Below are 55380 nucleotides of genomic sequence, written 5' to 3'. Positions count from 1 at the left end.
GGCGGCGGCCTACTACCCTGAAGTGAACCCACTGGTGCCCTTGGAAAGTATCGGCGATGGCAGCCACACACCAACTTCCAAGTTCATTGCCATCAAGCTGGAGGCCGCACGCGAAACGGCACGGATCCTCTGAGACGAGCGCTGCGAAACAATGAAAAAGCCCCGGCCTGAATGACCGGGGCTTTTTCTTCCAAGTAGCTTGAGACCGCAGGAAAAGTTTAAAGTTTCAGAGGCAAAACAATAAGTTAGTAAAATGTGAAGCACCCGTGTCAATCGTCGGATTTCTATTGCAATAACAGTTTTGCAACTTCACATTCGCCTCGTCATTATTCTGAGGCTCTCTCGATGAAGAAGTACTCCTCGATCGTCCTGTTGTCCTTCAGCCTGCTCAGCGGCGTCGCCATGGCCGGTGGCACCACCGAGGCCGGTATTGGTGGCGCACTGGGTGGAGTGCTGGGCTCGGTCGTCGGCCAGTCCATCGGTGGCAGCACGGGTTCGGCGATTGGCGCCGGCCTTGGCGGTGCCGCTGGCAGTGCCGTAGGTGCCGACAAGCGCCAGCGTGGCGAAGCGGCCATTGGTGGCGCGCTGGGCGCCGCTGGCGGCAACGTGGTCGGCCGTAGCCTGGGTGGCAGCACGGGCAGCCTGATCGGCGCGGCAGCCGGCGGTGGCGCCGGTGGCGCACTGGGCAACTACATGGGCAACAAGGCCGACCAGGATGATCGTCGTGATCGTCGTGGCTACGACAACCGCCGCCATGATCGTGGCCATCACTACGGGCATCGCAAGCACAAGCGGCATTGGAAGCATCGCTGAAGCCGCTGAGCCAACGCCCATGGTGCAGCGCCCATCGAGGCACGCCCGCGCCTGGCCAGCGTCACGCCGAGCCGAGGCCAGCCGGTTCGGTCAGCGTTCAGCCAGCCGGCGGTTGCCCAGGGTCAGCGCACCCAAGGCCGCTTCCAGCTGAGGAGGAAGCGGCATCGGCGCGCCGCCGTGGCGCTCCACGAAGACCTGTACCACCCTGCCGGCCGCGCAGGGCTGCTGTTCGCCCAGCCGGAACAGCATCAGTTGATATTCCACCGTGCTGCCGGCGGCGCGCATGACCCCCAACCCGACTTCCAGCTGGTCGGGAAAGCTCGGCAGCGCCAGGAAGTCTGCCGCCGAGCTGATCACATAGGCCGCCAGCTCCCCCTCGCGCAAGTCCAGGCCAACCTGCTGGAGCAGGAATGCCTGGATCGCCGTTTCGAAATACCCATGGATCGTGGCGCCAGTGATGAGACCATTGACGTCATTGTCCTGGTAGCGACTGAAGACGGGGTGGAAATGCCGGAAGTCCGAGCGCTTGGGAGATTCGATCATGGGCACCTGCTGGCGTGGCGACGTGAACGCCAACCTTAGCAGGCCATGGCTTGCGACACACCCCGCTTGTCCCTGGCGGCCACCGTGGCGGTGGCCAGGCGCCCGAAAGAAAAAGCCGCCCCGGGGGGCGGCTCTTCGATGCAGGGCAGGCAGCTTACAGCTGTGGGCCTGCGGCCTTGATGGCCTCGGAGACGTCGAACTTCTTGAAGTTCTCGATGAACAGCTTGGCCAGGCCCTTGGCGGCCTCGTCGTAGGCAGCCGAGTCAGCCCAGGTGTTGCGCGGGTTGAGCAGCACGGTCTCGACGCCCGGCACGGCCTTGGGCACGTCCAGGTTGATGATGTCCAGGTGCTCGGTCTCGGCACCGACCAGGGCACCGCTCTGGATGGCAGCGATCACCGCTCGGGTGGTCGGGATGTTGAAGCGCTTGCCGACGCCATAGCCGCCGCCGGTCCAGCCGGTGTTGACCAGATAGACCTTGGAGCCGAAGGCATTGATGCGCTTGATCAGCAGCTCGGCGTACTCGCCGGCCGGACGCGGGAAGAACGGTGCGCCGAAGCAGGTGGAGAAGGTCGACTTGATGCCGCCGCCCGAACCCATTTCGGTGGAACCGACCAGCGCGGTGTAACCCGACAGGAAGTGATAGGCCGCCTGCTCGTTGTTCAGGATCGACACCGGTGGCAGTACGCCAGTCAGGTCGCAGGTCAGGAAGATGACCGCGTTCGGCTCGCCGCCCAGGTTGGCCTCGGAGCGCTTGGCAACGTGCTCCAGCGGATAGGCGGCGCGGCTGTTCTGGGTCAGGCTGACGTCGGCGTAGTCGGCCTTCTTGGCCTCGTCGATGATGACGTTTTCCAGCACCGCGCCGTGCTTGATGGCTTTCCAGATGACCGGCTCGTTCTTTTCCGACAGGTCGATGCACTTGGCGTAGCAGCCGCCTTCCATATTGAACACCACACCCTCGCCCCAGCCGTGCTCGTCGTCGCCGATCAGGTAGCGGCTTTCGTCAGCGGAGAGGGTGGTCTTGCCGGTGCCGGACAGGCCGAAGAACAGGGTCACGTCGCCGTCTTCACCGATGTTGGCGGCGCAGTGCATCGGCAGCACGTCGGCGGCCGGCAGCAGGAAGTTCTGCACCGAGAACATGGCCTTCTTCATTTCGCCGGCGTAGCGCATGCCGGCGATGAGGACCTTCTTCTGGGCGAAGTTGATGATGACGCAGCCGTCGGAGTTGGTGCCGTCACGCTCGGGCACGCATTCGAAGTTGGCGACGTTGAGGATCTGCCACTCGTCGCGGCCGGCCGGGTTGTACTGCGCCGGATTGATGAACAGGCAACGGCCGAACAGGTTCTGCCAGGCGGTCTGGGTGGTCATCTTGACCGGCAGGTAGTGCGCCTCGGCCGCCCCTACGTGAACGTAGGACACGAAGTGATCCTGGGCGTTGTTGAACGCCTCGACGCGGTCCCACAGGGCATCGAACTTGTCGGCCGGGAACTTGCGGTTGATCGGACCCCAGGCGATCGCCTCGGTGGTGCTGGGTTCGTCGACGATGAACCGGTCGGCTGGCGAACGACCGGTGCGGTGACCGGTTTTCACGACCAGCGCACCCGTATCGGCCAACTCCCCTTCACCGCGGGACAGCGCTTCTTGTACCAGCTCATCGACAGGCAGGTCGGTATACACGGTGTTGTTGGCTTGCGTCATGAGATAACCCCATCTGGCCTGCGGCCGAGTGCTCCAAACGTTTTGTAGTTGTCTTTTCCAAACTACTACAGCGAAAAAAGTGCCCGGATTATGCCAGAAACGCCCAAAAAAAGTAGGCCCCTCCTGTCAGAACAGCGGGTTAGCGCGGTTCTGCAGGAAAAATCCCTTTAATGAAACGATTCAGTGACGGGTTTCTGACGGAGCGTCGGTCCCGCCGCCGGCGAACAGCTGGGCAATATCGTTCGCATCGAACAGGTAGCGCTCGTTGCAGAACTGGCAATCGACTTCGATCTGCCCACCCATTTCCTCGACCAGGGCAAGCGCGTCCGCCTCGCCCAGGCTCACCAGCGCATTGCCGGAACGCTCACGCGAGCAGCTGCAGCGAAAGCGCAGGGGATGGTTGTCGAACAGACGCACCGCTTCGTCATGGTACAGGCGATGCAGCAGCGTTTGGTTGTCGAGCGTGAGCATTTCCTGGCTGGACAGCGTGCCGGCCAAGGTAGTGACGTGCTGCCAGCTGCCGGCGCGCTCTTCCTCGTCGCGCTCGCGATCGGCCGGCAACTGCTGCAGCAGCAAGCCACGCGCCTGTTGCCCATCGGCCTCCAGCCAGAAGCGTGTATTGACCTGCTGCGACTGAACGAAATAATTGGTGAAGCACTCCGACAGATCGGCGCCATGCAGGTCGACGATGCCCTGGTAGCGCTGTCCCTTGACCGGGTCGATGGTCAGCGCCAGGGCGCCGTCGGGCATCATCTGCTCCAGGGTCGCGTCATCCTCGATCGCCTCGGCCTGGTAACGGGCCATGCCGCGGATATCACGACCGCTCGAGCATTCGACCATCAGCAGCGGGACCGGACCATCGGAACGCGCCTGCAGGACCATCAGCCCGTCGAACTTGAGCGCACCGACCAGCAGCGAAGCGGCTGCCATCAGTTCGCCGAGCAGCAGGGCCACCGGCCGCGGATACGGATGGCGAGCCAGCACTTCGGCATAGCTGTGATCGAGTTGCACCCACTCGCCGCGAATGTCGCGGTCGTCGAAGATGAAACGTTGGGTGAAATCGGTTTCAGGCGAATCGTGCATGAGTTCCAGCTATCTTGGATGATGACAAAATGATTACAGCTCGATGGAAGAGCCCGTTACGGCATCCATGAAGCTTTTATTCCTACTCGTTTACAGAGGTATCTTATGAACAATCGGCCGCTGTTCCAAGCCAGGTGGGCTTGGGGGCCTCTGGCAGCCTGTACGTTGCTGCCCATCGCACTACTGTGTTTCTGGTTATGGCCGCTTGGCCAGGCTTTATGCATGGCATTCGACGAATGGTTGTTCCATGCCCTCAATGCGCCCCTGGCGGACAACACGGCCTGGCGCTACATCTGGACCGTCGGCAGCCTGCGCCCCTTCGACATCGTGGTCGGCCTGATCCTGCTGACCTTGCTGATCCGCGGCGACTGGGTGTTCAAGGCCTGCCAGGTCCGCGAGGCGTTCTTCGGATTTCTCGTCACGCTGATCCTGCTGGTGGTGATTCGCGCGCTGTTCTCGAAATGGACCGATGCCATGGGCTGGCAGCACGATAGCCCGTCGATGTACTTTTCCGATGCCATCCACCTGAGCGACTTCTATCCAAACCTCGAGGCGCGCTGGGAGCTCAAGGACCGCTCCAGCCAGAGCTTCCCGGGCGACCATGCCTCGGTGCTGCTGATCTGGGCGCTGTTCATGAGCCTGTTCAGCCGGCGCCTGGTCCAGTACCTGGTGGTCTGGGCCCTGGCGCTGCTGTTCATGCTGCCACGCCTGGTCGCCGGCGCGCACTGGGGTCAGGATGACTATATTGGCGGCCTGCTGATGGCAATCCTGGCGTTGGGCTGGAGTTGCCATACGCCGCTGGCCGCCAAATCCAGCGCGGCGCTGCTGCGCTGGACCTCGCCACTGTTCGCGCTGCTCGCGCGCCTGCCGGTGGTGGGCCGCCTGGCCCTGGTGCGGGCGGCCGGCTAGCGGCGCCACCTACTCGGACAGCGGGCAGCTTCACTCATGACTGCCCTGCAGCTGATGGATCTGCCGGCGCTGCTTCTTGGTCGGTCGGCCTTCGGTGGTGACACCCAGGGCACCGGCCTTGCGCAGTTCGGCAGCCTTCTGCCGACGCAGGATGCTGTCTGCGGTCTCTTCGTACAGCGTCTGGGCTTCGGGCGCGCCACGACGCACCACCGACAATGCCTTGACCACCACCGTGCGCTCGTCGAAGCCGGTACGCAGGACGAACTCGTCGCCGACTCTCGGTTCCTTGCCTGGCTTGCAACGCTCGCCTCGGCAGTGGACCTTGCCGCTTTCGATGGCCGCCTTGGCCAGGGCCCGCGTCTTGTAGAAACGCGCCGCCCACAGCCATTTGTCCAGGCGCACCTTGTCGTCATCTTCCGACTTTTGTGCCATCTCTTTTCCTCGAAATATTGTCTTTCATGGAACTGTACTACCGTAACTGGCGGATGCAAAAAATCCTCGGCCTGCTTACAGTTCACCTCTTGTCCCGCAGGGTATGCATCGTGAAGAAATTTGACCATTTGAGCGTGATCGGCTTGCGCGAGTGGGTCGCCCTGCCCGAACTCGGTCTGGCCGGCCTGCGCGCCAAGATCGACACCGGTGCCAGCACCTCCAGCCTGCATGCGACCGAAGTCGAGCCGTTCGAGCGAGACGGCCAGCCCTGGGTTCGCTTCACCGCGCATCTGGGCCCGGTCGTGCAATTGCGTCATCGACGCTGCGAAGCGCCCCTGGTGACCATGAAGACCATCAAGAGCTCCAACGGCCACGCCCAGACCCGCTACGTGATCCGCACGCCCCTGTCGCTCGGCGACCGGATCTGGGAAGTCGAATTCACCCTGGCCTGCCGCAAGGCCATGCGCTATCGCCTGCTGCTGGGTTCCAAGGCACTGGTGCATGGACAATTGGTCGTGAACCCAGGTCTGAAGTATGTCCAGGACAAACCGGCCTTCCCGGTTCCCATTTCCTCCGTAACAGGTGCCGCATGAAGATCGCCGTGCTGTCGCGCAACCCGCGTCTGTATTCCACCCGCCGCCTGGTCGAGGCAGGCACCCAGCGTGGCCATGAAATGGTGGTGATCGACACCCTGCGTGCCTACATGAACATCGCCAGCCACAAGCCGCAGATCCACTATCGAGGCAAGCCGCTGGAAGGCTTCGATGCAGTCATCCCGAGGATCGGTGCCTCGGTGACCTTCTATGGCTGCGCGGTGCTGCGCCAGTTCGAGATGATGGGCGTGTTCCCGCTCAACGAATCGGTAGCCATCGCCCGCTCGCGGGACAAGCTGCGCTCGTTGCAGCTGTTGTCGCGTCGCGGCATCGGCCTGCCGGTCACCGGCTTCGCCCACTCGCCCGACGACATTCCCGATCTGATCCAGATGGTCAATGGCGCGCCGCTGGTGATCAAGGTGCTCGAAGGCACCCAGGGCATCGGCGTGGTGCTGTGCGAAACCACCAAGGCCGCCGAGTCGGTGATCGAGGCCTTCATGGGGCTGAAGCAGAACATCATGGTGCAGGAGTACATCAAGGAAGCGGGTGGCGCCGACATCCGCTGCTTCGTGGTCGGCGACAAGGTCATCGCCTCCATGAAGCGCCAGGCCAAGCCCGGCGAGTTTCGCTCCAACCTGCATCGCGGTGGCGTGGCCAGCTTGATCAAGATCACGCCGGAAGAACGCATGACCGCCATCCGCGCGGCCAAGGTCATGGGCCTGAGCGTCGCCGGCGTGGACATCCTGCGCTCGAACCACGGGCCGTTGGTGATGGAGGTCAATTCTTCCCCGGGTCTGGAAGGCATCGAAGTGACCACCGGCAAGGATGTGGCTGGCATGATCATCGAGCACCTGGAGAAGAATGGCGCGCCGAACCAGACACGCACCAAGGGCAAGGGCTGAGCGGCCGGCGGCTCCAGAAGGGCGCCCTGTCGACGGGCGCCCGAGGTTCACACCGCGTCGCGTGGGAGCATCAAGCCGAGCGGCAGGCGTACGCGAGCCTCGATCCCCCCGCCCGAACGGTTGCGCAGCTCCACGTTGCCGCCGTGCTGGGCGGCGATGCGCTTGACGATCGCCAAGCCTAGCCCGGTGCCCTTGCCGCTGCGGGCCCGGTCGCCGCGAATGAACGGGTTGAAGATGGTTTCCAGCTCCGAAGGGTCGATCCCCGCGCCTCGATCGAGCACGCTCAGCACGACGTAGGGTGCGCTATGGTCGCCCGATACATAGGCAGCGACTTCCACGCCCTGCCCGGCATGATGCAGGGCGTTGCCGATCAGGTTGGTCAGCATCCGCTTGAGCGAGACCCTGCGCAGCGGGAACGGCGGAATAGGCTCCAGGCACAGGCGCACTCGCTCCTGCGCCTGGTTGTAGGGCGCCACCACCTCGCGGATCAGGCTGCCCAGGTCGACTTCCTCCACCGGCTCGTCGCGGCCATCGCGAATGAACGCCAGGAACTGGTCGAGAATCGCGTCCATGTCCTCGATGTCGCGCACCATGTCGTCGGTCAGCTCGCTGTCGTTGGCCAGCAAGGACAGGGACAGGCGCAGGCGGGTCAGGGGCGTCCTCAGATCATGCGAGACGCCAGCCAGCATGAGTTCCCGCTCGCGCCCGGCCTGCTCGACATCCTCGGCCATCTGATTGAAGGAGCGATAGACCTCGGTCATCTCGCTTGGCGTGTCGCTGATCGGCAGCCGCACGCTGCGCCCCTGGCCAAGCTGCCGGGCGGCGAACACCAGACGCTTGAGCGGCTGGTTGAGCTGGCGGACGAAGATCCATGCCGATGCGGTGGACAACAGGCCGATCGCCAGGAACCAGCCCAGCACGTTCCAGATCTTCTGCCCGCGCAACGGATGCGGATACAGAGGCACCTTGAGCCAGCCAGGCCCCAGGCTCGGTGCATTGACCCAGAGCGCCGGCGGCGCATGCACGCGCAGGCGTACCTCGGTGTCCTCGCCCAGCTCGGCCTGCATCTGGCGCTGGTAGATCTCGCTGTAGGGCCAGTGCTGCTCGCCCTGCGGCACCCCCGCCCCGGTGACCCGGATCAGCCCGGCGGCCTCGGCGATGCGCTCGCGGTTCTCCTCGTCGGCCGCCCAGTAGGCGCGCAGGGTCAGGGCCACGCCATGGCTGTACTGCCGGTCGACCAGCACGTCCTCGTTCATCAGCAGGTAGACCAGGGTCAGCGCCTTGGAAAACAGGACGACGATGAGCACCAGCCACAGCGTGCGGGCGAAGAAACTTTGTGGGAACCAAAGCGGGGTTTTCATCAGGCACCAATCAACAGGAACGCACGCAAGCGCACATGCTCGCGATGCCATCCGCCACAGACGAAAACAGGGCGACCCGTTCGGGTCGCCCTGTCGCGACATGCTCAGCCCATCGGCCGAGCATCATCTGCCGGCGCTTCCATCCGGCACGAATACATAACCGACGCCCCAGACCGTCTGGATGTAGCGTGGCTTGGAAGGGTCCGGCTCGATCATCCGGCGCAGGCGGGAAATCTGCACGTCGATGGAGCGCTCCAGCGCATCCCATTCACGCCCGCGGGCAAGGTTCATCAGCTTGTCGCGAGTCAGCGGCTCGCGCGCATGCATGACCAGCGCCTTGAGTACCGCGAACTCGCCGGTGGTGAGCATGTGCACCTCGTCGCCGCGCTTGAGTTCGCGCGTGGCCAGCGACAGCTCGTAGTCGCCGAAGGTCACCGTCTCGTCCTCGCTGCCTGGCGCGCCAGGCACGCTTGGAGCCTGCCGGCGCAGCACCGCCTTGACGCGCGCCACCAGCTCGTCCGGGTTGAACGGCTTGGCCAGGTAGTCGTCGGCCCCCAGCTCGAGGCCCTTGATCCGGCTGAGTTCGTCGCCCTTGGCGGTGAGCATGATGATCGGGATCTGGTTGTTCGCGGCACGCAGGCGTCGGCAGGCGGACAGCCCATCCTCGCCGGGGAGCATGAGGTCGAGCACCACCAGGTTGAAGACTTCACGGGCCAGCAGGCGATCCATCTGCTCGACGTTCGGCACCGTGCGGGTACGGAACCCCTTGCTGGTGAAGAACCGGTCCAGCAGGCTGCTCAGCCCCGGATCATCATCGACGATGAGAATCTTTTCGCCTTCAGCGACGTTTGCAGTGCTGCTCATGACTAACTCCTCTGATCTCGGCGCGCATTATGGCGTAGCCATTCGCGGCCGTGCCGTATGCATTGTTAGCAGATTTTTCCCCGCCTGGCACTGCCAGCGCGCCACGCGACGGGGCCTCGGCCTGCCTGGCCTGAGGCAGGCCGGCGGGCCTGATGGAGGCTGACGCGGACGTGCCGCCACGAGGCAGCTGGCCATCACCGCAACCCTGGCGCGATGCGTATAATGCGCGACTTTCAGCCAGCGCCGCCGGCCCGCGGCCTTTTGCATCGACACAATTGATCAGGTGGTTTCCATGCACAGCATCAACAGCCGTATCGCCGAGGAACTGGGCGTACGCCCGCAGCAGGTCGAGGCGGCCGTCACCTTGTTGGACGAAGGCTCGACGGTGCCCTTCATCGCGCGCTACCGCAAGGAAGTGACCGGCAGCCTGGACGATACCCAGTTGCGTCACCTGGAAGAGCGCCTGCGCTACCTGCGCGAACTCGACGAGCGCCGCGCCAGCATCCTTGCCAGCATCGAGGAGCAAGGCAAGCTGACCCCAGAGCTTGCCCGCGACATCCAGCTGGCCGATACCAAGACCCGCCTGGAAGACCTCTACCTGCCCTACAAGCAGAAGCGCCGCACCAAGGGCCAGATCGCCCTGGAGGCTGGCCTTGGCGAACTGGCCGACAGCCTGCTCGGCGACCCGCAGCTGGCGCCCGAGACCGAGGCGGCCCGCTTCGTCGATGCCGACAAGGGCATCGCCGACGTCAAGGCGGCGCTCGAGGGCGCCAAGTACATTCTCATGGAGCGTTTCGCCGAGGATGCCGGCCTGCTCGAGAAGCTGCGTGGCTTCCTCAAGCAGGAGGCCGTGCTCAGCGCCAGGGTGGTGGCCGGCAAGGAAGAGGAAGGCGCCAAGTTCCGTGACTACTTCGCCCACGACGAGCCACTGCGCGGCGTACCGTCCCATCGAGCCCTGGCGATCTTCCGCGGGCGCAACGAAGGGGTGCTTGGCGCTTCGCTGAAGGTCGGCGAGGAACTGCCGGGCACCTTGCATCCTTGCGAGCTGATGATCGGCGAGCATTTCGGCCTGGCCAACCAGGGCCGCGCGGCCGACAAATGGCTGGCCGAAGTGGTGCGCTGGACCTGGAAGGTCAAGCTCTACACTCATCTGGAAACCGACCTGTTCGGCGAGCTGCGCGACGCGGCCGAGGGCGAGGCGATCAACGTCTTCGCCCACAACCTGCATGACCTGCTGCTGGCCGCTCCGGCCGGGCCACGGACGACTCTGGGCCTGGACCCTGGGCTGCGGACCGGCTGCAAGGTCGCGGTGGTCGACCGCACCGGCAAGCTGCTCGATACCGCGACCGTGTATCCACACGTGCCGAAGAACGAATGGGACCGCACCATCGCCGTGCTGGCCGCGCTGTGCGCCAAGCATTCGGTCGAGCTGATCGCCATCGGCAACGGCACCGCCAGCCGGGAAACCGACAAGCTGGCCGCCGAACTGATCAGGAAGTATCCCGCGCTGAAGATGACCAAGGTCATGGTTTCCGAAGCCGGGGCCTCGGTGTATTCGGCCTCGGAGCTGGCGGCCCGCGAGTTCCCCGAGCTCGACGTGTCGCTGCGTGGCGCGGTGTCCATCGCGCGACGCCTGCAGGACCCGTTGGCCGAGCTGGTGAAGATCGATCCCAAGTCGATCGGCGTCGGCCAGTACCAGCACGATGTCTCGCAGGTCAAGCTCGCGCGCAGCCTCGATGCGGTGGTCGAAGACTGCGTCAACGCCGTCGGCGTGGACGTCAATACCGCCTCGGCGGCGTTGCTGGCGCGGATTTCCGGGCTCAACGCGACCCTGGCCCAGAACATCGTCGCGCACCGTGACGCCAATGGCCCGTTCGCCACCCGCGCGGCCCTGAAGAAGGTCAGCCGCCTGGGCGAGAAGACCTTCGAGCAGGCCGCCGGCTTCCTGCGCGTGATGAACGGCGACAACCCGCTGGATGCCTCGGCCGTTCACCCTGAAGCCTACCCGCTGGTGCAACGCATCGCTGTCGGAACCGACCGCGACATCCGCTCGCTGATCGGCGACAGCAGCTTCCTCAAGCGCCTGGACCCGAAGAAGTTCACCGACGAGACCTTCGGCCTCCCCACCGTCACCGACATCCTCCAGGAACTCGACAAGCCGGGCCGCGACCCACGTCCCGAGTTCAAGACCGCCGCCTTCCAGGATGGCGTCGAGGACCTCAAGGACCTGCAGCCGGGCATGATCCTCGAGGGCGTAGTGACCAACGTCACCAACTTCGGTGCCTTCGTCGACATCGGCGTGCACCAGGACGGCCTGGTGCATATCTCCGCCCTGTCGGAAAAATTCGTCAAGGACCCGCGCGAGGCGGTCAAGGCCGGGGACGTGGTCAAAGTCAAGGTCATGGAGGTGGATATCCCGCGCAAGCGTGTCGGTCTGTCGATGCGCATGAGCGATACCCCGGGCGAAAAGGTCGAAGGCAACCGTGGCGCGCGCCGCGACAGCGCCGCCGGCGCCCGCCAGCAGCAGCCGCGCCAGCGTGAAGCCGCGGCACCGGTCAACAGCGCCATGGCCTCGCTGTTCGCCAATGCCAAGCAGTTGAAGAAGAAATGATGGACGTCCCGGCCGAATTGGTTGAAAGCGCCTTCAGTCGCCTGCTGGGCTGCCGCCTGCAAAAGCTCGACAGCGGCTTGGCCGAGGTCGCCCTGGCGTTGGCCCCGCAGTTGCGCAATCGTGGCGGCAACCTGCATGGCGGCGTGCTGTTCAGCCTGGTGGACATCACCATGGGCCTGGCCTGCTCGGCCAGCCACGGCTTCGACCAGCGCAGCGCCACGCTCGAATGCAAGATCAATTACCTGCGCGCCGTCAGCGACGGCGAGGTCTGCTGCGTCGCCCGCGTGCTGCATGCCGGCAGGCGCACGCTGGTGGTCGAAGCCGACGTGTGCCAGGGCGACAAGCTGGTCGCCAAGGCGCAAGGAACGTTTGCCGTCCTCTAGCTGCCAAATCCTCGTTGCGGTACTTTCGGCAGTGCGCAGCACTGCCGAAGTTCGCATAGACCAGGCGACAACGCCAGTTCCTCGTTCCCTACCCTTGTAGACCGTCGACGCTACCCCCATATTGGGCCGACTGACGTGTGAAGGAATACATCTTGAGCGACCTCCTCAATCGCCGCCTGAGCCTGCTCGGCGCCAATCTTCCCCTGCTCAAGCAGTGCCTGCACGGCATCGAGCGTGAAGGCCTGCGCGTGACCGCCGAAGGTCGCCTGGCACAGACACCCCATCCAGAAACCCTTGGTTCGGCGCTGACCAACGAGCGGATCACCACCGACTATTCCGAATCGCTGCTGGAGTTCATCACGCCGGCGCTGACCGACCCGGCGCAGGTGCTCGACAACCTCGAGCAGATCCACCGCTTCGTCCTCGGCAAGCTCGGCAGCGAATACCTGTGGAGCCCGTCGATGCCCTGCACGCTGCCAGCGGAAGAGGACATCCCGATCGCCGAATACGGCACCTCCAACATCGGCAGGCTCAAGCACGTGTATCGCAAGGGCCTGGCCCTGCGCTACGGCCGGACCATGCAGTGCATCGCCGGGATCCACTACAACTTCTCGCTGCCCGAGGCGCTCTGGCCACTGTTGCGCCAGGCCGAAGCGAGCAGCCTGGACGATCGCGACTTCCAGTCGGCTGCTTATATCGCCCTCATCCGCAACTTCCGCCGCTACAGCTGGCTGCTGATGTACCTGTTCGGCGCGTCGCCGGCGCTCGATGCCGGATTCCTCAGGGGCCGTCCCCACCAGCTCGAGACGTTCGACGCCGAGACCTTGTACCTGCCCTTCGCCACCAGCCTGCGCATGAGCGACCTGGGCTACCAGAGCAACGCCCAGGCAGGCCTGACGCCCTGCTACAACGATCTGACCAGCTATACCGACAGCCTGCGCCGGGCCGTGGCCACGCCCTACCAGCCCTACGTCGAGGTCGGCACGCACAAGGACGGCGACTGGATACAGCTCAATACCAACATCCTGCAGATCGAAAACGAGTACTACTCCAACATTCGCCCCAAGCGCGTCACCTATACCGGCGAGCGTCCGGTCCAGGCGCTCATGGCCCGTGGGGTGCAGTACGTCGAAGTACGTTGCCTGGACATCAATCCGTTCCTGCCAGTCGGCATCGACCTGGCCGAAGCGCGCTTTCTCGATGCGTTCCTGCTGTATTGCGCGCTCGAACAGAGCCCGCAGCTCAGTGGTGACGAGTGCGCGCAGTGCACCAGCAACTTCCTGTCAGTGGTCAAGCAAGGTCGCCGCCCTGGCCTGGAACTGCAACGAAACGGCCAGCCGGTGACGCTCAAGGCGTGGGCCACCGAACTCATCGAGCGCATCGCGCCACTGGCTGCGCTGCTCGACCAGGCGCAAGGCGGCGATGAGCACCACAAGGCGCTCGCCCTGCAGCAAGCCAAGATCGATGACGCCGCGCTGACTCCCTCGGCCCAGGTCCTGGCCAGCATGCGCGAGCACAAGGAGAGCTTCGTGCGCTTCGCGCTGCGCCAGAGCCAGGCCCATGCCGATACCTTCCGCAACGCGCCGCTCGACCCGGCCCGGCAGCAGGAGTTCGAAACGCTGGTCCGCCAGTCGCTGGAAGAGCAGGCTCGCCTGGAACAACAGGAAGTCGGCGACTTCGACCTGTTCGTCGGCGCTTATCAGGCAAGCATCCTGGCCGTCGGTACCTGATGAGTCGGTCGCTCGGCCAGCGCCGGCCACGCGCCAGCAGCCAGGCGCGGATCGAAAGCATCCTCGCGGCCGCTCGCGTGCGGCTGGCCGAAGCAGGCCTGTCGGGGTTGTCGATGTACGATGTGGCCCGGCTGGCGGAGATCCCGCCCTCGTCGGTCTACCATTTCTTCGCCAGCGTCCCGGCGCTGCTCGAAGCCCTCACCGCCGACGTGCACAAGGCCTTTCGCCAGGCCTTGCAGGCACCGATCGACGGCACCACGCTGAACACCTGGCATGACCTGTCACGGCTGCTCGAGCAACGCATGCTCGACCTCTATGGCGAGGATGCCGCCGCCCGCCAGCTGATCCTTGCCCAGCACGGTCTCGCCGAGGTCAACCAGGCCGATCGCCAGCATGACCTCGAGTTGAGCAGCTTGATGCACGGGCTTTTCGACCAGCATTTCCAGCTTCCGCCGCTGCCGCCCGAAGTGGACGTCTTTGCCTTGGCCATGGAGCTGAGCGACCGGGTCTATGCCCGGTCGATCCAGTTGCATGGCGAAATCACGGCGCGCATGGCCGAGGAAGGAAAACGGGTGTTCGAGGCTTACCTGGGCTTGTACCTGCCGCCCTACCTGGCCAGGAGATAGCCACCCCCACGGTGCGCCGCAACTGATAGCGGCAGGACGGTGCCATGTCCGGAACCCCTTCATGGGTTCGCTTTTACTTGCAAGACGTTTGCGGGTTACGTAGGCCCCTTCCCTATTGCTTTGCGGCCGCTCCAGGACCGCGCGACACCGTATCGTCTGCACAAGGCCGCCTGACAACCACGCCTGCCGCAGACGATACCGATTCCGGGCCTCGCGCCGGACTTCACAGCTTGGCGATCGACACCTCGGTGGACTTGACGAAGGCGATCACCTCGCTACCGACGGTCAGTTCCAGCTCGCGAACCGAGCGGGTGGTGATCACCGAGGTGACGATGCCAGAGGCGGTCTGCACGTCGATTTCCGAAAGTACCGGGCCTTCGAGGATTTCCTTCACGGTACCTTTGAACTGGTTGCGGACATTGATGGCTTTGATGGTCATGGCTTGATTCCTTCTTCGTGGCTTGGGGTTCAGTGCGCCCAGTGCAGTTGCGTGGGCAGGTGAGCTACAGGTTCGGGTTCGGGCGAGATGCCGGGCAGCGTCAGCACGCGCTCGAGCACCTGCCTTTCCAGCGCCGCCAGGCGATGCGAGCCACGGGCGCGAGGGCGTGGCAGGTCCACGCTCAGGTCCAGACCGATCTCACCCTCCTCGATGAGGATGACGCGGTCGGCCACGGCCACGGCTTCGTTGACGTCGTGGGTGACCAGCAGGACGGTGAAGCCATGCTCGCGCCACAGCTGTTCGATCAACTGCTGCATCTCGATGCGTGTCAGCGCATCGAGTGCGCCAAGCGGTTCGTCGAGCAGCAGCAGGCGCGGCCGGTGGATCAGCGCACGGGCCAGCGCCACGCGCTGTTTCTGCCCGCCTGACAGGGCTGCCGGCCATTCGTTGGCGCGCTCGGCCAGGCCGACTGCCTCGAGCGCCTTCAACGCCCGCGCTCGCCAGTCGCCCGTCAAGCCCAGGCCAACGTTGTCGATGACTGTCTTCCAGGGCAGCAGACGCGCCTCCTGGAACATCAGCCGGGTTTCTTCGCGAGCCTCCGGCCATGGCGCGGCGCCGGCCAGCAGACGTCCGGCGCTGGGCTGGTCGAGCCCGGCCAGCAGCCGTAGCAAGGTACTCTTGCCGCAGCCGCTGCGTCCGACGATGGCCACGAACTGCCCAGCCGGGACATGCAAGTCGATACCACGTAGCACTTCCCGCTGGCCGAATGCCTTGCGCAGACCATCGGCGGCCAACGGAATGCCACGCAGCAGGCGTGGCGGCTGTCGTTCGAGCGAGGTCATGGGCCTTCCCTCTTCACGGGTCGATAGGCAGGGTGCCAGCGCAGCCAGACGCGCTCCAGGCCACGGGCGGCCAGGTCGGCCAGCTTGCCGAGCACCGCGTACAGGACGATCGCCAGGACCACCACATCGGTCTGCAGGAATTCCCTGGCATTCATCGCCAGGTAACCGATGCCGGCATTGGCGGAAATGGTCTCGGCGACGATCAGCGTGAGCCACATGAAACCCAGGGCGAAGCGCACGCCGACCAGGATCGACGGCAACGCGCCGGGCAGGATCACCTGGCGGAACAGGCCGAAGCCGGACAGTCCGTAGCTGCGCGCCATCTCCACCAGGGCCGGGTCGACGTTGCGAATGCCGTGGTAGGTGTTGAGGTAGATCGGGAACAAGGTCCCCAGCGCCACCAGGAAGATCTTCGCCGACTCGTCGATACCGAACCAGAGGATCACCAGGGGAATCAGGGCCAGATGCGGGACGTTGCGGATCATCTGCACGGAGCTGTCGAGCAGGCGTTCGCCCCAGTTGGACAGCCCGGTGATGAAACCTAGCAACAGGCCGATGCTGCCACCGATCACGAAGCCCAGTGCCGCGCGCCAGCCACTGATGGCCAGGTGCGTCCAGATCTCGCCGCTGCGTACCAGCTCGACGCCAGCGCCGAGCACCGCGCTGGGCGCCGGCAGGATGCGGGTCGACAGCCAGCCGGCACTCACCGCCAGTTGCCAGGCGGCCAGCAGCAGCACCGGCAGCGCCCAGGGGGCCAGACGCCCGGCCCAGCCGTGGTTGGTTGGACGACTCATGGCCAGGCCCTCAACGCTGTGCGACCGACTTGGGCAGGATGTCGTTGGCGACCATCTCGCCGAACGGGCTCACGTAGCCGCCGCTAGCCGGTTGCGCCGGACGTTGCAGGTCCAGGTGCGGGAACAGCAGCTCGGCCACCCGGTACGACTCCTCCAGGTGCGGATAGCCGGAGAAGATGAAGGTGTCGATACCCAGTTCGGCATATTCCCTGACCCGTGCGGCGACAGTCGGCCCATCGCCGACCAATGCGGTCCCGGCGCCCCCGCGTACCAGGCCGACGCCGGCCCACAGGTTGGGGCTGACCTCCAGCTGATCGCGATTGCCGCCATGCAGTGCCGCCATGCGCTGCTGGCCGACCGAGTCGAAGCGGGCCAGCGAAGCCTGGGCGCGGGCGATGGTCTCATCGTCCAGGTGCGAGATCAGCCGCTCGGCAGCGCTCCACGCCTGTTCGTTGGTTTCCCGCACGATCACGTGCAAACGGATGCCGAAGCGTACGCTGCGGCCTTGGGCTGCGGCCTTGGCACGAACCTGGGCGATCTTCTCGGCCACCGCCGCCGGTGGCTCGCCCCAGGTCAGGTACAGCTCGACCTGCTCGGCGGCCAGGTCCTGGGCCGCCTCGGACGAGCCGCCGAAGTACAGTGGCGGGCGTGGACGCTGGATCGGCGGATACAGCAGCTTGGCACCTTTGACCTGCAGATGCTTGCCGTCATAGTCCACCACTTCGCCCTCGAGCACCCGGCGCCAGATGCGGGTGAATTCCACCGAGGCTTGGTAGCGTTCCTCATGGCTGAGGAACAGGCCGTCGCCGGCCAGCTCGTCTGGATCGCCACCGGTCACCAGGTTGAACAGCGCACGACCGCCGGACAGCCGGTCCAGGGTCGCGGCCTGGCGCGCGGCCACGGTCGGTGAAACGATGCCTGGGCGCAAGGCGACCAGGAACTTCAGTCGCTGGGTCACTGGGATCAGTGACGCTGCCACCAGCCAGGAATCCTCGCAGGAGCGGCCAGTGGGAATCAGCACGCCGCCGAAGCCGAGCCGATCGGCCGCCTGGGCGATCTGCTGGAGGTAACCATGATCGACCGCGCGAGCACCGTCGCAGGTGCCAAGGTACTTGCCGTCGCCGTGGGTTGGAAGGAACCAGAATACTTCAAGGCTCATTGGAGTTGTCTCCTCAAGGGTGGCTCATGCCGGAGCGCAGCCCCGGCCGATGCAAGATGGTCAAGGCGCGCTGGCGACCTTGGCAGGGGGTGTCCAGATCACGTCCTCGATGCTCAAGGGCCTAGGGATCAGCTTCAGGGCCTGGAAGGTGTCGGCGATCTTCTGCTGCGCGGCCACCACTTCCGGCGTGAGGGGCGCGGCCCCATAGCCTTGGCGCCTGACCGAGGCCAGGGTGATATCGGCCGGCAGGCCCAGCAGCGGCGCGACCTGCTCGGTGACCTGGCGAGGGTTGGCCTGGGACCACTCGCCTATCGCGCGGACCTCGTCGATCAGGATGCTGAGGACCGCTGGGTGTCGGGTCGCATAGTCGCGAGTCGCCAGGTAGAACTGGTGGTTGTCGACCAGGCCTTTGCCATCGCGCAAGGTACGCGCCTGCAATTGCTGCTCGGCGGCGGCCTGGTACGGGTCCCAGATGACCCAGGCGTCGACGCTGCCACGCTCGAAGGCGGCGCGGGCATCGGCGGGCGGCAGGTACACCGGCTGGATATCGCTGTACTTCAAGCCGGCATCCTCCAGCGCGCGCACCAGCAGGTAATGCACGTTCGAGCCCTTGTTCAGGGCGACCTTCTTGCCCTTGAGTGCCTTGACCGACTGGATCGGCGAGTCCTTGGGTACCAGGATCGCCTCGCTATGCGGGGCAGGCGGCTCGTAGGCCACGTACAGCAGGTCGGCGCCGGCGGCCTGGGCGAACACCGGGGGTGTCTCGCCAGTCACGCCAAAGTCGATGGAGCCGACGTTCAGCCCTTCGAGCAGCTGCGGGCCGCCGGGGAATTCTGTCCACTGCACCTGGATGCCCTGTTCGGCCAGGCGCTTCTCGAGCGAGCCTCTGGCCTTGAGCAGCACCAGGGTGCCGTATTTCTGGTAGCCGATACGCAGGCTTTCAGCCTGGGCCTGGGTGATGGCGCCGAGGGATACAGCCGCCGCAAACAGGGCGACCAGACCGCGACGCCAGAAGATCGTGCGCATGGCGCTCTCCTGTACGAATGAGGTTCGGGTTGCACCTGCTTGACCGTTGGCGGGCAAGTAAGGTGGGGCACAGCAGTGATGAAGATATCGCTCAGATGCTCCAGCGCGCGCTGAGCAACCGCTCGTTCAACAGCCCAGGGGCAAGCGGTCTGGGTCGACGTGCCAGGGCGCCGTGGAACTGGCTCAGGGCGTCCTGCAGCCGTTGCTCCAGGGCCGGTGCCAGGCAGACTGGGCTGGTTCCTTGCGCATAGGTGATCTGGCTGTCGTCAGCAAAGATCCCCTGCAATGTTTCCTGGGCCTTCAACGCCGAAAGCACTGGCTTGAGCGCATAGTCCACCGCCAGCAGGTGAGCGATGCTGCCACCGGTAGCGATCGGCAGCACGACCTTGTATTCCAGGGCGCGCTCCGGTAGCAGATCGAGCAGGGTCTTGAGGGCACCGGCGAACGAGGCCTTGTACACCGGCGTCGCCACGACCAGGCCGTCCGCCTGGGCTACCAGCTGCTGGAAATGTTCTACCCGGGGGCTGTCGAAGCGTGCGTGCAGCAGGTCTTCGGCGGGAAAGTCCCGCACCTGGAAAGTGGCCACCTCGATGCCTTGGGCTTGCAACCATTGCCGTGAGCGCTCGAGCAACAGGCCGGAGCGAGAACGGGCACTGGGACTACCACCGATGGAAACAACCAGCATCGAAGCGCTTCCTCAAATTCAGGTCTGGTGCGCGAGGTTGTCAGGCCCCGCTGGATGAAGAAACACTAACAGGTTCTCCCATATATCTATAAATCATATTTTTTTATTTGTTTATACTATTAATGAATATATCCTGACTCCTACGCTTTCGTGTGCGATCAGTTGCGAGCGCGGCTTCCCACCCCGGTCGACAGGCATGAAAAAGGGCCGTCGAAACGGCCCGAATAGCCCTGCGATGGCTAAGAGCGATACAACGAGGATGCTCAACGATCGGGTTGTGGCGTCAGGCGCAGGTATGGCTTGACGGCCTTGTAACCCTTGGGAAACCGTTGCCTGATCTCGTCCTCGTCCTTGAGCGACGACACGATGACCACATCGTCGCCTTCCTGCCAGTTGGCCGGCGTGGCGACCTTGTGACTGTCGGTCAGCTGCAACGAATCGATGACCCGCAGGATTTCGTTGAAGTTGCGCCCGGTGCTGGCCGGATAGGTGATGATCAGCCTGACCTTCTTGTGCGGATCGATCACGAACAGGGAGCGGACGGTCAGTGTGTCATTGGCATTGGGGTGAATGAGGTCGTAGAGGTCGGAGACCTTGCGATCGGCGTCGGCAATGATCGGGAAGTTGACGACCGTGGCCTGCGTCTCGTTGATGTCTTCGATCCAGCGATGGTGCGAATCGACCGGGTCGACGGACAGCGCAATGGCTTTCACGCCGCGCTTGGCGAACTCGTCCTTGAGCTTGGCCGTCAGGCCCAGCTCGGTGGTGCAGACCGGAGTGAAATCGGCCGGATGGGAGAAGAGCACGCCCCAACTATCGCCGAGCCACTCATGGAAACGAATCTTTCCAGCACTGGAATCCTGCTCGAAATCAGGGGCGATGTCGCCAAGTTTGAGACTCATGGTGCAGCTCCTCTGCCTTAGACGTTCATGGGTTCAATGTGCCTGCTTCATGGAAAGAATAAAAAGAATGGATATTGATTTATTTATTCGATTTAAGAATATCTAGCTTCGCCTGAAAAAAAGCCTCGCAAAAGCGAGGCTCTTTCCATCACTACGTCTTACAGGAAGTTGTAAGTGTAGTTGAAGATCAGACGAGTCTGGTCCTGGTCAGCCAGCGAGCTGCCGCCGCTGCCGCGATAGACACCGTGACGCAGGCTGGTGCCCAGGCCCTTGAGCGGACCTTCCTGGATCACGTAATCGATACGCGCGTCGCGTTCCCATTCCTTGAAGGTGCCATCACCGCTGGCATTGCGCACGTCTTCGGCGTGCAGGTAGGCAACCGAAGCCTTCAGGCCCGGCACGCCGACTCGGGCGAAGTCATAGGTGTACTGGCCGAAGGTGGTGTTGGAACCGGCCTTGGCGAACTGGTTGATCATGCTGTCGGTGAACAGGTAGAAACTGGAACCGCCAGCGCCTTCGGCGCGGCCGTTGCCGTCGACCACGCTGCCCTGGTTCAGCCAGACGAAGCCGCCGTCATCGCTGACCTGCTGATGCCCGAGCATCAAGGCGTGGCTGCCGATGGAGTAGGTGAACATGGCCGACCAGGTCCTGTTGTCCACCTCGCCCAGGTTCTTGCCATAGCCACCGTTCTGGTTGAAGCGGTAACCGGCATCGCCGTTACGTCCGTCGCTGCTGCTGTCGAAGTAGCGCAGGTCGGTCTTGAACGACTGGTTGTCGGAGATCGGCAGGACGTGTACCAGACCCAGGAAGTGCTGCTTGTAGAAGTCTTCCAGGTTCGAGTAGTAGTACTGCAGGGTCAGGTCCTTGGTGGCCTTCCAGTCGACACCGCCATAGCGGAACTTGTTGCTGTCCTGGGTGGCGCCTGCGATCGACAGCCCGGTACGGTTGCTCGAGGCACGGCCCATGGCATGGGTCAGCTGACCGGCGTTGATGGTCAGGTTGTCGATTTCCTTGGACTGGATGGTTGCGCCTTCGAACGTCTGCGGCAGCAGGCGACCGTCGTTGCTGACCAGGATTGGCAGGGCCGGGGCCAGCGCGCTACCGAAGTGCGCCTCGGTCTTGGAGAAGCGGGCCTTGAGGTTGCCGCCGATGCGCGACCAGTCGTGCACGGCCGAGCCGTCGCTGTCGCTGGGGAAGAACGTGCTGTTGTCCGGGTGATGGCCCCGGCCGCCATCGAGGTGGATACCCCACAGGGCCTGGACATCGACACCGAAGCCGACGGTGCCCTGGGTGAAGCCGGAAAGGTAGTCGAGCTTGAAGCCCTGGCCCGACTCACGGTTGTCGCTGCCACCTTCACGGTTGTCGTTGTCGAAATACATGGTACGCGAGCTGAGGGACAGCTTGCTGTCCTCGATGAAACCGGCAGCGGCTGCCTGTTGGGCGAAGACCCCCAGGGCCACGGCCAAGGCCAGGCTGGACTTGTTCATGTGTTGCTCCTTTACGTTCTAATTCTTGTCGGTCGTCAGCGCAGGATCTTCTGTCCTGCTCACTGCTCGATTGGCGATTTAGCACCAATGAGGGACATTCAAGTCAATCGTTACTAGTCGTTTCAAGACTTTGGTCTAAGGACCAGCGGCTACAGCATAATGACAATCTTATAAATCCAAAATGACCGTTCTATGAATTTCTAAGATTTTTACGGCATAAGAAAAGACGCTGGTCGCGAAAACCCTGACCGTGCGGTAACAGGTTGCAGCGTGTGCAGGAGCGGCCGTCATGCCGCGACAGGGCACGCAGCGGCCTCAGGATCTGGAAGGCTTGGTGAGACAATGGCGCATGCGCAGGTCGCGCCAACAGGTACGGCGGTGATGGTTTGGCGGACTCAGGGCCGCTGTGCGGCCCATCGCCGCCGGGGCGCCGGACCGGCCGCGACAGGCGCGCAGCGGCTTCAGGATCTGGCGGCACGCGGCCGCCTCCATGCGCCCTTATCTCACCAGGTGCAGGAACTGCATGTGACGTTCGTACTGGTCGAGGATGTCGTTGATGATCTGCTCCTTGCTGTAGCCCACCAGGTCGTAATCCTGGCTGCCTTCGCTCAGGTGCACCTCGGCCCGGTAGTAGCGCCGGTTCTTCAGTTCCTGGGTACCCAATCCGCCCAAGGCGAAGGATGGGGTGAAGTAGCCACGCATCTGTACCTGGTAGATGAACGGCTGCTCTTCGCCGTGGCCGATCTTCAGGCTGACATTGTCATGACTTGGATCCTCCTGGGTGATCAGCTTCAGGCCCTTCTGCTCGAACACCTCGGTGACTTCGCCGATCGCCGGACGCACCACGTCGTCCATGAAACGATATACCTCGTCTCGCGACGGGAAATGCACCGCCTGGCTCAGGCGCTGACGCCAGCCGCCCCGACCTCGCCGGGTCACGGCGAACGGTGCCAGCGAATACATCTGCGCGATGCGCCGCTGGGACTCGAGGTAGAAGGCCTTGTGCAACCCCCACATCATGCACAGCAGGATCAGCGAGAATGGCAACGAGGTCAGCACCACCGCCGACTTGAGCGAGTCGATGCTGCCGGCGAACAGCAGGCTGCTGGTGACCAGCGCGGTCATCGCGCCCCAGAAGATCCGTAGCCAGTTGGGTCCATCCTCGTCGGCACTGCCGCCCTTGGCCGAGAGCGTCGAGAGCACCACCGTGCCAGAATCAGCCGAAGTGACGAAGAACACGAAGCTGATGAACACCGTGACAGCGATGACCACCTTGCTCCAGGGATAGGTTTCCAGCAGCAGGTAGAGGCTCATCGAAGGGTCCTGCAAGGCCGACTGACCGAGCGCGGTCATGCCGTGCTCCAGGACCTGGTACATGGCGCTGTTGCCGAAGATCGACATCCACGCCAGGGTGAAGCCCAACGGAATCAGCAATACCCCGAAGACGAACTCGCGGATGGTCCGGCCGCGGGAAATGCGCGCGATGAACAACCCGACGAAAGGCGACCAGGCGATCCACCAGGCCCAGTAGAACACTGTCCAGCCGCCCAGCCAGTCGCGGTTCTCGCCATAGGCGTAGACATCGAAGCTCTTGCGCGGCAGGGCGCCAAGATAGTCGCCCAGGTTCTGGATCAAGGTATTGAAAAGATGCTGGGTCGGCCCGGCGAACAGCACGAACAGCAGCAGCGCACAGGCCAGGAACAGGTTGAGGTCGGACATCACCCGTACTCCCTTCTCGACCCCGGCCACTGCCACGGCGACGGCCGCGCCCATCATCAGCACGATCAGCACCACCTGGACCCACTGGCTATGGTCGATGCCGAACAGATAGTCCAGCCCGGCATTGAGGTGCAGCACGCCGAAGCCCATGTCCGCGCCCAGGCCGAACACCGTGGCGATGATGCCAAAGCCGTCCACCGCATAGCCGATCGGTCCGTTGATGCGTTTGCCGATCAGCGGATACAGCGCCGAGCGCAGGGCCAGGGGCAAGTTGTGACGATAGGCGAAGTAAGCCAGGGCCATGCCGACGAAGGCGAACACCCCCCAACCATGCAGGCCCCAGTGCAGGAACAGCAGCTGCATGGCCTGGCGTCCGGCCTCGACCGTGCCAGCCTCGCCCTGGGGCGGTTGCAGCATGTGGGTCAAGGGTTCCGAGACGCAGAAGAAGAACAAGGTGATACTGATACCGGCGGCGAACAGCATGCCGGCCCAGGACAGGTAGCTGAACTCGGGCTCGTCGTGGTCGGCACCGAGCTTGATCTTGCCGTAGCCGGACAAGGCGGTGACCACCACGAAGACCAGGTACAGCGTCATCGCCAGCATGTAGTACCAACCGACCGTATTGGCCGCCCAGTTCTGCGCGGCGAGCAACCACTCACCCGCCGCATGGGGGTTGAGGATGACGATCAGGCCGAAGAGCAGGATGAATGTCGCCGCGAACCAGAACACCGGGGGGTTCATGCGGATCTTGTCGTTGGCAAGGCTCGTGGGTGCATTCATGGACGATGCACCTCGTTGTAGTACGGTGGAGTCGGATTGAACGGGTTCAGCAAAGGGTAACCTCCGAGTGAACACCGGCAGCGGACCAGCGTTTATGTTGAACAAGCGTTCAAGTTAAACATGGATCCTGCTTCAAAGCGAACCGCCATGACAGGCGGGACCTGCCGTGACAAGTGTGCGACCCGGTGCACCTGCCCCTGCGCGAAGCCGCCGAACGCGCGATTTCCCAGAGGTACTGCCACGATTCAACCCCGGCAATCGAGCTGCAGGTTCGCCTGGGTGATGTTGCTTTGCGGCGGTACGCTACGGGTCAGCCAGACATTCCCGCCAATGGTCGATCCCTTGCCGATGGTGATCCGTCCGAGGATGGTCGCGCCGGCATAGATCACCACATCGTCCTCGACGATCGGGTGACGCGGATGGCCCTTCTGCAACTGGCCGGACTCATCCGCCGGGAAGCGCTTGGCGCCGAGGGTCACCGCCTGGTAGATCCGTACATGCTTGCCGATGATCGCCGTCTCGCCAATGACCACCCCGGTGCCATGGTCGATGAAGAAGCTGGGGCCGATCTGCGCACCGGGGTGGATGTCGATGCCCGTCGCCGAGTGCGCCAGCTCCGAGCTGATCCTGGCCAGCAAAGGCAAGCCGGCCCGGTAGAGATGGTGAGCCAGGCGGTGATGGATGATGGCCAGGACCCCGGGATAGCACAGCAACACTTCATCGACGCTGCGCGCGGCCGGGTCACCGTGGTACGCGGCCAGGACATCGGTATCGAGCAGCACGCGCAGTTGCGGCAGCGCGGCGGCGAAATCCTGGACAAGACGCAAGGCGCGGGCATCCGCCTCGGCCTGCGCGGACTTGTCCTGGCGTGCCACATAGCGCAGCTCCAGGCGTGCCTGTGCCAATAGTGCGGTCAGTGCCGCGTCCAGGGTATGGCCCACGTAGTAGTCCTCGCTTTCCTCGCGCAGATCCGCCGGGCCCAGGCGCATTGGAAACAGCGCACCGCACAGTTGCTCGAGGATTCTGCGCATGGCTTCGCGCGACGGCAGTTCGCGCCCGCCACGTTCGCCACTGCTGCGGCCATTGCTGGCACGCCATTGCGCGCGCGCGCCACGCAGGCCGCCAACGATGGTCTGCAGTTGCCAAAGCTCGGTTGCTGGGTTGTCGCTCACGGTGATCTCCTCATCCGGCAATCATGTTCAGGAAGGCGCAGCCAGTTTCGCCCACTCTAAGACAATTCCCACAGCTTGAAGAGTCGGTCGCCTACGTGAATGGCAATCTTCGCCTACCCTCATAGGCATCCTCCTTCATGACAAGCGCGGAGCCGTACCATGATGCGATTTGCCAGACCGCTTCTTCATGCCAGCCTGGCCTTGCTGCTGGGCACCGGCTTGGTCAGCCAGGCCCAGGCCGGCGACCTGCTCAGGACCATCCAGGAAAAAGGCCAGATCAACGTCGGGCTGGAGGGCACCTATCCGCCGTTCAGTTTCATGGATGAAGACGGCAAGCTGGCCGGCTTCGAAGTGGAACTGGCAGGATTGATCGCCCAGAAGCTCGGCGTGCAGGCGAAGATCCAGCCTACCAAGTGGGATGGCATCCTGGCCGCCCTGGAATCCAGGCGCCTGGACATCGTGGTCAATCAGGTGACCATCTCCGAGGAGCGCCAGAAGAAGTACGACTTCTCCAAGCCCTATACGGTGTCCGGCATCCAGGCCCTGGTGCTCAAGAGCAAGGCCGACGCGCTGAACATCAGGTCGGCCACCGACCTGGCCGGCAAGAAGGTTGGCGTGGGCCTGGGCACCAACTATGAGCAATGGGTCAGACAACAGGTGCCCAACGCCGACATTCGCACCTACGAGGACGACCCGAGCAAGTTCGCCGACCTGCGCAACGGCCGCATCGACGCAATCCTCATCGATCGCCTGGCAGCACTGGAGTATGCCCAGAAGGCCAAGGACACGACCCTCGCTGGGGAAGCGTTCTCACGCCTGGAATCGGGCGTGGCGCTGCGCAAGGGCGAGCCGGAACTGCTCGCGGCGATCGACCAGGCGATCGACACGCTCAAGGCTGACGGCATCCTGACCAGGCTGTCCGAGAAATACTTCGGAGCCGACGTGACCAAATGATCGAGCAAAGCCTGCAGCTGGCAATCCAGTCGGCGCCCTTCCTGCTCAAGGGCGCCGGTTATACGGTGGTCCTCAGTGTCGGCGGCATGTTCTTCGGCTTGCTGCTGGGCTTCGTCCTGGCGCTGATGCGCCTGTCGCGGTTGTGGCCGATCAACTGGCTGGCGCGTGTCTACGTGTCGTTCTTTCGCGGCACGCCACTGCTGGTGCAGCTGTTCGTGATCTACTACGGCCTGCCGCAGGTGGGCCTGGAGCTCGACCCGCTGCCCGCTGCCCTGATCGGCTTTTCGCTGAACATGGCGGCCTATGCCTGCGAGATTCTGCGAGCGGCCATCGGCTCGATCGACCGAGGCCAGTGGGAGGCAGCGGCCAGCATCGGCATGACCCGGGCCCAGGCGTTACGCCGGGCTATCCTGCCCCAGGCTGCCCGCACCGCCTTGCCACCGCTGGGCAACAGCTTCATTTCGCTGGTCAAGGACACCGCCCTGGCCGCCACCATCCAGGTACCGGAGCTGTTCCGCCAGGCGCAGCTGATCACCGCCCGAACCTTCGAGGTCTTTACCTTGTACCTGGCGGCAGCACTGATCTACTGGGTGCTGGCCAGTATCCTCGCGCATTTCCAGCACCGCCTGGAGAGACGTGTCAACCGCCATGACCTGGAGCACTGACCGATGATCGAGGTAGAGCGCCTGACCAAACGATTCAATGGCCAGACCGTCCTCGATGGCATCGACCTGACGGTCGAGACCGGCGAGGTGATCGCCATCATCGGGCCCAGCGGTTCCGGCAAGACCACCTTCCTGCGCTGCCTCAACTTCCTGGAAACGCCCGATGCCGGACGCATACGCCTTGCAGACATCCGCATCGACGCCGAGCGGCCGCTCAAGGCCCAGCAAGGAGCGATCCGACGCCTGCGCCAACAGGCCGGTTTCGTGTTCCAGAACTTCAATCTGTTCCCCCATCGCACCGCCCTGGAAAATGTCATCGAGGGACCGCTGGTCGTGCGCAAGATCGCCCGTGACCAGGCCGAGGCGCTGGGCCGGCGCCTGTTGGTCAAGGTCGGCCTGGCCGGCAAGGAAGACGCTTACCCGCGGCGCCTGTCCGGCGGCCAGCAACAGCGGGTAGCCATCGCCCGCGCGCTGGCCATGGAACCGCAGGTGATGCTGTTCGACGAGCCGACTTCGGCGCTCGATCCGGAGCTGGTGGGCGAGGTGCTGGCGACCATCCGTGGCCTGGCCCAGGAACGCAGGACGTTGATCATCGTCACCCATGAGATGAGTTTCGCCCGCGATGTGGCCAACCGGGTCATCTTCTTCGATCAGGGAGCCATCGTCGAGCAGGGCGAGGCCAAGGCGCTGTTCGCCAATCCCCGCGAGGAGCGTACCCGGCAGTTCCTGCGCAAGTTCCGTGGCACAGGCGCCAGCCAGGATCCGGGCGCATGAGCCGGGCTGTCTGGCCGGCGCTCAGGCCCAGACCAGCTCTCTGGCCGGCACCGGCCGGCCGAACCAGTAGCCCTGTCCCAGCTGGCACTGCTGCTCGAGCAGCAGGCGCGCCTGCTCGGCCTGCTCGATGCCTTCGGCCTGCACTTGCATGTTCATGCTGCGCGCCAGCGCGATGATGACCTGGACGATGGCGATGTCATCTTCGTCGCTCGGCAGCCCGGCGACGAAGCCCTGGTCGATCTTGAGCTTCTGCACCGGGAGCCGCTTGAGCCGCAGCAACGAGGAATAGCCAGTACCGAAATCGTCGATCGCCAGGCCCAGACCCAGCTCACGCAGGCGATGCAGTTGCTCGAGCGCGACCTCGGGATCTTCCATCACCGCGCTTTCCGTCACCTCCAGCTCCAGCAGCGCCGGGTCCAGGCCGGTCTCGTCCAGTACCTGCGCAACCTGGCGGTAGAGCCCGCACTGGCCGAACAGCCGGCTGGAAAGGTTGACCGCGACGAATGCCAGGCCGCGGCCCTCGGCCTGCCAGCGAACCATCTGCTGGCACGCCTGGCGCAGCACCCAGGTGTCGATCTCGGCGATCAGCCCGGTCCGTTCGGCGATCGGGATGAATTCGGCAGGCGAGACCATGCCCCGTTGCGGATGCTGCCAGCGCACCAGGGCTTCGACACCGATCATGCGCGAGCTGGCCAGGTCATGCACCGGTTGGTAGAACACTCGCAGTTCCTGGTTCTCCAGGGCGCGCCGCAGCTCCCCCGCGGTTTCCACCCGATGCTGGGCGTGCGCGGTCAACTCCTCGGTGTACAACGCATAGTCGGCGCGGCCACTGCTCTTGGCCTTGAACAGCGCGGCATCGGCGTTGCGCAGCAGCTGTTCGGCGCTCAGTGCATCGCTGGGAAACAGGCTGATACCTACGCTCACGCTGATGAACAGGCGATGGTCGTCGAAGGCGAACGGCTCATTCATGCGCTCGATGAGGGCCTGCGCCAGGGCAGCGGCCTGACCGAGCTGCTCGCAGTCCTCCAGCAGCACGCCGAACTCGTCGCCACCCAGGCGTGCCAAAGTTGTTCCGTTGCCCAGGGTCTCGTCCAGGCGTTCGCCGACCAGCTTGAGCAGCACGTCACCGACCGTATGGCCCAGGCCGTCGTTGATGCTCTGGAAATGATCGAGGTCGAGCAACAGCAGTGCGCAACCGCGCTTGTTGTGCTGGGCGGCGCCCAGGGCATGCTCGGCGCGGTCGGTGAACAGCAGGCGATTGGCCAGGCCGGTCAGGGGATCGTGATGCGCCAGGAAGGCCAGTTCGCGCTCGGAATGCTTGATCGCGCTGATGTCACTGAAGACCGCGACGTAATGGCTCAACTCGCCTTGGTCATCGCGAATGGCCCTGATGGTTTGCCATTGTGGATAGATTTCCCCGCTCTTGCGACGATTCCAGATCTCCCCGCTCCACTCGCCGGTTTCGGCAAGCGTGGCGTAGATCGCCTGGTAGAACGGTATGCCGTGGCGGCCGGACTTGAACTTGCTGGGCCGCTGGCCAAGCACCTCGCACTGCTGGTAGCCGGTGATGCGCATGAACGCGCGATTGACATGCACGATCAGCCCGCGGCGATCGGTGACCAGCACGCCTTCAAGGGTACTGTCGAAGACGGCGGCGGCCATGCGCAGGCGCTCGCGATCCTCGCTGCGAAGCCGGGCGCCGAGGCCGATGAAACTGAGCAGCCTGGCGCGTGACACGAAGATCAGCGCCGCGCTGACCACTGCCCAGCCAAGCGCGCTGACCTGGCGTCCGAGGTTCAAGGTCGTCGGGTCGTCGAAAAGCGTGCGCAACACCTGATCGGAAACTACCAGCCAGAAGACCGACAGCACCAGATACAGCGCTGCCATGCGCAAGGCGTCACGAACTGGAACAGACATAACGGGTGGGAAAGCCCTTGGTAAAGATGAGGCATTATAGAGATTCGAGCCTGGCCTGACTCCCCGCCGAGGATGAATTCTCCCAAGGCGTGATGCCGTTCATGCAAACAGCGGCTCCATGCGCCGGCGGCTGCCCCAGGCAGTGGAAAACCAGGCCGAGGCGCCTCGCCGCAGCCTTCCTGCCGAGGTGGAAGAAAGGCTCTATCCTGCGGTTTGGCTTCGGGTCGACAACCGATGACGCAGTCGTCCCGCCGGGGAGTGGCAGTTCCGGAACTTCGTCGACATGGCTCACTCAAAGCCCGTATTGCCCGCGTGGCGGGTCGGGTTCTGGCCGCACGCACCCTCGCCGAGAGCCGTTCCGTGCACATGGTCAACGAAATCCCCTCCTGCGCAAGCCCACAATCGGAAGCTGCCCGTACCCTGCTTGCCCTGCTCCATGCACAGGGCGAAGTCGCCCGTCTCAGCGAGCGCGAACAGCTGTTCAGTTCGCTGCTCGAGAGCGTCAATGCAGTGCTGTGGGCTTTCGACTGGGAAACGCGTCAGGTGCTGTATGTCAGCCCGGCCTACGAGCGGATCTTCGGCCGTCCGGTCAGCCTGGTGCTGGCCGACTTCAACGAATGGCGCGACAGTATCTACCCCGACGACCAGGAACATGCCGAGCGCAGCCTGGCCCAGGTGCTGGTGACAGGCGCCGTGGAAGATCGCGAGTACCGCATCATCAATGGTGCCGGCCAGGTCCGCTGGCTCAGCGACAAGTGCTTCATCCGGCAGCCTGGCAGTGATCAGGAACAGCGGGTGATCATCGTCGGCATCGCCGAGGACATCACCGAGAAGAAGCGGCTCGAAGGCGAGCTGCAACGCCTGGCCACCACCGACGTGCTGACCCAGAGCAGCAACCGCCGGCACTTTTTCGAATGCGCGCGCAAAGCCTTCGAGACGGCCCGCCAGGACGGCTCGCCGCTGGCTTTCCTGCTGCTGGATATCGATGACTTCAAGCAGATCAATGACACCTACGGCCACCAGCAGGGCGACCACGTCCTGCAGCGCGTCGCCGACAGCGGCAAGGCGGTCCTGCGTCGCGGCGATCTGTTCGGTCGGATCGGCGGCGAGGAGTTCGCCGCGGTGTTTCCCGGCTGTACCGCCGAGGTCGCCGAACAGATCGCCGAACGCCTGCAACGAGAGATCCAGCGCATGAGTTTCAGCCATGGCCAGGCGGCGTACAGCGTCACCATCAGCCAAGGCGTGACCGGCCTGGGCCAGACGGACGAGGCGCTCGACAACCTCTTCTGCCGTGCCGATGCGGCGATGTACCAGGCCAAGCGCCAGGGCAAGAATCAGATCGTCAGAGGCTGAAGCCACTGACGCAACCGCCGCCGGAGCGCCGGCCGGGCCCGTGCTTGACCCCAACTTCGGCACACCACATAAAAAGAAACCCGCCGAAGCGGGTTTCTTCATGCGCAGCTCAGATTCAAGCCAGCTCAGCGAAGCACTCTTCGATGATTGCCAGGCCCTTGTCCAGCAGTTCGTCTTCAGCGGTCAACGGGACCAGGATACGCAGGACGTTGCCGTAGGTGCCGCATGACAGCAGGATCAGGCCCTTGTCGCGCGCCTTGGCCACGACTTGGGAGACGGCAGCGGCGTTCGGGGTGTGGGTGCCTTTTTCGAAGACTTCCACGGCGATCATCGAGCCCAGACCACGGACGTCGCCGATGATCGGGTGCTTCTCCTGGATCTTGCGCAGGCCAGTGGTCAGACGCTCGCCGACAGCCTTGCTGCGGTCCAGCAGTTTCTCTTCTTCGAATACCTGGATCACGGCCAGGGCCGCGGCACAGGCGATCGGCGAACCGGCATAGGTACCGCCCAGGCCGCCTGGTGCGATGGCGTCCATGTATTCGGCCTTGCCGCAGACACCGGCCAGCGGGAAGCCGCCAGCGATGGACTTGGCGAAGGTGGTCAGGTCAGGCGTGACGCCCATCTGCTCCATGGCGAAGAAGGTGCCGGTGCGGCCAGCGCCAGTCTGCACTTCGTCGGCGATCAGCAGGATGCCGTGCTGGTCGCACAGGTCGCGCAGACGCTTCATCAGCTCCTTCGGCGCAGGCAGGAAGCCGCCTTCGCCTTGTACGGGCTCGAGGATGATCGCAGCGATGTCGCGCGGCTCGGCGTCGTTCTTGAAGATGCGCTCGACCGAGGCGATCGCGTCGTCGACGCTGATACCGTGCAGTTCGTTCGGGAACAGGGCACGGAAGATGCCACCTGGCATCAGGCCCATGCCAGCGGAGTACGGCACGACCTTGCCGGTCAGGCCCAGGGTCATCATGGTCCGACCATGGTAGCCGCCGGTGAAGGCGATCACACCGGCGCGGCCAGTGGCGGCACGAGCGATCTTGATGGCGTTCTCGACGGCTTCGGAGCCGGTGGAGACCAGCAGGGTCTTCTTGTCGAAGTCACCTGGTACCAGTTGGTTGATCTTCTCGCACAGCTCTACATAGGGTTCGTAGGCCAGCACCTGGAAGCAGGTGTGGCTGACCTTGGTCAGCTGCTCCTGGACAGCGGCAACCACCTTCGGGTGCAGGTGGCCGGTGTTGAGTACGGCGATGCCGCCGGCGAAGTCGATCAGTTCGCGGCCTTCAACGTCGATCACCGTCGAGTTCTTCGCGGTTTCGACGAAGATCGGATGGATCTGGCCAACGCCACGTGGGACGGCGGCGACACGACGCTGCATCAAGGATTCGTTGGTCTTGCTCATGGTGCCCTCATTCGCGCCAATGAACGGCGCTTTTATTCGGGGGCGGCTGGCTTTGCCTACGGACAGTATTCGTTGATCGACTGCCGCAGGCACCCTGGCCACCAGGTACTGCAGGTGTGAAAAAGACCAGCGAGACGTCGCTCTCGCGCCCCGCTGGCGAGGTAAAACCTAGACGGTCAGATGCTCAGGCACAGGTACTTGATCTCGAGGTAGTCCTCGATGCCGTACTTGGAGCCTTCGCGGCCAAGGCCCGAGGCCTTGATGCCGCCGAATGGCGCGACTTCGTTGGAAATCAGGCCGGTGTTGATACCCACCATGCCGTATTCCAGCGCCTCGGCGACACGGAACACACGGCTCATGTCACGGGCATAGAAGTACGAGGCCAGGCCGAACTCGGTGTCGTTGGACATGGCGATGACTTCGGCCTCGTCCTTGAAGCGGAACAGCGGTGCCAGCGGGCCGAAGGTCTCTTCCTTGGCCACGGCAGCGGTCTTCGGCACGTCGACCAGGATGGTCGGCTCGAAGAAGTTGCCTTCGATCTGCTTGCCGCCGGACAACACCTTGGCGCCCTTGGACACGGCGTCCTCGATGTGCTCCTGGACCTTGGCGACGGCCTTGCCGTCGATCAGGGGACCTGTGGTGGTGCCGTCTTCCAGGCCGTTGCCGATCTTGAGCTTGGCAACCGCGGCGGCCAGCTTCTCGGCGAACGCGTCGTAGACGCCGTCCTGCACATAGATGCGGTTGGCGCAGACGCAGGTCTGGCCGTTGTTGCGGTACTTGGAGATGATCGCGCCCTCGACCGCCTTGTCCAGGTCGGCGTCGTCGAACACGATGAACGGGGCGTTGCCGCCGAGCTCCAGGGACACCTTCTTGATGTCCTTGGCGCACTCTTCCATCAGTTGACGACCGATCTCGGTGGAGCCGGTGAAGGACAGCTTGCGTACCAGGGAGTTGGAAGTCAGTTCGCCGCCAACCTCGCCGGCGCTGCCGGTGACCACGCTCAGCACACCGGCCGGGATGCCGGCACGGGTGGCCAGCTCGACCAGGGCCAGGGCGGAGTACGGGGTCTGCGAGGCAGGCTTGAGCACCATGGTGCAACCGGCGGCCAGGGCTGGACCTGCCTTGCGAGTGATCATCGCGGCCGGGAAGTTCCACGGGGTGATGGCCGCGGTAACGCCGATCGGCTGCTTGATGACGATCAGGCGCTTGTCGGGCTGGTGGCCAGGGATGGTATCACCGTAGACGCGCTTGGCCTCCTCGGCGAACCACTCGATGAACGAAGCGGCATAGCCGATTTCGCCCTTGGCCTCGGCCAGCGGCTTGCCCTGCTCGGTGGTCATCAGGCGCGCCAGGTCGTCCTGGTGCTCGATCATCAGCTCGAACCAGCGACGCAGCTTGGCCGAGCGCTCCTTGGCGGTCAGCGCGCGCCAGGCTGGCAGCGCCTTGTCGGCGGCCTCGATGGCCCGGCGGGTTTCCGCGCTACCCATCTTCGGCACGGTGCCGATGACTTCGCCGGTGGCCGGGTTGGTCACCTTGATGGTCTGGCCGCTGTCCGCGTCCAGCCATTCACCATCGATGAAGGCTTGCTGGCGGAACAACTGAGCGTCTTTGAGCTGCATGTCGGCTTCCTTAACAGCACCGTGCGGGCACGGAGCGAATTGTCGATTGTTGAAAGGCGCCCCCCACAGGGGGGGCTGCCGTCAGGAATTCACACTGGGCGGGACAACGGCCAGCGCCAGGCATAGAGCGTTTGAAATCTCAAACGAATCGTAAGGGTCTGCTGGGTGGAGAACAATAGGCTGTTCGAAAAAAAGAACGAACGGTTGCACAGGTCCCCGGTCACAAAGTCTTTTCGAAGATCTTGGAATTGCGCTGGTAGTTGTACAGCGATGCCCGCGCCGCCGGCAGCCGCTCTACGCCGCTCGGCGCGAAGCCACGTTCACGGAACCAGTGCGCGGTACGCGTGGTGAGCACGAACAGGGTCTTGAGACCCAACTGCCGGGCCCGGCTCTCGATGCGCTCGAGCAGGTCATCGCCGCGCCCACCGTGACGGTATTCGGGATTCACTGCAAGGCACGCCAGCTCCCCTGCATCGGAGTCGACGATCGGGTACAGGGCCGCGCAGGCGATGATCATGCCATCACGCTCGACCACGCTGAACTGTTCGATCTCGCGCTCGAGCACCTCGCGGGAGCGGCGCACCAGGATGCCCTGCTCCTCGAGCGGGCTGATCAGCTCCAGCAAGCCGCCGACATCCTCGATAGAGGCCTCGCGGACAATCTCGAACTGCTCCTGGGCGACCAGAGTGCCGCCACCGTCACGGGTGAACAGTTCGGTCAGCAATGCGCCATCCTCGGCATAGCTGACGATATGGCTGCGCGCCACCCCGCCCTTGCAGGCCTCGGCCGCCGCATCCAGCAACTCGCCCTGGTAATCGCTACCCAGCCGCTGCAGGTGCGCTGCCACCTGTTGCGGGCGCAGCTCGCGCACCAGTCGACCCTGCTCGTCGAGCAGCCCCGATTCGGCGCCGAACAGCAGCAGTTTATCGGCGCCCAGTTCGATCGCCGCGCGCGTGGCCACGTCTTCGCAGGCTAGGTTGAAGATTTCCCCGGTCGGCGAATAGCCCAGGGGCGAAAGCAGGACGATCGAGCGCTCGTCGAGCAGGCGATTGATGCCCTTGCGGTCGATGCGCCGAACTTCGCCGGTATGGTGGTAGTCGACACCTTCCAGCACGCCGATCGGCCGCGCCGTGACCAGGTTCCCCGAAGCCACGCGCAACCGCGAGCCCTGCATCGGCGAAGCGGCCATGTCCATGGACAGGCGGGCTTCGATGGCGATGCGCAGGTGGCCGACCGCGTCGATCACGCAGTCGAGGGTGGACGAATCGGTGATACGCATCCCGCGATGATAGTGCGCGTTCAGGCCGCGCGCGGCCAGACGACTCTCGATCTGCGGACGCGAGCCATGCACCAGCACCAGGCGCACGCCAAGGCTGTGCAGCAGGACCAGGTCGTGGACGATGTTGCCGAAGTTGGGATGTTCGACGCCGTCGCCGGGCAGCATGACGACGAAGGTGCAATCGCGATGGGCATTGATGTAGGGCGAGGCATGACGCAACCAGTTGACGTATTCAGGCATGAGCGGGGCCTTGTGGGCAGGATGAATGGAAAAGGCACGGCACTTGGCGTACGAAAAGGCTCATCGTCGGAACAGGTTCGGCGTCACGCGCGGGCTCCTCATGTCGGTTCAGGTCGCTTGGATGGACGTTCATTCCAGGCAATAGTGCCGGATCATCTGACGCAATAGACGCACGGTAGGCTCGATGCGTGACATTTCCAGGTATTCGCCGGGCTGGTGGGCACAGGCGATGTCGCCAGGTCCGAGCACCAAAGTCTCGCAGCCCAGCGCCTGCAGGTAAGGCGCTTCGGTGCCAAAGGCCACGGCCTGCGCCCGATGCCCGGTCAGCCGCTCGGCCAGCTGCACCAGCTCGCTGTCGGCCGCCTGTTCGAAAGGCGCCACTTCGGGAAACAGCGGCGCGTAATCGATGCTGACCTCATGCTGTTCGGCCAGCGGTGCCAGCCTGGCGCGGATGGTACCGCGCAGCTGTTCGGGGTCCATGCCGGGCAGCGGTCGCAGGTCGAATTCGAGCGCGCACTGGCCGCAGATGCGGTTGGGATTGTCGCCGCCATGGATGCAGCCGAAGTTGAGGGTCGGACCAGGCACGCTGAACTGTGGATTGTCGTACCGCTTCTGCCACTCCCGACGCAGCCCCATCAGTTCGCCCATCACCGCATGCATGGCTTCCATGGCGCTGCGCCCCAGGGTGGGGTCGGACGAATGCCCGCTGCGGCCCATGATGTCGATGCGCTCCATCATGATGCCCTTGTGCATGCGGATCGGACGCAGCCCGGTCGGCTCGCCGATCACCGCGGCACGCCCCAGCGGCCGTCCGGCCTCGGCCAGGGCACGAGCGCCGGACATCGAGCTTTCCTCGTCGCAGGTGGCGAGGATCAGTAGCGGGCGCTTGAAATCATGCTCCAGCAATGGCTGCACGGCTTCGATGATCAGCGCGAAGAAGCCCTTCATGTCGCAGCTGCCCAGGCCGACCCAGCGGCCATCGATCTCGGTCAGCTTCAGCGGGTCGCTGCGCCACAGCTGCGCATCGTAGGGCACGGTATCGCTGTGCCCAGCCAGCACCAGGCCACCCGGCCCGGAACCACGAGTGGCCAACAGGTTGAACTTGCCGGGGCTGACGGTCTGGATCTCGCACTGGAAGCCCAGGTCGGCGAGCCAGCCGGCCAGCAGCTCGATGACCTCGGCGTTGGACTGATCCAGGGCAGGCTGGGTGCAACTGACCGAGGACGTGGCGATCAGGGCGGCGAACTGGTCTTTGAGCGGCGGCAAAGGCATGCGCATTCTCCTCTCGAGCGGCCCCCATCATAGGTCCATCCGGCGCCGCGAATAAACCGTGCAAGCCTGTCTGCTGTACACTCGTCGAGTCTGACGAAGCTCGTTTGCCGATGCGAACCTTCGGTAGATGCCGTAGGCACCCACCCCTGAGCCTGGATCACCCCGCGATGCACAAAGAAACCGAACTCAAACTGCGCGCCAGCCGCGAGACCCTCGACGCCCTGCGTGAGCACCCCCTGCTGAAGAAGCGCAACAAGTCCGGCTGGCAGACGCGCCAACTGCTCAACCAGTACTTCGACACGCCCGAGCGCGACCTCGCCGCCGCCAAGGTCGCCCTGCGCCTGCGCCGCGATGGCGACGTCATCATCCAGACCCTCAAGTGTCGCGGCCAGAGCGTGGCGGGCCTGTCCGAGCGCAACGAGTACGAATGGCAACTGGACAAGGTCAAGCTGGATTTCAAGAAGCTCGACGGCAGCTGCTGGCCACAACAGCTCGAGCAGCTCGACAAGAAGACCATCAAGCCGCTGTTCACCACCGACTTCACCCGCGAATTCGCCGAGATCGCCTGGGGTCGTGGCAAGCACAAGGTAGTGATCGAGGCCGCGCTGGACCAAGGCTCGGTGAGCGCGGGCAAGTGCAAGGAAGCCATCAGTGAACTGGAACTGGAGCTGCGCGAAGGTCCAGCCGAGGCGCTGCTCGAACTGGCCGCCGAACTGGCCGCCAGCCTGCCACTGATGCCCTGCGACATCAGCAAGGCCGAGCGTGGCTATCGCCTGCTCGATCCGGACAGCTACTCGCTGGAGCTGCCCGCCGCCGCCTTCGATGCCCAGACCCCCCTCGACGATGCCTTCGCCGCTCTGGCCTGGCAGCTGCTGGGCAGCAGCCAGCGCCTGGCCGAACAGTACCGGCATAACGGCCACTGGCGCCTGCTGCAGGACTGGGTCCAGTGCCTGGGTGAGCTGCGGGCCTTGGCCAGCACCCTGGGCCAGGCCGCGCCACGCGCCACGACCCGTGCGCTGCGCGGCAGCCTGGATGCCTTGCTCGAGGACTGGCGTCCGTTGGTGCTGGCTGGCAACGAAGACGAAGACGTACGCCGCGTCGCACCCGAACAGTTCGCCGAAGAACTGCTCGACACGCGCTGGGGACAGTTCTCCCTGGAAACCTCCCGCTGGCTGCTGGCTCGCGCCTGGACCGTCGACAGAAGTGGTCGTGGCGACCGCCAGGGCAAGGCGCAACTGGGCAACTGGCTGGCACACCTGCTGGCCGAGGAAGCCCGCCAGCTGCAACTGCCCTTGTATCAGCGTCAGCCCGAGGACCTGGCCGAACAGTTGCCGCGGATCGAGCGCTTGCTGGCCTGGCTGCACCACGCTCGCCAGGTGCTCGAGATCCCGCAGCTCGACCGCCTCTACGGCGAGCTGAACAAGCTGTACCAGCTGGCCAATCAACCGCTGGACGAAAACGTCCTGGCCGCGCGGGTCGAGCAGACGCTGGCGGTGAACCAGAGCCGTGCCTGGAAACACCTGCTCAAGCCGGCTTCAGCGAACTAAGGGCAGGCTGGTGGTGGCCTTGATCTCCGACAGGGCCACGATCGAGTTGACCTCCTGGATACCAGGGACATTCGACAGTTTCTCGAAGAAGAAGCGCTCGTAGGCTTCGATGTCCTGGGTCACGATTCGCAGCATGAAGTCGACCGCGCCCATCAGCACATGACATTCCAGCACTTCCGGAAACCCTCGGATCGCCTCGGTGAATTCGGCGAAGTTGGAACGACCATGGGCGTTGAGCTTGACCTGCGCGAAGATCTGCGTATTGAGTCCGACCTTCTTGCGGTCGAGCAGGGTCACCTGGGCGCGGATCACCCCCTCTTCCTTCAGGCGCTGGATCCGGCGCCAGCATGGCGACTGGGAAAGGCCGACACGCTCGGCTATCTGCGCGCTGGACAGCGAAGCGTCCTCTTGTAGCAAGGCAAGGATACGACGATCGTAGGCATCCAGCTCTCCATGCATTTTCTTTTCTCCAGATCTGGATTGCACAAATTGTTCAAGTCGCCATGCCGGCATTCACGCTAGATAGTAGCGAAACAATACCTGGATTGGCGTGCCAGAATGCTGCATCACCTGCGGAGAGCACCATGTCCAATCTCGAATGGCCACAAACCCCTCCACGTCCGGACCCCGGGTCGACCGGCGCCCCGCACCAGAACGTGCGCTATCGGCTTCAGGTCGAGGCCGAACCGGACAGCCTGTGCCGCATACTCAACCTGTTCGCCCTGCAATCGCTCACACCCCATCATGTGCAGGCGTGCCAGCAGGACGACCTGCTCGAGGTGAGCATCGGCGTGAGCGGCCTGAGCTGGCACCGGGCCGAACTCATTGCACACAAGATGCGCAACCTGATCTGTGTCGGCGAAGTCAGCCTGCAGCCAGGCACTGACCTGATCAGCGCCTGCGCCTGAATCGCAAGATCCGGTAACCGTTGCCGACGGCACTTTCATCTCGCAGGGGCTAGGCTTGCCGTCGAATTGGTACCGACGAGGCAAGGATGCCCATGTATGCTCGCGACGACGGCTTTCTCGACATGAACCTGCTGCTCGATGGCCTGGCCGCGACCGGTCGCCTGGATGCAGACCAGGTTCGCCTGGCACGCAGCGACCGGCCAGAGGGCCTCCACCCGCTAGAACAGATTGCCGAGCTTACCCTGGAGGACCGCCAGCGGCCCGGTCGACGCCTGGACCTGGACACCCTCTGCCAATGGCTGGCCGAGCGGATCGGCGTGCCTTATCTGCGCCTGGACCCCATGCAGGTCGACCTGGCCCAGGTGGCCGGACTGATATCGGCCGGCTTCGCCCAGCGCCATGACATCCTCGCCGTGGCGGCCGACCCCTCGGCGATCACCATCGCCAGCGCGCAGCCCTACCGGCGCGCCTGGGAAGCGGACCTGGCCAACGGCCTGGGGCGGCCGATCAGACGGGTCCTGGGCTGTCCGCGACAGATCCGCCAGCTGCGCCAGACCCTGTTCAGCCTGGCAAGCTCGGTCCAGGGCGCCAGCCAGCAACAACTCACCGGCCTGAACGAGCTGGAACAACTGCTCCAGCTGGGCAACCGCCAGCTCGACGCCAGCGCAGACGACGCCCACATCGTGCACATCGTCGACTGGATCCTGCAGTACGCCATCGAGCAACGTGCCAGCGACATACACCTGGAGCCTCGCTTCGACCAGGCCCGGCTGCGCTATCGCATCGACGGCCTGCTTCATCAGGTCTATGCCTTCGCGACTGGCGTCGCCCTGGCATTGGTCAGCCGGCTCAAGCACCTGGCCCGCATGGATGTCGCGCAGAAGCGTCGCCCTCAGGACGGCCGTTTGAAGACACGACTGCCTGGCGGCGAGGAGGTGGAACTGCGCCTGTCGACCTTGCCCACGCCTTTCGGTGAAAAGCTGGTCCTGCGCCTGTTCGATCCGTTGCAACTGGAACAAGGGCTGGCCGGGCTTGGCCTGGACAGCCCCCTGCTGGAGCGCTGGCAGCAGCAGCTGCGACAGCCCCATGGCCTGGTCCTGCTCACCGGTCCGACCGGCTCCGGCAAGACCAGCACCTTGTATGCCAGCCTGAGATGGCTGGCGTCGCCGACGCTGAACCTGTGCACCATCGAAGACCCCATCGAGCGGCTGGAGCCGGCCTTCAACCAGCTGCAAGTCCAGCCAGGCATCGGCCTGGACTTCGCCAACGGTGTGCGCGCCCTGCTGCGCCAGGATCCCGACGTGATCATGATCGGCGAAATCCGCGACGCGAGCACTGCCCAGGTGGCGGTCCAGGCGGCGCTGACCGGCCACCTGGTGCTGTCCACCCTGCACACCAACGACGCCTGCAGCGCGATCACCCGTTTGCTGGAGCTGGGTGTCGCCGAATATCTGCTCAAGGCCACGCTGCTCGCGGTGATGGCACAGCGCCTGGTACGCATGCGCTGTGCGTCCTGCCAAGGCGCTGCGAGCCGCCTCTCGCAGGCCTGCGTGGTGTGTCGCGGCACGGGCTACCACGGGCGTACCGGGTTGTTCGAGCTGCTGGTACTGAGCGACAGCCTGCGCGCCAGGATCGGTCCCGGCATCGACCTGCCCGCGTTTCGCCGGCAGGCCAGGGCCGAAGGCATGCAGGACTTGCGTCGCTGTGGCGCGGACAAGGTCGCGCGTGGCATGACCTGCGACCAGGAAGTACTGCGAGCCTGCTGCCAGGGCTGATCGCGCTTCCAGACAGGCGCATCCGGGAACCTGATCGGCCATCCAGGATCAAACCGCTCGCCCCCAACCCCCTATCCTTCGAGGTGATCACCATGCGTTTGAAAATCGCCATCGCCGCAGCGGCCCTGTGCACGCTTCCGCTCGGCTCCGCCATGGCAGACGGCTTCTGGCGCGATGTCATATCTTCTGGCGCTACCACGGCTTCTACCTACCTGACCTTCAAGGACCACAAGCTGATCGTCGCCGCCCAGGATGATGCCGGCAGCTACGTGGCGAGCCAGGGGGCGATTCGCGGCCCCTACCTTGAAGCGGCGATGCAGAAAGTCCGTGCCGACAACCCAGGCCTCGAGGCCAGCGACATGCAGCTGGCCAACGCCATCCTGGCGCACAGCGCAGTCGCCGAGTGAACCTGCCACGGCCAGGCGAGCAACCTGGCCACGTCCTGAATCGGCCTGATGACGTTTTCTATCGGGTCGATGCCGCTTTATGCATTGCCTGGATGCGACGCCTGCGGGATGCTCTGGTCGAACGTCAGCCCTCAACACTGCTGCAGAGATCGTCATGAAGAACGTCGAAGAAATACTCAAGGCCAAGGCAGAGCACCACAGCGTATATACCATCGGCCCGGACGACTCGGTACTCGATGCCCTGAAGATGCTTGCCGAAAGAAACGTGGGTGCCCTGCCCGTGGTCCAGAACGGGCAAGTGGTCGGGATCGTCAGCGAGCGCGACTATGCTCGCAAGCTGGTGCTCAAGGGCCGTTCTTCCGCAGCCACGCCGGTACGCGACATCATGAGCGCCCCGGTGGTCACGGTCGAACCCAAGCACAACCTCGAATACTGCATGAACCTGGTGACCAATCGCCACTTGCGTCACCTTCCGGTGGTGGCCAATGGCGAGCTGATCGGTCTGCTATCGATCGGCGACCTGGTCAAGGAAACCATTGCCGAGCAAGCTGGCCTGATCCTCCAGCTCGAACAGTACATTCGCGGCGAATGATCAGTGGTAGGCGCGCTCCAGCTCGTCGAGCTGGTGCTCGAAGCTGCGCAGGCGCGCCGACCATGTATAGACCAGCACCTCGATATCGCGATTGAGCACGGTAGTGCTTGCGAACCGCTCCGCTGGCGGCTCGCCCAGGTCGAGCTGGTAACGTTCCCTGGCCATCGCGCTCGCCACGCTGGACAGGTCACGGGCATTGGCCTGCCAGTGGTGACGGCTGTCATGGACTTCGCGATCCAGCTCGCGGCATTGGCGCTTGAGCTCGTCCAGGCTCTGCTCCACTGGCGTGCCACGCAACTCGCCCATGACCTCTTCGAAGGTCCGGCTGGAATGCCAGTAGCTTCCCCAGAAATAGCGATCGAACACGGTTTCGACCCGGCGCAGGGCCACCTTGGTGTTCCAGATGGTCACCAGGGTATGCCCCTGGCGCAGTTCGCGCCTGTCGAGCTTGAGGTGCTGCCAGGCGATCCAGGCCAGGGTAGCCAGTGCCGCTGCCACCGTCACGGCGGCGGCAGCATAAAGGAACTGCATGGCATGCTGCAGTTGATAGGCGTGCCGGATACCGAAGAAGTAGCCAGCGGTCAGGGTGCCCAGGATCACCACGGCGCACCAGAAAGCCGGTGCATAGGGATCTTTCATGACCTCATCCCCCGCGTCGTTTTCCTGAGCATAGCAACGCCGAATCAGCCCATCAGGTGCCGCTCGGCGCTTATTTCTTGCGTGGGTGGAGTGCCTCGTTCAACTGGTCGATCATGACGATCCAATCCGAATCGGCAATGTAGTTTTCCTTGAGAAATGCGCGCTGCGAGTCACTCCAGAAAGGCGCGTCCACCAATTTCACATCGTCGTCCAGGGGCGAATGCGTGGTGATGAACCGTTCGATCTCGACCGGATCGTCGGGCAGGCCCAGTTGCTTGAAGATCTCGGAAAACGGATGGATCGGTGCGTCCATGGTGCCTCCTTGAGCCGGTACGCCTGCATGAGGACTGCCCGGCGATGGGTTGGATGAGCCTCCCTGGGCGAATCGAGGACACTCAGGAAGAATCCGGGCCAGGAACGACCTGCCCTTGGAGAGGTAGACAACGGAGCGGCGCCTTGAGCTCGATCGGGATGGCGACAGCCATCCAAGGGTTGCCTGTTCTGCACGCTATGGCCCAGGGTGGCGGCACGGCCTCGGGCGAGGCCGGAGATCTTCAGAGCGGTGTGCGGCGAATCGTCGCCAGCAAGGTCGCCGCGCCGATGAACAAGCCGGCGAAGGTCCGGTTCATGCGCCGCTGCTGGCGAGGCGTGCGCAGCAGACGCAACACGCGCGCGGCGAGCCCGGTGTAGCCAGCCATCACCAGCAGGTCGACGGCGACCATGGTGACGGCGATCGTCACGTACTGGGGCAGCAGTGCCTGGCGCGGATCGATGAACTGCGGCAGCACCGCCAGCATGAAGACCAGCGCCTTGGGATTGCTGACGTTGACCAGGAAACCCCGCAGCACCAGGTTCATCGGCCTGCTCACCGGCGCCGCCGCCGCGCTTTCGCCCAGGTCGGCGGGCAAGGCTCGCCATTGCTTGATCGCCAGCCACAGCAGGTAGCCGACACCGAACCACTTGATGATCTGGAACGCGGTAGCCGAGGTGGCCAGGATCGCCCCGACGCCCGCGGCGATGATCGCGATCTGCAGCACCAGGCCCAGCTGCAAGCCCAGGGCGTTCCAGTAGCCGCGCCAGAAACCATGCTGCAAGCCGCTGGACATCGAAGCGATCGCGCCAGCGCCGGGTGACAGGCTGATCACCCAGCACGCGGCAAGGAATGCCAACCAGGTTTCCATGGACATCGCTCACCTCCCTCGATAGTAGACACATCATACGGCCAGCGGCATCGGCGCTCGCCAGCGATCGATCAATCCCCAGGAACCGCGGCGTCCCTGGTCAGGGCATGGGTTTCGGCGCCACGCCAACGACGAACGGACTTCTGGAAGAACTGGCTATTGGGTATCTGCACCAGCGCGCCACCCGCCTCGGGCGTTTCGATCAAGGTGGTGAACAGCAGGTTGATCGCGATCACCCGCCCTTTCACGCCCGGCTTGTCGAGGGTTTCCACCAGTTCGACCACATCGCCGATACGGAAGGGCCCCACGGTGAAGATCAGTACCGCGCAGAGCAGGTTGGACAATACGCTCCACATCGCGAAGAAAGCCACGGCGGCGACCGCGACGAACCCGGAAAGCGCGGTCCAGAGCACGGTGGCGGAAACCCCGAGGCGTTCGAGCACGAACAGTACGGCACTGCCCATGATCAGCCAGCGCAGGCCGCCACGCACGGGCAGCAGCAGTTCCGGCGGCAGTGGATAGCGCTCGCCCAGGCGGCTCAGGCAGCGCCCGACGAAGCGTTGCAGGACGAAAGCGGCCACCAGGATCAGGAGGATCTGCACACCCAGCCAGAACGGCTCCATCCACAAGCCGGGCAGCAAGGCATGCAACGCTTCCATCAGGACAGCGCCTCCAGCTCGGCCTGCAGGCTCTCGAGAAGCTCCAGGGCCTCCATCCAGGCCTCTTCCAGCTCGCCTTCGCGCTGCTTGAGGGCGCTCTGGCGAGCCAGCAGCTCGCGCAGCTGGTCCTTGCGAGCGGCTTCGTAAAGCCCGCTGTCACCCAGCGCGGACTCTATTTCACCCAATTGCTTGTGCACCTGGCCAAGTTCACCTTCGAGCTTCTCGGCGGCGCGCTTGTGCGGCGCCAATTGCTGGCGAAGCGCCGCGGCAGCCTGGCGCTGGGCCTTCTTGTCGGTCTTGTCCGGATTGCCCGAGGCATTGGCGACCGGCGCGTTGCGCTGTCGATACTCGATCAGCCAGCGACTGTAGTCGTCCAGGTCACCGTCGAACGCCTCGACCTTGCCATCGGCCACCAGCAGGAAATCGTCCGTGGTGCTCTTGAGCAGATGACGATCGTGGGAAACCACCACCACCGCGCCGGAAAACTCCTGCAAGGCCATGGTCAGCGCCAGGCGCATTTCCAGGTCCAGGTGGTTGGTCGGTTCGTCGAGCAGCAGCAGGTTCGGGCGCTCCCAGGCGATCAGCGCCAGGGCCAGGCGGGCCTTCTCGCCACCGGAGAAATTCACCACCGGTTCGTCGACACGGTCGCCACGGAAGTCGAAGCCACCGAGGAAGTCGCGCAGGGTCTGTTCGCGCTCGGCAGGCGCCAGACGCTGCAGGTGCAGTAGCGGGCTGGCCTTGTCGTCGAGGGAGTCGAGCTGATGCTGGGCGAAATAGCCCACGGCGAGGTTTTCGCCACGCAGCAGGCGCCCGCCCAGCGGCTGGAGTTCCCCGGCCAGGTTCTTGATCAAGGTCGACTTGCCCGCGCCGTTGGGGCCGAGCAGGCCGATGCGCGCACCAGGCACCAGCTGCAGCTTGACCTTTTCTAGGACCACCTTGTCACCATAGCCGAGACGGCCCTCGGCCAGGTCCAGCAAGGGGCTGGAGATCCTTTCGGACTCGCGGAAGCTGAAGTCGAATGGCGAGTCCACATGCGCCGCCGACAGTTCTTCCATGCGTTCCAGCGCCTTGATCCGGCTCTGCGCCTGGCGCGCCTTGGTGGCCTGGGCACGGAAGCGGGCAATGTACTTTTCCATGTGCGCGCGACGGGCCTGCTGCTTCTCGTAGGCCTGTTGCTGCTGCGCCAGACGCTCGGCGCGCGTGCGCTCGAAGGCGGTATAGCCGCCTCGATAGAGATTGAGCTTGCGCTGTTCCACATGGACCACGTGATCGACCACCGCATCGAGGAAATCGCGATCGTGGGAGATCAGCAGCAAAGTGCCCGGATAACCCTTGAGCCAGTCCTCCAGCCAGAGGATCGCATCGAGGTCCAGGTGGTTGGTCGGCTCGTCGAGCAGCAGCAGGTCGGAGGGGCACATCAGCGCCTGCGCCAGGTTCAGGCGCATCCGCCAGCCACCGGAAAAGTCCCCGACCCGACGGTCCATCTGCTCGCTGGCAAAGCCCAGGCCGGCCAGCAGCTTGCGTGCGCGAGCGTCCGCGGTGTAGCCATCGGCGCTTTCCAGCTCGCTGTGCAAGCGGGCCAGCGCGGTACCGTCCTGGGCCGTCTCGGCGACGGCCAGCTCGGCCTGGACCTGGCGCAGGCGACCATCGCCGTCCAGCACATAGTCCACGGCCAGCCGGTCGAGGGTGTCGACTTCCTGGCGCATGTGCGCGATGCGCCAGTCGGCCGGAATGCGACAATCCCCGCCGTCCGGCGACAACTCGCCGCGCAGCAGGGCGAACAGGCTGGATTTGCCGGCACCGTTGGCGCCGATCAGGCCGGCCTTGTGACCGGCGTGCAAGGTCATCTCGGCGCCTTCTAGCAAGCGCTGCGGACCACGCTGTAAAGTGAGGTTGGATAGTCTGATCATGATGGTCGCGGAGTCTACCAGCTTCCACGATCACTGGCGCGAGTCGAACGATGCACACCGACCTTTGGAATCATGCAGTGGCCTTGTATGCCCGGCCAGGCGTCGAAATGGCCTGTCTCGAATTGCAGGCCCTGGGCTGCGATGTCTGCCTGCTGCTGTGCGGCACCTGGCTGCAGGCGCGTCAGGTCATGCCCGATGCCGTGCGCGCGCAGGCCTTGCGCGAGATCACGCGGGCCTGGCAGCACGACGTGGTGGAGAAACTGCGCGCGATACGTTCGAGCTGGCGCGAGGCTGCAAGCCAGGACGCGCAACTGGCTGGCTTGCGCGAACAGGTCAAGGCCCTCGAACTGCAAGCCGAACGTATCCAGTTGCACAGGCTGCAAGCGCTGGCGACGGCCTGGCCGTCGGCCCCACAAGCGCCTGCAGGCGACTGGCTGGCCTGGCTCGCCGCGGACCGGGCGCGTGGCCACGCAGCGCTGCACAGGCTGCGCGACATGGCCAGGCAAATGCGCGATCAGCCGTTAGACGACGACTGAGCCGAACTGTCGGCAACCGATTTGGAAACGTCCGCATCCGCGACTGGCGCCGGTGTCGCGGACTCTGCCAGGGGCGTCGCGGAGCCGTTGCCCACCGAACGCTGCGCCCCTTTCGAGACGGTTGGCTTGCGTGGGGCCTGGGGCTTGCGCTTGCCAGACATCGATCCGCCGGCCGCCGGCCGGTCGCTGCTGCTCGCGGCGCCGGACCTGGCCGCGGGGACGTTGGTCGAAGCGCCCCTGGCACGGCTGGCCCGGATGCCCGCGCCGCTCGGCGCGGACGCTGCGCTGGTGGTTTTCCTGCTTGCCGAGGCACTCGCGGGCGCAGCCTTGCGCGCCCCTTTGGCTGGCGCCGGCTCGACGCCAGGCCCAGCCGCCTTGGCAGCAGTCCTCGCGGTTGGCGTCTTGCGGGTCCTGGGCTGGGCCTCTTGGGCAGCCGATGCGGCAGCGCCGGTCCTAGTGGCAGGCGCCTTCCTGGTGGCACGCCTGGCTGGACCCTGAGCCTGCGCATCAAGGTCGCGCTCTCGCTGCTCCAGCGCCTGGGCGGCGGCCTCGCGCACCTTGCCCACGCCCTGGGCAATCTTCAGACTGTCCTCGACATCGCGCTTGAGACCCTGGATATAGTGGCGGGTATCGGTCTGCCGGGACTTGAGCGAGTCGAGCAGTTCTTCGAGTTCATCGATGGCACGCTTGGCCTTGCCTTGCGCCTTGGATTTGCCAGCAGCGGCGGCATCCTGCAGCTTCAGGCGCGAGTCATGAAGCTTTTCCTGTGCCTTGCCGCGTTGCTTTTCCAGCTTGGCCAGCAGTTTTTCCGCATCCGTGAGCGCCTGGGAGCAGGCTTGCTCAAGATGGTCGAGCAAGCTACCTGAAAGTTGCTGAAGCAGATGCAAAGGCGTACTGACGGGTTTCTTCTTCGCCGACATGGTCGACCTCCTGGCTGACAAGATGCGTTCATACTAGGCTGCCGCCGCAGTCACTGCCAAGGCAACCTGACATCACGACAGGCCAAACGTGTCCGACGTCCGGACGAGCCTGTCTCCATCTGATCATCGCGGGAGTCGCGTGTGTTCCGTTACCTTGCCATCAGTCTTGTCCTGGTCGCTTCATCGAGCCTGGCCGCGCCTGAACCGACGGTGTCCCAGGAGCAGGAGCTGGCCTACAGCGTAGGCGCCAGCCTCGGCCAGCGGTTACGCCAGGAAATGCCGGGTCTGCCACTGGATTCGCTAGTGGAGGGTTTGCGCCAGGCTTACCAGGGGCAACCCCTCAAGCTCGAGGCCGCACAGATCGAGGCGCTTCTCCAGCAGCACGAAGAACAGGCCGCGGCGGTTGGCGAACTGGCACGGAGCCGGCAACTCGAAGCCAGCGAAGCGACATTCATGGCTGACGAGCGGGCGCGCCCTGGCATGCACGAGCTCGAGCAGGGCGTACTGTACAGCGAACTGGTGCCCGGCAACGGCGCGCAACCCACCGCTGGCGGACGAGTACAGGTGCGCTATACGGGCCGGCTGCCAGATGGCACGGTATTCGACCAGAACCAGCAGCCGCAATGGTTCAGGCTCGACGCGGTGATCGCCGGGTGGCGAATCGCCTTGCCACGGATGAAGAGCGGAGCGAAGTGGCGACTGGTGATCCCATCGGCGCTGGCATACGGGGCCGAGGGCGCCGGAGACCTCATCGCGCCCTATACGCCTCTTGTATTCGAGGTCGAACTGCTCGCCATCGACGACTGACCGCGACTGTCAGGCCTGGACGGCGTCTTCCTGCCGGTGCGCGTTATGCAGCACTTCGATCAGGCAATCCTCCAGTTCGAAGCGCTCGTCCAGCAGGCTGCCAAGCTCGGCAAGCTTTCGGGCGAAGCGCTCGGCGTCGGTGCATTCGCCCTTTTCACAGTTGTCGTTGAAGGCCAGCGCGATCTGGGTAATGTCATCGATGCGTGGGTTGAGCTGCTCGGCCACGCCCAGGGCGCCCTGGTCGCCGAAGGCCTTGGCTTCGCTGACCAGTTGCTCGCAGACCTCGAAGTGCCAGGCCGAGACATAGTCGACGAGAATCTCGCAGAAGCTTCCGTTATGCGCCTTGTCGGCGAACGCCGGCTTGGTGTCGCGCAAGGCGCTGTATGCCTCGACCAGTTCCTGGCGCTCTGCCAGCCAACGGTCGATCAGCTTGTGTACCCCGCCCCAGCGCTCCTGGGCATTCTGACAACTATCGAGCATGACGATATCTTCCTTCTGGGTAATGCCGCTGCACCTGATGGCGCCAGCGCGCCGCGACCAGGTGGGGTCAGCAGGACGGCATCGAGCAGTTGTGGTTTCAGTATGCGTGCAGGGCAGAGTATTCCCGCCCATGCTGCCCTTCAAGGTACGCAGGGGAGAATGTTCATACAAGCGTTTGATGGCTCGGCAGGCTGCCACTGGTCGAACAGCGCCTCTGCGCCGTGGCGCAGGTCATTCCAGAGCGGAGCGCCCCAAGCGTATCGACAGATCGGCAAGCAGGCGTGACAAGGGCAGCAAGGCCAGCAGCAGGAAAGCCAGCAGGCTCCATTCAGGCAGGGTCAGATCGAGAAAGCTCCAGCTCGTCGAAACGCATTCCGGCCCTTCGAGCACCAGCGCCTTGAGCGATTGGACCAGCCCGGACAGCCCGCCTGCGCTGGCAGCCTGCTCGCAAGGCAACCCCAGCTCACCCGCCGCGCCGTGCAGCCAGACCTGCCGCGCGGCCAGCGCCGCTCCGCTGCCAGCGAAGAGCAGGGCCAGGCCGGCGTAGCCGTGCGCGCCCTTGCGGCCAGGCGCCTGGATCGCCATGCACAGGCATGCCAAGGCATAGCCACCGAGCAGCACCCGCTGTGAATGGCACAGGTTGCAAGGCAGGCCGGTGTTGGATTCAAGGTAGAAGCTGGCGATCAGCATCGACAGCGCAGCCAGAAATGCCGGGAAGTAAAGTGAACGCAAGCGGGCCAGCGACATTTATCAAGTCCTGGAATGACTGGGGGACCGAGGAACGTTAGATGAAAGACGCTGTTTGTTTCAAGGCGCTACAGTGCAGATAAATCGCTGATTAGTAGGGAAAATTACTTAATTTAAGTAAGAATTTTCCCAAACGGTGCCGAAGCGTCTCGGCACGCAGGAAGAAATGCTTCCCAAGCCAGGCGAACCCGCGCCTGCACGCGGGCTCGCGAGCCTCTCAGGCCTGGATCTTTTCGGGCAGTGGAAGCGTCAGCAGGCGCTCGTCCAGAAGCCCCAGCCCTTCCTCGAACAGTTGGTTGCTGCGCCTGGTTTCGCCGAGGCTGGCGAGCAGGCGGGCCAGCTCGGCGCAGGTTTCCGGGTTGCGCTGCACGCGCAGGCTGCTTTCCAAGTAGTCGCGAGCCTTGCCCCAGAGCTGATTGCGCAGGCACAAGCGACCTAGCGTGAGCAGCAGGCCGGGATCGTCTGCATGTTCCTTGAGCAAGCCCTCGGCGAACTGCAACTGCCGCGCCGGATCCTCGCCACGCACCAGTCCGTAGAGTCGCGCCAGATGGCTTTCGTACTGCCGCTTGAGCGCCGTGCGCAGCACCTGCTCGGCGTCGGTCTGGGCATCCATCTGGCGTAACTGTTCGGCATAGGCCAGCAGCAGTTGCGGTTCCTGGCGCTGCGCCGAGCCAAGCGCCTGCCAGGCTGCTTCGAGCGATTGCCGAGCCGCCTGGGTATCGGTACCGCGGGTCGACGCCAAGGTCAGGTTCTGCCCCCAGGCCCGCTGTTCCAGTTCGGCGAGTTCACTGGCTGACAGTACCTTGTGCTTGCGCAACTCCGGGAGCAGGTGAATCAGCGACGGCCAGTCGCCTCGGCTCACGTGCAGGCGTTGCAACAGCCGCAGGACCTGGGTGTTGCCTGGGTAGCGGGCCTGCATGGCCTGCAAGGTTTCCAGGGCCTGTTCGTTGTCGCCCCGATCCATCTGCAATTGGGCATGAGCCAGGGCGATGCCCAGTTCAGCCTGGGGCTGGCGCTCCAGCGCCCGCTCGAGCAGGCTGTCGCTGTCTTCGCGGCGGCCGAGTTCGTTGGCCGCGCGGGCCGCGCCCAGGTAGAAGAGCAGCGGCTGGCGCTCGGCTTCGGCGGCGCGCTGCAAGTGGCGCTGGGCACTGGCCCAGCGGCCTTCGGCCAGGTCCAGCTGGCCCTGCTCGATGGCCAGTCGAGTGCGACGGCTGCGGTTGCGCCGTGACCATGGATTGACGACACCGCTGGAGACCAGCACCAGGCCGACCAGGTAGCGCACCAGCAGGGCCAGCAGCACGACCGCCAGCAGCAGGCCAAGCGCTGCCCACAGGCCGGACTGGTAGCGGAAGCCGCCATAGGCGATCAGCACGTAGCCGCTGTGCTTGGCGATGGCGATACCCAGCGCCGCGGCCACGACGATGGCGATGACCGCCAGCAGGTAGACGCGCTTCATGGCTTGGCCCCCTCGCTTTCCGCCGGCAGATGACGTCGCGCGATGTAGGCCTGTACCGCCGCGAGGCTCTCGGCCAGGTCCGGGACTTCGACCGCGACCGGTTCCTCGGCCAGACGGTTGAGGCTATCGAGCATGGCCTGGCTTTGCGGGTTGTCGGCATTGAAGTTGGCCAGCAGGACGCTGCGCGCATCATCCAGCGCCTGGGCGTAGACCTTGGCCTGGCCATTCAGCGCCGCCCACTGGGCCTGCTCGATGGTCAGGCTCAGGGCCAGGCGCAACTGGTTGAGCGATTGTCCTGCCAGCAGCGGCCGGACGTTGTCATCGGCGCTGAAATCGATCTGGAAATACTTGGCGATCTCGGACCACCACTGCGACCAACGGCTGGCGCCGTCGCCATCGGAAGTCAGGGCGCCCATGGCATCGGCGCCGCTGTCGAAGTCCGGCGACTGCGCGCTGAGCTGCTGCGCCAGCTCACGCTGCGCGGCAAGCTTGAGGAACAGCCCGGTACGATCTGGCTGGCGGGTACTGTTGAGCGTGGCCAGGCTGCGGGCCAGTTGCTCGCGAGCGGCGAAGGCAGCCGGATCGCTCTGCTCGCGAAGGATCTCGTCGGCCCCTTCGACCAGCGCCCGCGCGCTATCGATGTCCTGCAGCGCCGACAGACGCAGGGTAGCCAGGCGCAACAAGTGCTCGGCCTCGGCCAGGCGCCAGTCCTTGCGGCTGGCGCCCAGGACCGTCTCCAGGCGCTGGCTGAGACGTTGCTGGTCGCCCTGCAACTGCGCGACCAGGCGCCGACGGTCTTCCAGCTCGCTGGCTGCCGGCAGGCTGGCCAGTTGCGAGGTGATCTGCTGCTCGCGCTGCTGCAGGGTCTCGGTGCGCTCGCTCAGCGCCTGCAGGTGCTGGCCCTGGCCTTGCTCGCTGCCCTGCAGCTGGCGTACCTGCCACACCCCCCAGCCGCCTGCCGCGGCGCCTACCGCGCCGAGCAGCAGGGCGAGCACCGCCAGCCCGTTGCCAGCGCGTCGCGGCTGCGGGCCAGGTCTGGTTTCCGGTGTCTCGGGCACCGATTGCCGTTCATTGTTGGACAAGACAGTTTCGCTCACGTATCCATCCTTTGCATTGGGGCGCGTCGCACGAGCGCTTGGCGCCTAAGAGGCAGGTACAGCGCTGCGCTGCACGGCTGCCATCAAGGCCGCGGTACTGGCACCGCGGCAATCCACAACGTTATGGGCACCCGCCTCGCGCGCTCGGGCCGCGACTCGTGGGCTGGGCACGAAGAGCGGAAACTGCGAAAGGCGCGGCCAGTCGCCGCCCGCCAGGTATTGCAAGTGCTCGAGGCCTTGCCCACTGCTGACCACCAGGCCATTGAGGCGTTCCCCGTCGATCAGCCGCGCCAGGGTACCAGCTGGATAGTCAGGCAACCGGCGGCGATACAGTTCCAGATATTCGACACTAGCACCTTGCTCTGCAAGACGCTCGGCCAGCAGTTCACGACCTCCTTCGCCGCGCACGATCAACACCCGCGACGAAGCTGCGCCGATCGATTGGCGCAGCGCCGCCAGGCCCAGCAGGGCTTCGCTGTCGTCCCCGGCAGGTGGAAAGTGCACCGTCACCCCATGCGCCTCGAGCACTTGCGCCGTGCCGGCGCCTACGCTGAACCAGGCCGTGGTCGGCAGCGCCAGGCCCAGCGTGGCCAATCGCTCGGTCAACAAGCGCGCGGCCGGCTTGCTGACGACGATGATCGCCTGGTAGCGATCCAGGCCATGCAGGGTATCGGCATGCACCTGGTTGGCAGCCAGCGGCTCGATCGCCAGCAATGGCAGGCTGCGGCTGAAGATGCCGGCCCCGGCCAGCGCCTGGGCTTGCGCGGCGCACTCCTGCGCCGGCCTGGTCAGCAGCAGGCGCCAGCTGTTCACGAGTGACCGGCCTCGCCGTAGACGACCCGGAGGATTTCATCGGCGCCTTGCGCCAGCAGGTTCTCGGCCACCTCGACCCCCAGCGCTTGCGCGCTGGCCCTCGGCCCGCGCGCCTCGGCGGCCAGAATCAGACCACCATTGGGCTGGCCGACCAGGGCGCGCAACCACAGCTCGTCGCCCTCCAGTACCGCGTAGCTGGCGATCGGCACCTGGCAACCGCCGTTCAGGCGCTTGTTGAGCGCACGCTCGGCCACCACGCAATCGGCCGTGTCCAGGTGATGCAAGGGGGCCAGCAGCGCCTGGATATGGCTGTCGGCGCTGCGGCATTCGATGCCCACCGCACCCTGGCCACCTGCCGGCAGGCTGTGCTGGATGTCGAGGCTGGAGGTGATGCGTGCCTGGAAACCAAGCCGGATCAGGCCGGCGGCAGCGAGGATGATCGCGTCATAGTCGCCGGCATCGAGCTTGGCCAGGCGGGTGTTGACGTTGCCCCGCAGGAAGCGGACCTGCAGATCGGGCCGCATGGCCAGCAGCTGGGTCTGGCGACGCAGGCTGGAGGTTCCGACGATGCTCCCAGGTGGCAGCTCGGCCAGGCTGGCGAAGCGGTTGGAAACGAACGCATCGCGCGGGTCTTCCCGTTCGCAGATGCAATACAGGCCCAGCCCCTCGGGAAAATCCATCGGCACGTCCTTCATGGAATGCACGGCAATGTCCGCTTCATGCTCGAGCAGCGCGGTTTCCAGTTCCTTGACGAACAGACCCTTGCCGCCGATCTTCGACAACGGCGAGTCGAGCAGCTTGTCGCCGCGGCTGACCATGGGCACCAGCGATACCACGAGCCCTGGATGAGCCGCCTCGAGGCGGGACTTTACATGCTCGGCCTGCCAGAGGGCCAAGGCACTTTTGCGAGTGGCGATACGGATTTCGCGAGTGGACATGGAGCGCCCCGAACGAGAGAAATACCGCCGATGATAACAGCTCCGCCCAGGGAACTAGCAGCGCTGGCTCATCTGCGCCGTCCCTGGCCAGGCTCGACGGCCGCTCGCGCGCCTACAGCGCCTGCATGATCTTGCGCAGGCCGGCCACATGCCGACGGCTCACCGTCAGGGCATCACCCTCGAGGCCCCTGAGGAACAGCTGGAAATGCCCGAGCGGCGTGCGTTGCAGACGCTCGATACGCTCCAGCGCGACCAGGGCATTGCGATGAATGCGCACGAAGCGTCCGTCGAACTCGTCCTCCAGTGCCTTGAGCGGTTCGTCCAGGAGTACTTCGCCCCCGTCATGGCGCAGGGTCACGTATTTGTGGTCGGCGATGAAATAGATCACCTGCCCCAGCGGGATCAGCTCGATGCCCTTGCGGGTGCGGGCACTGATGTGACTGCGTGGTCCGGCACCGCTCTCGTTGGCTGGCCGGGTCAATGCGGCCAGTTGAGTCCGGTTCGGCCGCTCGGCCTTGCGCAAGGCTTCGCGCAGCGCCTGCGCCTGCACGGGCTTGGTGACATGGCTGAGGGTACTGCCGCGGAACACCTGGCGGGAGGTTTCATCGTCCTCCATGCAGAACACCACGGCAGGCGGGGCCTCGCGTTCGCACAGCCGGGCCGCGACCTGCAGCCCATCGAGGCCTGGCATCGCGATGTCCAGCAGGACGACATCGGGCTTGAGGCTATCGATCAGGGCCAGGGCTTCCTCGCCGCTGGTGGCGCCAGGCTCCAGCACGGTATACCCCTCCAGTTCGCCGAGCAGGCGGCTCAGGCGCTCACGGGATTGGGATTCGTCATCAACGATCAGGACATTCATATTGCGCTGGATTCCTGAATGAGTCTCGCGACTGGCTGGCATGTCGGTGTACAAAGGATCGACACCACGGTCCACGCTCAGACCAACGCGAT

At 64.5% G+C, this 55380-nt stretch carries 55 protein-coding genes (1 of these 55 only partly in view); 20 read left to right on the top strand and 35 right to left on the bottom strand.

What is annotated here, in order from left to right; translation table 11 throughout:
* Both ACY8GK_RS17140 and ACY8GK_RS17135 read left to right on the top strand, forming a co-directional pair.
* A protein-coding gene (locus tag ACY8GK_RS17140) for an FdhF/YdeP family oxidoreductase (RefSeq protein WP_196174975.1) crosses the window boundary here: on the top strand, positions 1-133 show its 3' portion. It extends 2207 nt beyond the left edge of the window; 133 of the gene's 2340 nt are visible here — the last part of the coding sequence; its start codon lies beyond the left edge, outside the window; its stop codon occupies positions 131-133.
* A 212-nt stretch (positions 134-345) separates the two neighbouring features.
* Entirely contained in the window at positions 346-813 is a 468-nt protein-coding gene (locus ACY8GK_RS17135) for a glycine zipper domain-containing protein (protein WP_196174976.1), read from the top strand.
* A 90-nt stretch (positions 814-903) separates the two neighbouring features.
* On the opposite strand, the gene ACY8GK_RS17130 is transcribed toward ACY8GK_RS17135, so the two are convergent.
* The 3 genes from ACY8GK_RS17130 to hslO form a co-directional block, all read right to left on the bottom strand.
* Positions 904-1356, bottom strand: coding sequence for an acyl-CoA thioesterase (locus ACY8GK_RS17130; protein WP_196174977.1), 453 nt, complete (start codon positions 1354-1356; stop codon positions 904-906).
* A 154-nt stretch (positions 1357-1510) separates the two neighbouring features.
* Positions 1511-3052, bottom strand: coding sequence for a phosphoenolpyruvate carboxykinase (locus tag ACY8GK_RS17125; protein ID WP_196174978.1), 1542 nt, complete (start codon positions 3050-3052; stop codon positions 1511-1513).
* A gap of 180 nt (positions 3053-3232) precedes the next feature.
* Positions 3233-4135, bottom strand: coding sequence for an Hsp33 family molecular chaperone HslO (hslO, locus tag ACY8GK_RS17120; protein ID WP_196174979.1), 903 nt, complete (start codon positions 4133-4135; stop codon positions 3233-3235).
* Positions 4136-4240: 105 nt separating this feature from the next.
* Here hslO and ACY8GK_RS17115 point away from each other — a divergent pair, with 105 nt between their 5' ends.
* Positions 4241-5044 (top strand): phosphatase PAP2 family protein, encoded by an 804-nt coding sequence (locus tag ACY8GK_RS17115; protein ID WP_196174980.1) that lies wholly within the window; start codon positions 4241-4243, stop codon positions 5042-5044.
* Between the two features lie 30 nt (positions 5045-5074).
* Here ACY8GK_RS17115 and ACY8GK_RS17110 read toward each other — a convergent pair whose 3' ends face one another.
* Entirely contained in the window at positions 5075-5476 is a 402-nt protein-coding gene (locus ACY8GK_RS17110) for an RNA-binding S4 domain-containing protein (protein ID WP_196174982.1), read from the bottom strand.
* A 110-nt stretch (positions 5477-5586) separates the two neighbouring features.
* Between ACY8GK_RS17110 and rimB the strand changes: the two genes are divergently transcribed.
* Together rimB and rimK are read left to right on the top strand one after the other, a co-directional pair.
* Entirely contained in the window at positions 5587-6069 is a 483-nt protein-coding gene (rimB, locus tag ACY8GK_RS17105; RefSeq protein ID WP_462401688.1) for a retropepsin-like aspartic endopeptidase RimB, read from the top strand.
* A complete protein-coding gene (rimK, locus tag ACY8GK_RS17100; protein WP_196174985.1) occupies positions 6066-6971 on the top strand; it encodes a 30S ribosomal protein S6--L-glutamate ligase in 906 nt (301 codons plus the stop codon). The genes rimB and rimK overlap by 4 nt, the downstream gene beginning before the upstream one ends.
* 47 nt (positions 6972-7018) lie before the next feature.
* Here rimK and ACY8GK_RS17095 read toward each other — a convergent pair whose 3' ends face one another.
* Positions 7019-8332, bottom strand: coding sequence for an ATP-binding protein (locus tag ACY8GK_RS17095; protein ID WP_196174987.1), 1314 nt, complete (start codon positions 8330-8332; stop codon positions 7019-7021).
* A gap of 123 nt (positions 8333-8455) precedes the next feature.
* On the bottom strand, positions 8456-9196 hold the full coding sequence (gene ompR / locus ACY8GK_RS17090; RefSeq protein WP_196174998.1) for an osmolarity response regulator transcription factor OmpR: 741 nt from the start codon (positions 9194-9196) through the stop codon (positions 8456-8458).
* A 292-nt stretch (positions 9197-9488) separates the two neighbouring features.
* Between ompR and ACY8GK_RS17085 the strand changes: the two genes are divergently transcribed.
* From ACY8GK_RS17085 to ACY8GK_RS17070, 4 genes are all read left to right on the top strand, one after another.
* Positions 9489-11807 carry a Tex family protein gene (locus ACY8GK_RS17085; protein WP_462401687.1) on the top strand — a complete coding sequence of 773 codons (2319 nt, stop codon included), beginning with the start codon at positions 9489-9491 and terminating at the stop codon, positions 11805-11807.
* Complete coding sequence (locus tag ACY8GK_RS17080) at positions 11807-12190, top strand: PaaI family thioesterase (protein WP_462401686.1); 384 nt, start codon at positions 11807-11809, stop codon at positions 12188-12190. The genes ACY8GK_RS17085 and ACY8GK_RS17080 overlap by 1 nt, the downstream gene beginning before the upstream one ends.
* Before the next feature lie 137 nt (positions 12191-12327).
* Complete coding sequence (gene gshA / locus ACY8GK_RS17075; protein ID WP_196175004.1) at positions 12328-13920, top strand: glutamate--cysteine ligase; 1593 nt, start codon at positions 12328-12330, stop codon at positions 13918-13920.
* Positions 13920-14546 (top strand): TetR/AcrR family transcriptional regulator, encoded by a 627-nt coding sequence (locus ACY8GK_RS17070; protein ID WP_196175007.1) that lies wholly within the window; start codon positions 13920-13922, stop codon positions 14544-14546. Before gshA ends, ACY8GK_RS17070 begins: the two co-directional genes overlap by 1 nt.
* A 223-nt stretch (positions 14547-14769) precedes the next feature.
* Here the strand turns inward: ACY8GK_RS17070 and ACY8GK_RS17065 are convergent, their stop codons facing one another.
* The 10 genes from ACY8GK_RS17065 to epsC form a co-directional block, all read right to left on the bottom strand.
* Positions 14770-14985 (bottom strand): TOBE domain-containing protein, encoded by a 216-nt coding sequence (locus tag ACY8GK_RS17065; RefSeq protein ID WP_196175008.1) that lies wholly within the window; start codon positions 14983-14985, stop codon positions 14770-14772.
* A gap of 29 nt (positions 14986-15014) precedes the next feature.
* Positions 15015-15827, bottom strand: coding sequence for an aliphatic sulfonates ABC transporter ATP-binding protein (gene ssuB / locus ACY8GK_RS17060; protein WP_196175010.1), 813 nt, complete (start codon positions 15825-15827; stop codon positions 15015-15017).
* A complete protein-coding gene (gene ssuC, locus ACY8GK_RS17055; protein ID WP_196175012.1) occupies positions 15824-16621 on the bottom strand; it encodes an aliphatic sulfonate ABC transporter permease SsuC in 798 nt (265 codons plus the stop codon). The genes ssuB and ssuC overlap by 4 nt, the downstream gene beginning before the upstream one ends.
* A gap of 10 nt (positions 16622-16631) precedes the next feature.
* Entirely contained in the window at positions 16632-17780 is a 1149-nt protein-coding gene (gene ssuD, locus ACY8GK_RS17050) for an FMNH2-dependent alkanesulfonate monooxygenase (protein ID WP_196175014.1), read from the bottom strand.
* A gap of 60 nt (positions 17781-17840) precedes the next feature.
* Positions 17841-18806 carry a sulfonate ABC transporter substrate-binding protein gene (locus tag ACY8GK_RS17045; RefSeq protein WP_462401685.1) on the bottom strand — a complete coding sequence of 322 codons (966 nt, stop codon included), beginning with the start codon at positions 18804-18806 and terminating at the stop codon, positions 17841-17843.
* Positions 18807-18897: 91 nt separating this feature from the next.
* Positions 18898-19491 carry an NADPH-dependent FMN reductase gene (ssuE, locus tag ACY8GK_RS17040; RefSeq protein ID WP_196175017.1) on the bottom strand — a complete coding sequence of 198 codons (594 nt, stop codon included), beginning with the start codon at positions 19489-19491 and terminating at the stop codon, positions 18898-18900.
* 263 nt (positions 19492-19754) lie between these two features.
* Positions 19755-20393: a peroxiredoxin gene (locus ACY8GK_RS17035; RefSeq protein ID WP_462401684.1), complete on the bottom strand. Its 639-nt coding sequence runs from the start codon at positions 20391-20393 to the stop codon at positions 19755-19757.
* 158 nt (positions 20394-20551) lie between these two features.
* On the bottom strand, positions 20552-21880 hold the full coding sequence (locus tag ACY8GK_RS17030; RefSeq protein ID WP_196175022.1) for an OprD family porin: 1329 nt from the start codon (positions 21878-21880) through the stop codon (positions 20552-20554).
* 498 nt (positions 21881-22378) lie between these two features.
* A complete protein-coding gene (gene betT, locus ACY8GK_RS17025) occupies positions 22379-24379 on the bottom strand; it encodes a choline transporter BetT (protein WP_462401683.1) in 2001 nt (666 codons plus the stop codon).
* Between the two features lie 245 nt (positions 24380-24624).
* Positions 24625-25551, bottom strand: a complete 927-nt coding sequence (epsC, locus tag ACY8GK_RS17020) for a serine O-acetyltransferase EpsC (RefSeq protein ID WP_196175026.1) — start codon at positions 25549-25551, stop codon at positions 24625-24627.
* 159 nt (positions 25552-25710) lie between these two features.
* Between epsC and tcyJ the strand changes: the two genes are divergently transcribed.
* Genes tcyJ through tcyN form a run of 3 tightly spaced genes read left to right on the top strand, consistent with a single transcriptional unit; the run spans position 25711 to position 27944 of the window.
* Positions 25711-26505: a cystine ABC transporter substrate-binding protein gene (tcyJ, locus tag ACY8GK_RS17015; RefSeq protein WP_462401682.1), complete on the top strand. Its 795-nt coding sequence runs from the start codon at positions 25711-25713 to the stop codon at positions 26503-26505.
* The gene (tcyL, locus tag ACY8GK_RS17010; RefSeq protein WP_196175030.1) at positions 26502-27170 is read left to right on the top strand and encodes a cystine ABC transporter permease; all 669 of its coding nucleotides are present in this window, start codon (positions 26502-26504) and stop codon (positions 27168-27170) included. The genes tcyJ and tcyL overlap by 4 nt, the downstream gene beginning before the upstream one ends.
* A gap of 3 nt (positions 27171-27173) precedes the next feature.
* Positions 27174-27944, top strand: coding sequence for an L-cystine ABC transporter ATP-binding protein TcyN (gene tcyN, locus ACY8GK_RS17005; RefSeq protein WP_196175032.1), 771 nt, complete (start codon positions 27174-27176; stop codon positions 27942-27944).
* A gap of 21 nt (positions 27945-27965) precedes the next feature.
* Here tcyN and dibA read toward each other — a convergent pair whose 3' ends face one another.
* On the bottom strand, positions 27966-29861 hold the full coding sequence (gene dibA / locus ACY8GK_RS17000) for a phosphodiesterase DibA (protein WP_462401681.1): 1896 nt from the start codon (positions 29859-29861) through the stop codon (positions 27966-27968).
* A 366-nt stretch (positions 29862-30227) separates the two neighbouring features.
* Between dibA and ACY8GK_RS16995 the strand changes: the two genes are divergently transcribed.
* Positions 30228-31214, top strand: coding sequence for a sensor domain-containing diguanylate cyclase (locus ACY8GK_RS16995; protein ID WP_196175584.1), 987 nt, complete (start codon positions 30228-30230; stop codon positions 31212-31214).
* Between the two features lie 115 nt (positions 31215-31329).
* On the opposite strand, the gene gabT is transcribed toward ACY8GK_RS16995, so the two are convergent.
* From gabT to argE, 4 genes are all read right to left on the bottom strand, one after another.
* Positions 31330-32607, bottom strand: coding sequence for a 4-aminobutyrate--2-oxoglutarate transaminase (gabT, locus tag ACY8GK_RS16990; RefSeq protein ID WP_462401680.1), 1278 nt, complete (start codon positions 32605-32607; stop codon positions 31330-31332).
* 176 nt (positions 32608-32783) lie between these two features.
* The gene (gene gabD, locus ACY8GK_RS16985) at positions 32784-34226 is read right to left on the bottom strand and encodes an NADP-dependent succinate-semialdehyde dehydrogenase (RefSeq protein ID WP_462401679.1); all 1443 of its coding nucleotides are present in this window, start codon (positions 34224-34226) and stop codon (positions 32784-32786) included.
* A gap of 220 nt (positions 34227-34446) precedes the next feature.
* On the bottom strand, positions 34447-35745 hold the full coding sequence (gene argA / locus ACY8GK_RS16980) for an amino-acid N-acetyltransferase (RefSeq protein WP_196175040.1): 1299 nt from the start codon (positions 35743-35745) through the stop codon (positions 34447-34449).
* 129 nt (positions 35746-35874) lie between these two features.
* On the bottom strand, positions 35875-37017 hold the full coding sequence (gene argE, locus ACY8GK_RS16975; protein WP_196175041.1) for an acetylornithine deacetylase: 1143 nt from the start codon (positions 37015-37017) through the stop codon (positions 35875-35877).
* Positions 37018-37184: 167 nt separating this feature from the next.
* On the opposite strand from argE, the gene ACY8GK_RS16970 reads away from it, so the two are divergent.
* Positions 37185-38564 (top strand): CYTH domain-containing protein, encoded by a 1380-nt coding sequence (locus tag ACY8GK_RS16970; RefSeq protein ID WP_462401678.1) that lies wholly within the window; start codon positions 37185-37187, stop codon positions 38562-38564.
* On the opposite strand, the gene ACY8GK_RS16965 is transcribed toward ACY8GK_RS16970, so the two are convergent.
* On the bottom strand, positions 38553-39023 hold the full coding sequence (locus ACY8GK_RS16965; protein WP_196175045.1) for an Lrp/AsnC family transcriptional regulator: 471 nt from the start codon (positions 39021-39023) through the stop codon (positions 38553-38555). The genes ACY8GK_RS16970 and ACY8GK_RS16965 overlap by 12 nt on opposite strands.
* A 125-nt stretch (positions 39024-39148) precedes the next feature.
* On the opposite strand from ACY8GK_RS16965, the gene ACY8GK_RS16960 reads away from it, so the two are divergent.
* From ACY8GK_RS16960 to ACY8GK_RS16945, 4 genes are all read left to right on the top strand, one after another.
* Positions 39149-39472 carry a hypothetical protein gene (locus ACY8GK_RS16960; protein ID WP_230375389.1) on the top strand — a complete coding sequence of 108 codons (324 nt, stop codon included), beginning with the start codon at positions 39149-39151 and terminating at the stop codon, positions 39470-39472.
* 92 nt (positions 39473-39564) lie between these two features.
* The gene (locus ACY8GK_RS16955; RefSeq protein ID WP_462403036.1) at positions 39565-41247 is read left to right on the top strand and encodes a GspE/PulE family protein; all 1683 of its coding nucleotides are present in this window, start codon (positions 39565-39567) and stop codon (positions 41245-41247) included.
* Between the two features lie 92 nt (positions 41248-41339).
* Entirely contained in the window at positions 41340-41654 is a 315-nt protein-coding gene (locus tag ACY8GK_RS16950) for a DUF2388 domain-containing protein (protein WP_196175050.1), read from the top strand.
* A 154-nt stretch (positions 41655-41808) separates the two neighbouring features.
* Entirely contained in the window at positions 41809-42246 is a 438-nt protein-coding gene (locus ACY8GK_RS16945; RefSeq protein ID WP_196175052.1) for a CBS domain-containing protein, read from the top strand.
* Here the strand turns inward: ACY8GK_RS16945 and ACY8GK_RS16940 are convergent, their stop codons facing one another.
* From ACY8GK_RS16940 to ACY8GK_RS16920, 5 genes are all read right to left on the bottom strand, one after another.
* A complete protein-coding gene (locus ACY8GK_RS16940; protein WP_196175055.1) occupies positions 42247-42885 on the bottom strand; it encodes an NADH:ubiquinone oxidoreductase subunit N in 639 nt (212 codons plus the stop codon). It lies immediately after the preceding gene.
* A 70-nt stretch (positions 42886-42955) separates the two neighbouring features.
* Positions 42956-43198: a DUF2789 domain-containing protein gene (locus ACY8GK_RS16935; protein ID WP_462401677.1), complete on the bottom strand. Its 243-nt coding sequence runs from the start codon at positions 43196-43198 to the stop codon at positions 42956-42958.
* A gap of 241 nt (positions 43199-43439) precedes the next feature.
* Positions 43440-44072, bottom strand: coding sequence for a LysE family transporter (locus ACY8GK_RS16930; protein WP_196175059.1), 633 nt, complete (start codon positions 44070-44072; stop codon positions 43440-43442).
* A 65-nt stretch (positions 44073-44137) separates the two neighbouring features.
* Entirely contained in the window at positions 44138-44725 is a 588-nt protein-coding gene (locus ACY8GK_RS16925; RefSeq protein WP_196175061.1) for a mechanosensitive ion channel family protein, read from the bottom strand.
* Positions 44725-46635 (bottom strand): ATP-binding cassette domain-containing protein, encoded by a 1911-nt coding sequence (locus ACY8GK_RS16920; protein WP_462401676.1) that lies wholly within the window; start codon positions 46633-46635, stop codon positions 44725-44727. The genes ACY8GK_RS16925 and ACY8GK_RS16920 overlap by 1 nt, the downstream gene beginning before the upstream one ends.
* Positions 46636-46685: 50 nt before the next feature.
* Here ACY8GK_RS16920 and ACY8GK_RS16915 point away from each other — a divergent pair, with 50 nt between their 5' ends.
* Entirely contained in the window at positions 46686-47171 is a 486-nt protein-coding gene (locus ACY8GK_RS16915) for a TIGR02444 family protein (protein ID WP_196175064.1), read from the top strand.
* Here the strand turns inward: ACY8GK_RS16915 and ACY8GK_RS16910 are convergent.
* The gene (locus ACY8GK_RS16910; protein WP_196175067.1) at positions 47150-48091 is read right to left on the bottom strand and encodes an AlgP family protein; all 942 of its coding nucleotides are present in this window, start codon (positions 48089-48091) and stop codon (positions 47150-47152) included. The two genes, ACY8GK_RS16915 and ACY8GK_RS16910, sit on opposite strands and share 22 nt — an antisense overlap.
* A gap of 141 nt (positions 48092-48232) precedes the next feature.
* Here ACY8GK_RS16910 and ACY8GK_RS16905 point away from each other — a divergent pair, with 141 nt between their 5' ends.
* Positions 48233-48898 carry an FKBP-type peptidyl-prolyl cis-trans isomerase gene (locus ACY8GK_RS16905; protein WP_462401675.1) on the top strand — a complete coding sequence of 222 codons (666 nt, stop codon included), beginning with the start codon at positions 48233-48235 and terminating at the stop codon, positions 48896-48898.
* A 9-nt stretch (positions 48899-48907) separates the two neighbouring features.
* Here ACY8GK_RS16905 and rsd read toward each other — a convergent pair whose 3' ends face one another.
* The 7 genes from rsd to ACY8GK_RS16870 form a co-directional block, all read right to left on the bottom strand.
* Positions 48908-49378: a sigma D regulator gene (gene rsd, locus ACY8GK_RS16900; RefSeq protein ID WP_196175071.1), complete on the bottom strand. Its 471-nt coding sequence runs from the start codon at positions 49376-49378 to the stop codon at positions 48908-48910.
* A gap of 231 nt (positions 49379-49609) precedes the next feature.
* The gene (locus ACY8GK_RS16895) at positions 49610-50125 is read right to left on the bottom strand and encodes a disulfide bond formation protein B (RefSeq protein ID WP_196175073.1); all 516 of its coding nucleotides are present in this window, start codon (positions 50123-50125) and stop codon (positions 49610-49612) included.
* A 217-nt stretch (positions 50126-50342) separates the two neighbouring features.
* Positions 50343-51581, bottom strand: a complete 1239-nt coding sequence (locus tag ACY8GK_RS16890; protein WP_462401674.1) for a heme biosynthesis HemY N-terminal domain-containing protein — start codon at positions 51579-51581, stop codon at positions 50343-50345.
* Positions 51578-52678 (bottom strand): uroporphyrinogen-III C-methyltransferase, encoded by a 1101-nt coding sequence (locus ACY8GK_RS16885; RefSeq protein WP_462401673.1) that lies wholly within the window; start codon positions 52676-52678, stop codon positions 51578-51580. The genes ACY8GK_RS16890 and ACY8GK_RS16885 overlap by 4 nt, the downstream gene beginning before the upstream one ends.
* Before the next feature lie 45 nt (positions 52679-52723).
* Positions 52724-53491 (bottom strand): uroporphyrinogen-III synthase, encoded by a 768-nt coding sequence (locus tag ACY8GK_RS16880; protein WP_462401672.1) that lies wholly within the window; start codon positions 53489-53491, stop codon positions 52724-52726.
* The gene (hemC, locus tag ACY8GK_RS16875; RefSeq protein WP_196175077.1) at positions 53488-54429 is read right to left on the bottom strand and encodes a hydroxymethylbilane synthase; all 942 of its coding nucleotides are present in this window, start codon (positions 54427-54429) and stop codon (positions 53488-53490) included. The genes ACY8GK_RS16880 and hemC overlap by 4 nt, the downstream gene beginning before the upstream one ends.
* A 112-nt stretch (positions 54430-54541) precedes the next feature.
* Positions 54542-55288, bottom strand: a complete 747-nt coding sequence (locus tag ACY8GK_RS16870) for a LytR/AlgR family response regulator transcription factor (RefSeq protein ID WP_196175079.1) — start codon at positions 55286-55288, stop codon at positions 54542-54544.
* Positions 55289-55380: the final 92 nt, after the last annotated feature.

Source organism: Pseudomonas sp. Marseille-QA0332 (assembly GCF_054950175.1).
The sequence above is the reverse complement of the archived record's forward strand: the minus strand, read 5'-3'. Positions and strand labels throughout refer to the sequence as shown.

Excerpts from the sequence above, each read along its gene's own strand:
- ACY8GK_RS16995 (WP_196175584.1), top strand. The coding sequence starts at position 30,228 with ATGGTCAACGAAATCCCCTCCTGCGCAAGCCCACAATCGGAAGCTGCC.
- ACY8GK_RS17125 (WP_196174978.1), bottom strand. The coding sequence starts at position 3,052 with ATGACGCAAGCCAACAACACCGTGTATACCGACCTGCCTGTCGATGAG.
- rsd (WP_196175071.1), bottom strand. The coding sequence starts at position 49,378 with ATGCTCGATAGTTGTCAGAATGCCCAGGAGCGCTGGGGCGGGGTACAC.
- ACY8GK_RS17035 (WP_462401684.1), bottom strand. The coding sequence starts at position 20,393 with ATGAGTCTCAAACTTGGCGACATCGCCCCTGATTTCGAGCAGGATTCC.
- ACY8GK_RS17130 (WP_196174977.1), bottom strand. The coding sequence starts at position 1,356 with ATGATCGAATCTCCCAAGCGCTCGGACTTCCGGCATTTCCACCCCGTC.
- betT (WP_462401683.1), bottom strand. The coding sequence starts at position 24,379 with ATGAATGCACCCACGAGCCTTGCCAACGACAAGATCCGCATGAACCCC.
- ACY8GK_RS16970 (WP_462401678.1), top strand. The coding sequence starts at position 37,185 with ATGCACAAAGAAACCGAACTCAAACTGCGCGCCAGCCGCGAGACCCTC.
- ssuC (WP_196175012.1), bottom strand. The coding sequence starts at position 16,621 with ATGAGTCGTCCAACCAACCACGGCTGGGCCGGGCGTCTGGCCCCCTGG.
- ACY8GK_RS17045 (WP_462401685.1), bottom strand. The coding sequence starts at position 18,806 with ATGCGCACGATCTTCTGGCGTCGCGGTCTGGTCGCCCTGTTTGCGGCG.
- gabT (WP_462401680.1), bottom strand. The coding sequence starts at position 32,607 with ATGAGCAAGACCAACGAATCCTTGATGCAGCGTCGTGTCGCCGCCGTC.
- ACY8GK_RS16895 (WP_196175073.1), bottom strand. The coding sequence starts at position 50,125 with ATGTCGCTGGCCCGCTTGCGTTCACTTTACTTCCCGGCATTTCTGGCT.
- ACY8GK_RS16965 (WP_196175045.1), bottom strand. The coding sequence starts at position 39,023 with ATGCATGGAGAGCTGGATGCCTACGATCGTCGTATCCTTGCCTTGCTA.
- ACY8GK_RS16910 (WP_196175067.1), bottom strand. The coding sequence starts at position 48,091 with ATGTCGGCGAAGAAGAAACCCGTCAGTACGCCTTTGCATCTGCTTCAG.
- ACY8GK_RS17110 (WP_196174982.1), bottom strand. The coding sequence starts at position 5,476 with ATGGCACAAAAGTCGGAAGATGACGACAAGGTGCGCCTGGACAAATGG.
- ssuE (WP_196175017.1), bottom strand. The coding sequence starts at position 19,491 with ATGCTGGTTGTTTCCATCGGTGGTAGTCCCAGTGCCCGTTCTCGCTCC.
- tcyN (WP_196175032.1), top strand. The coding sequence starts at position 27,174 with ATGATCGAGGTAGAGCGCCTGACCAAACGATTCAATGGCCAGACCGTC.
- ACY8GK_RS17115 (WP_196174980.1), top strand. The coding sequence starts at position 4,241 with ATGAACAATCGGCCGCTGTTCCAAGCCAGGTGGGCTTGGGGGCCTCTG.
- ACY8GK_RS16870 (WP_196175079.1), bottom strand. The coding sequence starts at position 55,288 with ATGAATGTCCTGATCGTTGATGACGAATCCCAATCCCGTGAGCGCCTG.
- ACY8GK_RS16920 (WP_462401676.1), bottom strand. The coding sequence starts at position 46,635 with ATGATCAGACTATCCAACCTCACTTTACAGCGTGGTCCGCAGCGCTTG.
- ACY8GK_RS16890 (WP_462401674.1), bottom strand. The coding sequence starts at position 51,581 with ATGAAGCGCGTCTACCTGCTGGCGGTCATCGCCATCGTCGTGGCCGCG.
- ACY8GK_RS17070 (WP_196175007.1), top strand. The coding sequence starts at position 13,920 with ATGAGTCGGTCGCTCGGCCAGCGCCGGCCACGCGCCAGCAGCCAGGCG.
- ACY8GK_RS16915 (WP_196175064.1), top strand. The coding sequence starts at position 46,686 with ATGCACACCGACCTTTGGAATCATGCAGTGGCCTTGTATGCCCGGCCA.
- ACY8GK_RS17065 (WP_196175008.1), bottom strand. The coding sequence starts at position 14,985 with ATGACCATCAAAGCCATCAATGTCCGCAACCAGTTCAAAGGTACCGTG.
- rimK (WP_196174985.1), top strand. The coding sequence starts at position 6,066 with ATGAAGATCGCCGTGCTGTCGCGCAACCCGCGTCTGTATTCCACCCGC.
- ssuB (WP_196175010.1), bottom strand. The coding sequence starts at position 15,827 with ATGACCTCGCTCGAACGACAGCCGCCACGCCTGCTGCGTGGCATTCCG.
- tcyL (WP_196175030.1), top strand. The coding sequence starts at position 26,502 with ATGATCGAGCAAAGCCTGCAGCTGGCAATCCAGTCGGCGCCCTTCCTG.
- hemC (WP_196175077.1), bottom strand. The coding sequence starts at position 54,429 with ATGTCCACTCGCGAAATCCGTATCGCCACTCGCAAAAGTGCCTTGGCC.
- ACY8GK_RS16955 (WP_462403036.1), top strand. The coding sequence starts at position 39,565 with ATGTATGCTCGCGACGACGGCTTTCTCGACATGAACCTGCTGCTCGAT.
- gabD (WP_462401679.1), bottom strand. The coding sequence starts at position 34,226 with ATGCAGCTCAAAGACGCTCAGTTGTTCCGCCAGCAAGCCTTCATCGAT.
- argA (WP_196175040.1), bottom strand. The coding sequence starts at position 35,745 with ATGCCTGAATACGTCAACTGGTTGCGTCATGCCTCGCCCTACATCAAT.
- ACY8GK_RS17085 (WP_462401687.1), top strand. The coding sequence starts at position 9,489 with ATGCACAGCATCAACAGCCGTATCGCCGAGGAACTGGGCGTACGCCCG.
- tcyJ (WP_462401682.1), top strand. The coding sequence starts at position 25,711 with ATGATGCGATTTGCCAGACCGCTTCTTCATGCCAGCCTGGCCTTGCTG.
- ACY8GK_RS17080 (WP_462401686.1), top strand. The coding sequence starts at position 11,807 with ATGGACGTCCCGGCCGAATTGGTTGAAAGCGCCTTCAGTCGCCTGCTG.
- ssuD (WP_196175014.1), bottom strand. The coding sequence starts at position 17,780 with ATGAGCCTTGAAGTATTCTGGTTCCTTCCAACCCACGGCGACGGCAAG.
- ACY8GK_RS16925 (WP_196175061.1), bottom strand. The coding sequence starts at position 44,725 with ATGGAAGCGTTGCATGCCTTGCTGCCCGGCTTGTGGATGGAGCCGTTC.
- ACY8GK_RS17095 (WP_196174987.1), bottom strand. The coding sequence starts at position 8,332 with ATGAAAACCCCGCTTTGGTTCCCACAAAGTTTCTTCGCCCGCACGCTG.
- ACY8GK_RS16930 (WP_196175059.1), bottom strand. The coding sequence starts at position 44,072 with ATGTCCATGGAAACCTGGTTGGCATTCCTTGCCGCGTGCTGGGTGATC.
- ACY8GK_RS16950 (WP_196175050.1), top strand. The coding sequence starts at position 41,340 with ATGCGTTTGAAAATCGCCATCGCCGCAGCGGCCCTGTGCACGCTTCCG.
- ACY8GK_RS16960 (WP_230375389.1), top strand. The coding sequence starts at position 39,149 with ATGTCCAATCTCGAATGGCCACAAACCCCTCCACGTCCGGACCCCGGG.
- ACY8GK_RS16945 (WP_196175052.1), top strand. The coding sequence starts at position 41,809 with ATGAAGAACGTCGAAGAAATACTCAAGGCCAAGGCAGAGCACCACAGC.
- ACY8GK_RS16935 (WP_462401677.1), bottom strand. The coding sequence starts at position 43,198 with ATGGACGCACCGATCCATCCGTTTTCCGAGATCTTCAAGCAACTGGGC.
- dibA (WP_462401681.1), bottom strand. The coding sequence starts at position 29,861 with ATGTCTGTTCCAGTTCGTGACGCCTTGCGCATGGCAGCGCTGTATCTG.
- ACY8GK_RS17135 (WP_196174976.1), top strand. The coding sequence starts at position 346 with ATGAAGAAGTACTCCTCGATCGTCCTGTTGTCCTTCAGCCTGCTCAGC.
- hslO (WP_196174979.1), bottom strand. The coding sequence starts at position 4,135 with ATGCACGATTCGCCTGAAACCGATTTCACCCAACGTTTCATCTTCGAC.
- argE (WP_196175041.1), bottom strand. The coding sequence starts at position 37,017 with ATGCCTTTGCCGCCGCTCAAAGACCAGTTCGCCGCCCTGATCGCCACG.
- ACY8GK_RS17030 (WP_196175022.1), bottom strand. The coding sequence starts at position 21,880 with ATGAACAAGTCCAGCCTGGCCTTGGCCGTGGCCCTGGGGGTCTTCGCC.
- ACY8GK_RS16940 (WP_196175055.1), bottom strand. The coding sequence starts at position 42,885 with ATGAAAGATCCCTATGCACCGGCTTTCTGGTGCGCCGTGGTGATCCTG.
- ompR (WP_196174998.1), bottom strand. The coding sequence starts at position 9,196 with ATGAGCAGCACTGCAAACGTCGCTGAAGGCGAAAAGATTCTCATCGTC.